General features: G+C 74.3%; 37 protein-coding genes and 1 other RNA gene. 20 read left to right on the top strand and 18 right to left on the bottom strand.

Translation table 11 applies throughout. The features are described 5' to 3' along the window. Positions 1 to 509: 509 nt before the first annotated feature. The gene (locus ACWEQL_RS19930) at positions 510 to 1181 is read right to left on the bottom strand and encodes a class I SAM-dependent methyltransferase (protein WP_452151584.1); all 672 of its coding nucleotides are present in this window, start codon (positions 1179 to 1181) and stop codon (positions 510 to 512) included. Positions 1182 to 1455: 274 nt separating this feature from the next. Here ACWEQL_RS19930 and ACWEQL_RS19925 point away from each other — a divergent pair, with 274 nt between their 5' ends. Continuing rightward, a complete protein-coding gene (locus tag ACWEQL_RS19925) occupies positions 1456 to 2598 on the top strand; it encodes a zinc-binding dehydrogenase (RefSeq protein ID WP_452151583.1) in 1143 nt (380 codons plus the stop codon). A 376-nt stretch (positions 2599 to 2974) separates the two neighbouring features. Here the strand turns inward: ACWEQL_RS19925 and ACWEQL_RS19920 are convergent, their stop codons facing one another. The 3 genes from ACWEQL_RS19920 to ACWEQL_RS19910 all read right to left on the bottom strand — a co-directional run bounded on the left by ACWEQL_RS19920 (position 2975) and on the right by ACWEQL_RS19910 (position 6895). Continuing rightward, on the bottom strand, positions 2975 to 3148 hold the full coding sequence (locus ACWEQL_RS19920; protein ID WP_452151582.1) for a hypothetical protein: 174 nt from the start codon (positions 3146 to 3148) through the stop codon (positions 2975 to 2977). A 295-nt stretch (positions 3149 to 3443) separates the two neighbouring features. After that, a complete protein-coding gene (locus ACWEQL_RS19915; protein ID WP_452151581.1) occupies positions 3444 to 5591 on the bottom strand; it encodes an alpha/beta hydrolase family protein in 2148 nt (715 codons plus the stop codon). Beyond that, positions 5588 to 6895: a protein kinase domain-containing protein gene (locus ACWEQL_RS19910; protein ID WP_452151580.1), complete on the bottom strand. Its 1308-nt coding sequence runs from the start codon at positions 6893 to 6895 to the stop codon at positions 5588 to 5590. The genes ACWEQL_RS19915 and ACWEQL_RS19910 overlap by 4 nt, the downstream gene beginning before the upstream one ends. A gap of 532 nt (positions 6896 to 7427) precedes the next feature. On the opposite strand from ACWEQL_RS19910, the gene ACWEQL_RS19905 reads away from it, so the two are divergent. From ACWEQL_RS19905 to ACWEQL_RS19895, 3 genes are read left to right on the top strand one after another with little or no spacing between them, the layout of a single operon-like run. Further along, positions 7428 to 8264 (top strand): Nif3-like dinuclear metal center hexameric protein, encoded by an 837-nt coding sequence (locus tag ACWEQL_RS19905; RefSeq protein ID WP_452151579.1) that lies wholly within the window; start codon positions 7428 to 7430, stop codon positions 8262 to 8264. Positions 8265 to 8287: 23 nt separating this feature from the next. Further along, complete coding sequence (locus tag ACWEQL_RS19900; RefSeq protein ID WP_452151578.1) at positions 8288 to 9031, top strand: zinc ribbon domain-containing protein; 744 nt, start codon at positions 8288 to 8290, stop codon at positions 9029 to 9031. 4 nt (positions 9032 to 9035) lie between these two features. Further along, a complete protein-coding gene (locus tag ACWEQL_RS19895) occupies positions 9036 to 10238 on the top strand; it encodes a bifunctional RNase H/acid phosphatase (RefSeq protein ID WP_452151577.1) in 1203 nt (400 codons plus the stop codon). Between the two features lie 153 nt (positions 10239 to 10391). On the opposite strand, the gene yaaA is transcribed toward ACWEQL_RS19895, so the two are convergent. Beyond that, on the bottom strand, positions 10392 to 11189 hold the full coding sequence (yaaA, locus tag ACWEQL_RS19890) for a peroxide stress protein YaaA (RefSeq protein WP_452151576.1): 798 nt from the start codon (positions 11187 to 11189) through the stop codon (positions 10392 to 10394). Positions 11190 to 11440: 251 nt separating this feature from the next. Next, on the bottom strand, positions 11441 to 11848 hold the full coding sequence (locus ACWEQL_RS19885) for a DUF3995 domain-containing protein (RefSeq protein WP_452151575.1): 408 nt from the start codon (positions 11846 to 11848) through the stop codon (positions 11441 to 11443). Positions 11849 to 12299: 451 nt separating this feature from the next. Here ACWEQL_RS19885 and ACWEQL_RS19880 point away from each other — a divergent pair, with 451 nt between their 5' ends. From ACWEQL_RS19880 to rnpB, 5 genes are all read left to right on the top strand, one after another. Beyond that, complete coding sequence (locus ACWEQL_RS19880) at positions 12300 to 12713, top strand: hypothetical protein (protein ID WP_452151574.1); 414 nt, start codon at positions 12300 to 12302, stop codon at positions 12711 to 12713. Continuing rightward, a complete protein-coding gene (locus tag ACWEQL_RS19875) occupies positions 12710 to 13201 on the top strand; it encodes a type II toxin-antitoxin system death-on-curing family toxin (RefSeq protein ID WP_452151573.1) in 492 nt (163 codons plus the stop codon). Before ACWEQL_RS19880 ends, ACWEQL_RS19875 begins: the two co-directional genes overlap by 4 nt. A gap of 134 nt (positions 13202 to 13335) precedes the next feature. Continuing rightward, positions 13336 to 14895, top strand: coding sequence for an RNB domain-containing ribonuclease (locus ACWEQL_RS19870; protein WP_452151572.1), 1560 nt, complete (start codon positions 13336 to 13338; stop codon positions 14893 to 14895). 57 nt (positions 14896 to 14952) lie between these two features. Further along, entirely contained in the window at positions 14953 to 16434 is a 1482-nt protein-coding gene (locus tag ACWEQL_RS19865; RefSeq protein ID WP_452151587.1) for an MFS transporter, read from the top strand. 13 nt (positions 16435 to 16447) lie between these two features. After that, positions 16448 to 16847, top strand: an RNA gene (gene rnpB / locus ACWEQL_RS19860) — RNase P RNA component class A. Between the two features lie 76 nt (positions 16848 to 16923). Here the strand turns inward: rnpB and ACWEQL_RS19855 are convergent. Then, positions 16924 to 17181 (bottom strand): Prokaryotic metallothionein, encoded by a 258-nt coding sequence (locus ACWEQL_RS19855; RefSeq protein ID WP_452151571.1) that lies wholly within the window; start codon positions 17179 to 17181, stop codon positions 16924 to 16926. Between the two features lie 164 nt (positions 17182 to 17345). After that, positions 17346 to 17741 (bottom strand): ACT domain-containing protein, encoded by a 396-nt coding sequence (locus tag ACWEQL_RS19850; protein ID WP_452151570.1) that lies wholly within the window; start codon positions 17739 to 17741, stop codon positions 17346 to 17348. A 161-nt stretch (positions 17742 to 17902) separates the two neighbouring features. Here ACWEQL_RS19850 and ACWEQL_RS19845 point away from each other — a divergent pair, with 161 nt between their 5' ends. Continuing rightward, the gene (locus ACWEQL_RS19845) at positions 17903 to 18571 is read left to right on the top strand and encodes a PadR family transcriptional regulator (RefSeq protein WP_452151586.1); all 669 of its coding nucleotides are present in this window, start codon (positions 17903 to 17905) and stop codon (positions 18569 to 18571) included. A gap of 326 nt (positions 18572 to 18897) precedes the next feature. Here the strand turns inward: ACWEQL_RS19845 and ACWEQL_RS19840 are convergent, their stop codons facing one another. Next, complete coding sequence (locus ACWEQL_RS19840; protein WP_452151569.1) at positions 18898 to 19095, bottom strand: hypothetical protein; 198 nt, start codon at positions 19093 to 19095, stop codon at positions 18898 to 18900. Between the two features lie 39 nt (positions 19096 to 19134). Continuing rightward, complete coding sequence (locus ACWEQL_RS19835) at positions 19135 to 19368, bottom strand: hypothetical protein (protein ID WP_452151568.1); 234 nt, start codon at positions 19366 to 19368, stop codon at positions 19135 to 19137. A 455-nt stretch (positions 19369 to 19823) separates the two neighbouring features. Here ACWEQL_RS19835 and ACWEQL_RS19830 point away from each other — a divergent pair, with 455 nt between their 5' ends. Beyond that, positions 19824 to 20525, top strand: a complete 702-nt coding sequence (locus tag ACWEQL_RS19830) for a bifunctional DNA primase/polymerase (RefSeq protein WP_452151567.1) — start codon at positions 19824 to 19826, stop codon at positions 20523 to 20525. A 137-nt stretch (positions 20526 to 20662) separates the two neighbouring features. Here the strand turns inward: ACWEQL_RS19830 and map are convergent, their stop codons facing one another. Beyond that, positions 20663 to 21508 (bottom strand): type I methionyl aminopeptidase, encoded by an 846-nt coding sequence (map, locus tag ACWEQL_RS19825; RefSeq protein WP_452151566.1) that lies wholly within the window; start codon positions 21506 to 21508, stop codon positions 20663 to 20665. A 187-nt stretch (positions 21509 to 21695) separates the two neighbouring features. Here map and ACWEQL_RS19820 point away from each other — a divergent pair, with 187 nt between their 5' ends. Further along, a complete protein-coding gene (locus ACWEQL_RS19820; RefSeq protein WP_452151565.1) occupies positions 21696 to 21929 on the top strand; it encodes a hypothetical protein in 234 nt (77 codons plus the stop codon). Positions 21930 to 21982: 53 nt separating this feature from the next. On the opposite strand, the gene ACWEQL_RS19815 is transcribed toward ACWEQL_RS19820, so the two are convergent. Both ACWEQL_RS19815 and ACWEQL_RS19810 read right to left on the bottom strand, forming a co-directional pair. Continuing rightward, positions 21983 to 23374 (bottom strand): MFS transporter, encoded by a 1392-nt coding sequence (locus tag ACWEQL_RS19815; RefSeq protein WP_452151564.1) that lies wholly within the window; start codon positions 23372 to 23374, stop codon positions 21983 to 21985. A gap of 125 nt (positions 23375 to 23499) precedes the next feature. Then, a complete protein-coding gene (locus ACWEQL_RS19810) occupies positions 23500 to 24153 on the bottom strand; it encodes a hypothetical protein (RefSeq protein ID WP_452151563.1) in 654 nt (217 codons plus the stop codon). Positions 24154 to 24200: 47 nt separating this feature from the next. Here ACWEQL_RS19810 and npdG point away from each other — a divergent pair, with 47 nt between their 5' ends. Further along, a complete protein-coding gene (gene npdG / locus ACWEQL_RS19805) occupies positions 24201 to 24905 on the top strand; it encodes an NADPH-dependent F420 reductase (protein ID WP_452151562.1) in 705 nt (234 codons plus the stop codon). A 121-nt stretch (positions 24906 to 25026) separates the two neighbouring features. Then, complete coding sequence (locus ACWEQL_RS19800; RefSeq protein ID WP_452151561.1) at positions 25027 to 25212, top strand: hypothetical protein; 186 nt, start codon at positions 25027 to 25029, stop codon at positions 25210 to 25212. A gap of 91 nt (positions 25213 to 25303) precedes the next feature. Here ACWEQL_RS19800 and ACWEQL_RS19795 read toward each other — a convergent pair whose 3' ends face one another. Then, a complete protein-coding gene (locus ACWEQL_RS19795; RefSeq protein ID WP_452151560.1) occupies positions 25304 to 26119 on the bottom strand; it encodes a site-2 protease family protein in 816 nt (271 codons plus the stop codon). Positions 26120 to 26283: 164 nt separating this feature from the next. On the opposite strand from ACWEQL_RS19795, the gene ACWEQL_RS19790 reads away from it, so the two are divergent. After that, positions 26284 to 29808: an AfsR/SARP family transcriptional regulator gene (locus ACWEQL_RS19790; protein WP_452151559.1), complete on the top strand. Its 3525-nt coding sequence runs from the start codon at positions 26284 to 26286 to the stop codon at positions 29806 to 29808. A gap of 154 nt (positions 29809 to 29962) precedes the next feature. Here ACWEQL_RS19790 and ACWEQL_RS19785 read toward each other — a convergent pair whose 3' ends face one another. From ACWEQL_RS19785 to panB, 3 genes are all read right to left on the bottom strand, one after another. After that, positions 29963 to 30790: an ABC transporter permease gene (locus ACWEQL_RS19785; protein WP_452151558.1), complete on the bottom strand. Its 828-nt coding sequence runs from the start codon at positions 30788 to 30790 to the stop codon at positions 29963 to 29965. Further along, a complete protein-coding gene (locus tag ACWEQL_RS19780; RefSeq protein ID WP_452151557.1) occupies positions 30787 to 31809 on the bottom strand; it encodes an ATP-binding cassette domain-containing protein in 1023 nt (340 codons plus the stop codon). The genes ACWEQL_RS19785 and ACWEQL_RS19780 overlap by 4 nt, the downstream gene beginning before the upstream one ends. Positions 31810 to 32268: 459 nt before the next feature. Further along, positions 32269 to 33138 (bottom strand): 3-methyl-2-oxobutanoate hydroxymethyltransferase, encoded by an 870-nt coding sequence (gene panB / locus ACWEQL_RS19775; RefSeq protein ID WP_452151556.1) that lies wholly within the window; start codon positions 33136 to 33138, stop codon positions 32269 to 32271. Positions 33139 to 33460: 322 nt separating this feature from the next. Here panB and ACWEQL_RS19770 point away from each other — a divergent pair, with 322 nt between their 5' ends. From ACWEQL_RS19770 to ACWEQL_RS19760, 3 genes are all read left to right on the top strand, one after another. Further along, entirely contained in the window at positions 33461 to 35050 is a 1590-nt protein-coding gene (locus ACWEQL_RS19770) for a DHA2 family efflux MFS transporter permease subunit (RefSeq protein WP_452151555.1), read from the top strand. Positions 35051 to 35345: 295 nt separating this feature from the next. After that, positions 35346 to 35993 (top strand): TetR/AcrR family transcriptional regulator, encoded by a 648-nt coding sequence (locus ACWEQL_RS19765; RefSeq protein ID WP_452151554.1) that lies wholly within the window; start codon positions 35346 to 35348, stop codon positions 35991 to 35993. Positions 35994 to 36511: 518 nt separating this feature from the next. Further along, positions 36512 to 37468, top strand: coding sequence for an endonuclease/exonuclease/phosphatase family protein (locus ACWEQL_RS19760; protein ID WP_452151585.1), 957 nt, complete (start codon positions 36512 to 36514; stop codon positions 37466 to 37468). A gap of 40 nt (positions 37469 to 37508) precedes the next feature. Here ACWEQL_RS19760 and ACWEQL_RS19755 read toward each other — a convergent pair whose 3' ends face one another. Beyond that, a complete protein-coding gene (locus ACWEQL_RS19755; RefSeq protein ID WP_452151553.1) occupies positions 37509 to 39263 on the bottom strand; it encodes an NAD+ synthase in 1755 nt (584 codons plus the stop codon). Positions 39264 to 39495: 232 nt separating this feature from the next. Between ACWEQL_RS19755 and ACWEQL_RS19750 the strand changes: the two genes are divergently transcribed. Beyond that, on the top strand, positions 39496 to 40857 hold the full coding sequence (locus tag ACWEQL_RS19750; RefSeq protein WP_452151552.1) for a glutamine synthetase family protein: 1362 nt from the start codon (positions 39496 to 39498) through the stop codon (positions 40855 to 40857). Positions 40858 to 41050: 193 nt separating this feature from the next. Beyond that, positions 41051 to 42232: a hypothetical protein gene (locus ACWEQL_RS19745; RefSeq protein WP_452151551.1), complete on the top strand. Its 1182-nt coding sequence runs from the start codon at positions 41051 to 41053 to the stop codon at positions 42230 to 42232. The last annotated feature ends 136 nt before the right edge of the window (positions 42233 to 42368 follow it).

The following is a 42368-nucleotide window of genomic DNA, read 5'->3' as shown; positions in this document are numbered from 1 at the left end:
GGGGCGGGGGGCTGCGCGGGCTGGGCCGGCCCGCCGCGTACCCAGCCGCCCGCGCCGCCGCGCGCGGTGGGGTCCCAGACCGCCGGAGCGGTGTTGTTCTGGTCGGTCATGCGCTAGCCCCCGCCGTCCTGCTCCGCCTGAGTGCCGTGTCGTCGACGCCGTGCTGAACCGGTCACCCCGGGGTGGCCGTGCCCGGCGCGGCCGCTGCCGGACGCGGCCGTACCGACGAACCGCGCGACACCGCCGCGCGGACACCGTACCGTTCGAACCCCGCCGGGTGGTCCCGGCACCCGGACAAAGCACCGGCCGGGCACGACGTTAGAGCATCGGTGATCGCCCGTGGGGCCGCTCGGCGGATCCGGTCCGGTTCGCGGGCGCGAACGGTGGACGGACCCGGTCCCGGCGGCCCCGGTCGGCGGCCAGGCGGGTCGGCCGGCGGCCCTCAGGCGGTGGCGGGCGGTGGAGGGTGATGGCCCTCGGACGGTGGAGGGCGTGGCAGGCGGCGGCCGTCAGGCGGTGGCGCGGCGCAGGATCCGCAGCGAACCGGTGACCGAGATCTCCTCGAAGCCCTCGGCCAGCGCCCGCAGGTACACCCGGTACGGCGCCTGGCCGCCGTCGGCCGGGTCGGGGAACACGTCGTGCACCACCAGCAGGCCCTCGGGTGCCAGGTGGGGCACCCAGCCCTCGTAGTCGCCGGTGGCGTGCTCGTCGGTGTGGCCGCCGTCGATGAACACCAGGCCCACCTGCCCGCCCCACACCGCGGCGATCTGCGGCGAGCGGCCGACCAGGGCGATCACGTGCTCCTCCAGTCCGGCCGCGTACAGGGTGCGGCGGAAGCGGGGGAGCGTATCCATGCGCCCGACCTCGGGGTCCACCAGGGTCGGGTCGTGGTACTCCCAGCCAGGCTGCTGCTCCTCGGAACCGCGGTGGTGGTCGACGGTCAGCGCCACCGTGCCGTGGTCCCGGGCGGCGGCGGCCAGCAGGATCGCGGAGCGGCCGCAGTAGGTGCCGATCTCCAGCAGCGGCAGGCCGGTGCGCCCGGCGGCGTCCACCGCCGCCGCGTACAGCGCCAGCCCCTCGTCCACGGGCATGAACCCGGTCGCGGCCTCGAACGCGGCCAGGACCTCGGGGGCCGGGGCCTCGGTGGCCCGGCGGGCGGGGTCTTCCAGGAGGTCGGACATGGGGGACTCCTCGTGCTCGGTGTGCCGTGCTGCTGTGCCGGGTGGCGGTGCCCTGCCGTGCCCGCCGCTCATGGGCCCGGCGCCGAAGGGGCCTGACGCCGGTGGGCCTGACGCCGGTGGGCCGGTGCTCGCCGTCGGACCTTACTCGACGGTATCCGGCCGGATGGGAGGGTGGGGCCGGGCAGGCTGGAACGTGTTCTAGTCCAGGCGCGGTCATGCCACAATCGGCCCCGGCCGACCGGCCGGACCAGCGGCGAACCCCGGGAGCACACGCATGCGCGCAGCCATCCTGCACGAGACCGGTCAGGAGACGCTCGACGTCCGCGACGACGTGACGGCGGTGGGCTTCGGCCCCGGGAAGGTCCGGGTCCGGCTGCGGGCGGCGAGCCTGTGCCACTCCGACCTGTCGGCGATGAGCGGGGTGCTGCCGCAGCCGGCGCCGTTCGTGCCCGGGCACGAGGGGGCCGGCGACGTGCTGGAGGTCGGCGAGGGCGTCCACGACGTGGCCGCCGGCGACCGGGTGGTGCTCTGCTGGATGGCACCCTGCGGCCGCTGCGCGCACTGCGAGCGCGGCCGCGGGCACCTCTGCGTCGCCAGCCTGCGCGGGCTCGGAGCCCCGAGTTTCCGCTTCGGCGAGGGCCAGGACGAGGCCCGGGGCGAGGGTGAGGGCGAGGGCGAGGAGAAGGGCGCGGCGCCGAGTGTGGGCGAGGCGTCCGGCTTCTACGGCACCGGCTCCTTCGCCGAGGAGGTGGTGGTCGACCGGGCCGCCGTGATCAAGGTGCCCGCCGACCTCCCGTACGAGCTCGCCGCCCTGATCGGCTGCGGGGTGACCACCGGCATCGGCGCGGCCGTCAACACCGCCCGGGTGGAGCCCGGCGCCTCGGTCGCGGTGCTCGGCGCCGGCGGGGTCGGCGTCGCGGCCGTCCAGGGCGCCCGGGTCTGCGGCGCGGGCCGGATCACCGTGGTCGACCCGGTCGCCTCCCGGCGTGAGCGCGCGCTGGCCTTCGGCGCCACCGAGGCCCTCGCCCCCGAGGAGCTCCGGGCCGCCGCCAAGGCGCTGCCCGGAGGCGGCTACGACTACGTCTTCGAGGCCGTCGGGCGCTCGGCCACCGTCCGGGCCGGCTACGACGCGACCCGGCGCGGCGGCGCGCTGGTCGTGGTCGGCGCCGGGGCCCAGGACGACCTCGCGCAGTTCAGCATGGGCGAGCTCTTCTTCAACGAGAAGCGGCTGCTGCCCTCCCTGTACGGCGGCGCCGACGTGCCGCGCACCATCGCGCTGGTGATCGAGCTGTGGCGGGCCGGCCGGATCGACCTCGCCGGCATGATCACGCACCGGGTCGGCCTGGACGGGGTGAACGACGCCCTCGCCCAGATGCGCGGCGGCGAGGCGCTGCGGACGGTCGTCACCCTCGGCTGAGCCCCGCCGGGCCGAGCCCGGCGGGGCTGGCGGTCCACATCCGTCTGGTGGGGGTCGGGCGGCCCGGGGACGGGTGCGGAGCTGACGGCCCTGGCGGCGGGCGAGGGGCTGGAGCTGGGCCGAGCGGCCACCGGTGAGCATTCACGCATGCATGAACGCTTGCACACACGTAACCATTCACGCAGTCGTGAACGTTCACGACCACGTTACCATTCACGATTGAGTGAACGTGGCCCGCTCCGGGTACGCGAGGGGGCCCGCCGACGGATCGGCGGGCCCCCTCGTGTGCCGTTCGGTGGATCGTCGCGCGGACGATCGCTCAGCCCTGGCCGCTCAGTTCCGGACCAGTCAGTTCCGACCGCTCGGTACCGGCCGGTCAGTTCTGGCCGGCCGCGGCGCGGTGACGGCCGTGCGGGTCGGCCTCGGGCCGGTCGTCGGCGGCGGAGGTGCCGCGGTGACGGCCGTGCGACGCGGTGTCCTCGGCCGAGGTCCTGTCGGCGTCGGTCCCGGTGGTCGCGGGTCCGGTGGTGTCGGTGAGGATGTCGGACATCAGATTCGTCTTCTCCGTGCGAGGGTGCTGGTCCTTCGGCGCCGCTGCGGGCACCGGGTGCGGGGCGGCGGGCGCTCGGTCGGACCCGGTCGGACACCTGGTCGGGCGCAGGAGCGTGCCCGGGACGCCGTGGGCGGCGCAGGGTCGGAGCGGGTGTTCGGGGCCCGTGCCCCGGCCACCATAACCGCTGTGGCGCGGGTGATCCTATCGAGATCCGGGCGCCCGCCCGGCGAACCGCGCGCAACGGGCGCGGACGCGGGAGGGCGCCCCCGTGGGAGCCCGCGGCCGTCGGCGGTCAGCCCGGCCGGCCGGTGCGCAGGAAGCCGGCGAGCAGCTCGTGGAGCACGGCCGCGCCCTCCTCGGCCAGCACCTCGTGCCCGGACCCGGCCGCCTCGACGTACCGGAAGTCGGTGCCCTCGGTGCGCCCGATCCGCAGCAACTCGTGCCGCAGCGAACGGGACTGGCCCACCGGCACCACCTCGTCCCGGTCGCCGTGGACGACCAGCAGCGGCGCGGTCAGCCGGTGTGCGAGCAGGAGCACGTCGCGCGGCCCGCGGGCGTCCTCGATCAGGTCGCCGCCGCCCAGCCGGGTGCAGAGTGCCCGCACCTGGGCCGAGGCCTCGGCCAGCAGCCGGGCGCCCGACAGGAACGGCGCGACCACCGCGCAGCGCGTCACCTGACCGGCAGGGGCGTGCGCCGCCGTCAGCAGGGCCAGGAAGGCGCCGTAACTGACGCCGAACAGCGCGGGCGGCTCCAGTCCCAGCGCGGACCGGTGGCCGGCGACGGCGTCGAGCAGGTGGAGCACGTCGTCCAGGTCGGGCCCGCCCCACGCTCCCCGGATCGCCAGCGCGTGCTCCAACCCGTAGCCGGTGGAGCCGCGTTGGTTGGGCGCGACCACCGCCAGGCCCTCCGCGGCCATCCGTTGCAGCGCCGGGTCGAACTCCAGCCGCCAGGCGTCCGCCGGACCGCCGTGCAGCGCCAGCACCAGGTGCGGGCTGCTCAGCCAGGCGTCCCCGCCGTACACCACCGCCTCCAACGGCCCTGCCGGACCGGCGAGTTCGACGCTCTGCGCGGTGTGCCAGCATCCGTTGCCGTTGCCGTTGCCGTCGGTGGGCGCGGCGCTCCCGTCCAGCCGCCAACCGGGCCGTCTCGTACGGGAGCCGGGCGCGCCGTCGGTCGCTGTACGGGAGTGGGGTGTGCCCTCGCCGGGCGGGCGCGGGGCGGCGGCGTCCCGCCACGGGTCGGACCGGCCGGGGCCGAGCGGGGCCAGTTGCAGCGGCAGCGCCACCGGCCCCGGGGAGGCGGCCGCCGGACCGTGGCCGAGCAGGGCGTCCACGTCCACGGTGGCCAGCGCGGCCGGGTGGTCGGGCGAGGAGTACGGCATCCGCAGGCCGGCCGCCGACCAGTGCCCGATCGCGCCGAGCCGTCCGGGCGGCACCAGGAGGGGATCCAGCCGCCCGGCCACGGGTTGCCACAGGGCGAGCGTGGACCCGGCCCCGTGGTCGATCTGGACGGCGATCCGGGGCGCCGCCCCCGGCCCGGCGGCCGCCCAGCCGCCCGCCGGGGTCGGCTGCATCGCGATCGGCCTCAGGAACATCCCGGCCGGCCGGAGCCCCTCCGGGAAGCGCAGCGGCTCGCCGCCGCCGAGCATGCCCCAGCCGAGCCGGTCACTGCCCGGGGCGTCGCTGCGCACCATGGCGAAGCGGGTGTCGGGGTCGAACAGCACCAGCCGGTCGTTGCTCCGCTCGCCGATCTCCAGCAGCGGGGTCACCTCACCGCTGCGCAGATCCAGCACCACCGTGCGGACGGTCCCGTCGTGCACCCGGTCCAGGGCGAGCAGGTGGCCGGTGTGGTCCAGCCAGACGCCGCCGCCGTGCAGCCCGGGGATCTCGGCGACCGTCTCGGGCTCGCGGCCGTCGGTGCGCACCAGCCGGACGGTGGTGGCCGGGCGGGCGTCGCTGGCCAGCGCGACCGCGACGGGGGCGTCGGCCGGCAGCCCGGTGCCGGTCCCGGGGGACGCTCCGGGCGGTGCGGGCAGCGGCAGCAGCCGGAGCCCGGGTGCCCGGAACGCGGCGAGCCGCCGCTCACGGACCGGGCCGGGGAGGGCGCCGGAGGCGGAGGCGGAGCCGGGGGTGGTGCCGTCCGGCCGTTCGCCGCCGCCGGGCGTCAGCAGCCGCAGTTCGTGCCGGTCGCCGTCGTGCCGGCAGACCAGTACCGAACCGTCCGGCAGCGCCACCAGCTGGGAACGCAGGCTCTCCGAACGGTCGTCGGGCAGCGGCAGCGGGGTCGGCACGGCCGGGCCGCTCGCGGGGAGGTGCCAACTCTCCGCGTACCAGCCGCCGTCGGCCGCGGAGGCGAGGCAGGCCGCGTGGCTGCCGTTCGCGGCGAAGGTGAAGCCCAGCCGGCGCAGGGCCTGGCCGGTGCTGCGGGTGGCCACGTTCATACCGTGCTCAACTCCGGTTCCGGGGGCCGGTGGTGGCCCGGTGTGCCGGGGGATCCGCCGTCGCCGGCCGGGCCGCTGCCCGCGCCGGCCTTGACCACGGCGGTTCTCGCGCCCGGCTTCGTACGGTGGCCGGCCCCGGCCGGTTCGGTGGTGAGTGCCTCCCGGACCCGGGTCAGGCTCCAGCGCCGTCGCGGCTCGTCGGCGCGCAGGCCGAGCACCGGCGGGGCCAGCCGGCGGGCGGTGGCGCCCTCCCGGGCGGCCAGGGCGAGCCAGCGGCCGAGCCGGTCGGCGACCGGGGGCGCGGCCGGCAGTTCCTCGGGGAGCAGCGGGTCGTGGCCGGTGGCGAGCAGGAAGAACAGGCCGCCGAGGGCGTAGAGGTCGGCGGCGCGCCCGGCCGCCGGTCCGGGCGCGGCCGGGACGCCGTCGGTGACCAGGGCGAGCCGGCCGGACGGGGCCTGCTCGGGGGCCCGGTAGCCGGGCGTGCCGGCCGGACCGGCGGGGCAGCCGGCCCCGGCGGCGAGCCCCAGGCCGACCAGGCACGGGCTGCCGTCGGGTCGCACCAGCACGGCGGCGGGGGAGAGACCGTACAGCGCCAGCCCCTCGGCGTGCACCCGTTCCAGCAGGTCGACGAGGGCCCGGGCGAGCGGTCCGGCCTCCGCCCAGTCGAGGCCCGGGCCGCCGCCGGTCCGCAGCCGTGCGGCGACCCAGCGGTCGAGCGGTTGTCCGGTGATTCGTTCCTGCACCAGGAAGAGCGAGTCCTCGCGTTCGACGAGGCCGACCGGGCGCGGGGCCAGGCCGAGCCCGGCCAGCCGCTCCAGCAGGGCGGCCTCGCGGCGCAGCGCCGCCCGGGCGTCGGCGCCGACCCCCTGCGCGGCGAAGGGGGCGCGGGCCTGCTTGACCACGACCTCCTCACCGGTCCGGGTGTCCCGCGCGAGGAACACCCCGCCGCCGGTGCCGTGCCGCAGCGCCGAGGTGATCGCGTACCGGCCGGCCAGCGGGTCCCCGCCGGAGCGCCTCGGCGGTGCGGCCGGCCTGGACGCGCCGGGGCGGTGGTGCGCCCGGCCGCCGGGGAGGCCGGCCGGGGCGTGGTGCGGTTCGGCGGCGGGCCGTCGCGGCCGCGTCCCGTCGTCAGGACGGACGGCGGTGGGTTCCCCGGCCGGACCGCGCCCGCCGTTCCGGGAATCGAGCGCGCGCGGTTCCTCCGGGGTGCCGCTGGACGGGAAGGCTCGGGGACCGGCCGCGGTCACCCCGGTGACCGCGGCCGGCGGTTCCCCGGCCGTACGCGGCGATGTGCCCGCCCCCATCCGCATCCCCATCCCTTCGTACGGGCCGGCGCCCGCCGGGTGTCCACTGCTCCGGCACCCGGACGCGGCCCCGGCCTGATCGGTGCCCCGGAAGTACGGGAGCGCCGCGGAGCCCCGTCGTGTGAATCCGCGTCCGGATCGATTCGCGTCCGGATCGGTTCGCGGGGTCGCGGATTCCAGGGGCGCGGATCCCCGGGGCGCGGATCCCGCGTTCCCGGCCCCTGCGCTCCCGGACCTTGCGTTCCCGGCCCCGGGCGGCCCCGGGCGGGGTGACTTCCGGGCGAGGTAACTCCCGTTCGCGGAAATGAAGTTACTTTCGAGGTCGGGGCGGCTCAACGTCCAGCGGGTCACTTCACTCGTAAGGGTGATCAGGTCGCTGTTTCGAGTGCGTACGAGCGGGTCGATATGCGGGGCGGCCACCGGTGGAGGCGGGCCGGGGCGCCGCCGAGGGCCCTCCACGGCCGGGTTGACGCGCAGATGTGCGTGAGGCCGCGGCGCCCGGAGCGCTCCTCGCGCACGGTAGTCTCGACAGGTGCCGAAACTGTCCGACGTCATCACCGCGCTCGAAGAGGTCTACCCGCCGCAGTGGGCGGAGTCCTGGGACGCCGTCGGCCTGGTCTGCGGGGACCCCGAGGCCGAGGTCCGCCGCGTGCTGTTCGCCGTCGACCCCGTACAGGCGGTGGTCGACGAGGCCGTCGAGTGGGGGGCGGACCTGGTGGTCACCCACCATCCCCTCTACCTGCGCGGCACCACCAGCGTCGCGGCGACCACCTTCAAGGGCCGGGTCGTGCACACGCTGATCCGCAACGGCGTCGCCCTGCACGTCGCGCACACCAACGCCGACCACGCCGACCCGGGCGTCTCGGACGCGCTCGCCGCGGCCGTCGGCCTGCGGGTCACCGGCCCGATCGTCCCGGACCCGACCGACCCGCTCGGCCGGCGCGGTTCCGGACGCATCGGCCTGCTGGAACCGCCGCTGCCGCTCTCCGCGTTCGCCGCCCGGGTCGCCGAGGGCCTGCCGGCCACCGCCGCCGGGGTCCGGGTCTCCGGCGACCCCGACCGCCTGATCAGCCGGGTCGCGGTCTGCGGCGGCTCCGGCGACAGCTTCCTCGCCGAGGTGCGCGCGGCCGGCGTGGACGCCTACGTGACCGCCGACCTGCGCCACCACCCGACGTCCGAGGCCGCCGAGGCGTCGCCGGTCGCGCTGGTGGACGCCGCCCACTGGGCCACCGAGTGGCCCTGGCTGACCCTGGCCGAGCGCGCCCTGCTCGCCGCCGCCGAGAAGCGCGGCTGGGGCGTCGAGACCAAGGTCTCGCACCGGGTCACCGACCCGTGGACCGCGCACGCCCCCATGTCCTTCACCGCCTGACCCGATTCACAGGAGCTCTCCGCTTGAACGCCGCGCCCGCCGACCAGATCCGCCTGCTCGACCTCCAGGCCATCGACTCGAAGCTCGACCAGCTGGCCCACCGGCGTCGCAGCCTGCCCGAGCACGCCGAGATCGACAAGGCCTCCGCCGACCACACCGCGCTGAAGGACCTCGTGGTCGCCGCCCAGGCCCAGCAGGGCGACACCGCCCGCGAGCTGACCAAGGCCGAGCAGGACGTCGAGCAGGTCCGCACCCGCTCCGCCCGCAACCAGCAGCGCCTGGACTCCGGCGCCATCACCTCCCCCAAGGACCTGGAGAACCTCCAGCACGAGATCGGCTCGCTGGCCAAGCGCCAGGGCGACCTGGAGGACGTCGTCCTGGAGGTCATGGAGCGCCTGGAGAACGCCCAGACCCGGGTCACCGAGCTGACCGCCCGCCTGGAGCACTCCACGGTCGTCCTCAAGGAGGCCGAGTCCCGCCGGGACGCCGCCTTCGCCGAGATCGACGCCGAGGCCGACAAGGTCCGCCGCGACCGCGAGACCGTCGCCGCCGTCATCCCCGCCGACCTGATGAAGCTCTACACCAAGCTGCGCGAGCAGCAGGGCGGTGTCGGCGCGGCCCGCCTCTACCAGCGCCGCTGCGAGGGCTGCCGCACCGAGTTCTCCATCACCGAGCTGAACGTCATCAAGGCCGAGCCCGCCGACAAGGTGGTCCGCTGCGAGAACTGCTCCCGGATCCTGGTGCGCACCGCCGACTCGGGCGCCTGATCCGGTGGCCGGACGCAGGTTCATCGTCGAGGCCGACGGCGGCTCCCGGGGCAACCCGGGGCCGGCCGGCTACGGCGCGGTCGTCCGCGACGGCGACACCGGGCGGATCATCGCCGAGGCCGCCGAGTTCATCGGGCACGCGACCAACAACGTGGCCGAGTACAAGGGCCTGATCGCCGGCCTCAGGGCGGCCCGGGACATCGACCCGGACGCCTCGGTCGACGTCCGGATGGACTCCAAGCTGGTCGTCGAGCAGATGTCCGGGCGCTGGAAGATCAAGCACCCGGACATGCAGCCGCTCGCCGCCGAGGCCCGCACGATCCTGCCGCGCGGCCAGGTCAAGTACACCTGGATCCCCCGGGAGAAGAACAAGGAGGCCGACCGGCTGGCCAACGAGGCGATGGACGCAGGCAAGGCCGGACGGCAGTGGGAGCCCCGGGCAGCGGCTCCCGGTGCCTCTGCCGGCGTTGCCGCAGGTGCCGGTGTCGCCGCCGGCGCGGGTGCGGCCGTGCGGGAGCCGGTCGCCGAACCGCCGCTGAAGGCCGCCGCGCCCAAGGCCGGCTGGGCCGCCGCCGCGGACCTCGGCACGCCCACCACCTTCGTCATGCTGCGCCACGGCGAGACCCACCTCACCCCGGAGAAGCGGTTCTCCGGCAGCGGCGGCAGCGATCCCGAACTCTCCGAGAAGGGCCGCTGGCAGGCCGAACGCGCCGCGGAGGCGCTGGCCGGACGCGGCAGCGTCCAGGCCGTGGTCGCCTCCCCGATGCTGCGCACCCGGCAGACCGCCGAGATCGTCGCCGCCCGGCTGGGCCTGGAGGTGCGGTACGAGGACGGGCTGCGCGAGGTGGACTTCGGCGACTGGGAGGGCCTGACCTTCGCCGAGGTGCAGCAGCGCTACCCCGACGACCTCGACGCCTGGCTCGGTTCCGCCAAGGCCAAGCCCACAGGCAGCACCGAGAGCTTCACCACCCTCACCCACCGGGCCGGCGTCGCGCGGGACAAGATCCTCGCCCGCTACCCCGGGAAGACGGTGCTGGTGGTCTCGCACGTCAGCCCGATCAAGACGCTGGTCCGCCTCGCGCTCGGCGCGCCGCCGGACTCGCTGTACCGGATGGAGCTGTCGGCCGCCTCGCTGTGCGCCGTCCAGTACTACACGGACGGCAACGCCTCGCTGCGGCTGCTCAACGACACCGGGCACCTGCGCTGACGGCGACGGACGGAGGGCCGGCCCCGGGTGGGGTCGGCCCTCCGTCCTGGTTCTCGCTCCTGGTTCTCGGCCTTGGTTCTTCGGCCCTGGTCCGCGGTCCTGATCCGTGGTTGGTGGTCCTGGTCCGTCGTTCGATGAGGAGTGCGTGCGGGCTCAGTGCACGTCGGTGACCACCACGTCCAGCTGCCACGGCTTGCGGGCGGTGCCCTCCGCGGCGACCTCCACGCGGTGGCCCAGCTCCCGCAGCGCGTCCACCAGCTCATCGGGCGTCTTCGGCTCGACGCCCGCCACCAGCAGGTCGCGCACCAGACGGCCCTTGGTGGCCTTGTTGAAGTGGCTCACCACGGTGCGCTTCAGCACCCCGTTCACCTCGCGCTCCTGCAGCACCCGTACGGTCGCCGTACGGGAGGCCACCTCGCCGGCGGGCTTCCACGCCGCCGCGTAGGCCGAACTGCGCAGGTCCAGCACCAGGCCGTCCGCCGCCTCCGGCAGTACGGCGGCCATCGTGCCGCGCCAGTGCGCGCCGAGCGCCCCCGGGCCGGGGAGCTTCACGCCCATCGAGCAGCGGTACGGCGGGATGCGGTCGCCGATCCGAACGGCGCCCCAGAGACCCGAGAACACCAGCAGCGAACGCTCGGCCCGTTCGTACGCCACCTCGTCCAGCGTCGCCAGGCCGAGGTTGTCGAAGAGCACACCCGTGTACACCTCGCCGGCCGGCAGCGCGCCCGCCGTCCGCAGACCGGCGTTGCGGGTCAGCTCGCCGCGCAGGCCGGGAGTGAGGCCGAGGACGTCGGCGGCGGTGTCGGCGTCACCGGAACAGAGCGTGACCAGGGCTTCGAGCACCTGCTCACGGGCCGGGGTCAGGCCGGGCAGGGAGAGCGCGTCCAGCTCCACCGGCACGCCGTCCCCGGACGCGGCCTTGCCCTCCGAGGGTGGCAACAGCACCAGCACAGCGGACTCCTCAACAGTTTGTGGCGAGTGACCCCGCCACCCTACGCGCTCGGCGACCACGGCCGTCGGGGGCGGCCGGGCGGTGGCTGTGCGGGGTCGCGAGCGCGGGTGCACGGGGTACGCGTGTGAGGAGCGGCGCGGGCCGGGCCCGGGCGGTGGTGAGGAGTGCGGGAGGGCGAGCGGTGAGGGGCGAGCGGTGGCGGCCGCTCACCCGGGGTGGGTCGCCCGCTACCGGTCACCCGCGCCGGCGGTCACTCGCCCGCGGCGGCGACCAGGGCCGCGCCGGCGCCGAGCGCGAGACAGAGCGGCGAGTAGTAGCGGCTGTCCATCCGCCTGAACCGGTCCGTCCGGGCGATCATGCCCCGTCCGAACAGCACCGGCCCGGCGGCGCCACGCGCCAGCAGCGCGGCCGCGGCCGCACCGGCACCCGCCGCCCGCAGCCAGGCCGGTCCGGCCGTGGGCAGCACCCCGGAACGGGCGCCCACCACATAGGCGGCCGTACTCAGTGCCCCCGCCACCGTCAGACAGGCGGCGACCGACGGCACCCCCTCGCCCCCGCCGACCACCGTGTCCGCGAAATCCTTCGGTGTCCGCAGCGGCCACGGCGTGGTCGTCCACACCGCGTGCAGAGCTCCGGTTCCCGCCAGAGCCGCTGCCACGGCCCCTCCCGTGAAGCGCACCGCACTCATCGCTTTTATCCCTTTCGCCTGAAATGGACCGACCGGTCTGCATAGTGCCGAATATGTCGACCGGTCTACATGCTTCGACACGCCGGGTGCGATCACAGCGGCGAAGAATATGCCGACCGGTCTACTTATTCTGCCGTCGAACTCGAACTCCCCCACGAATATGACGACCGGTCTACATAGCCCGACCGTCGGCCGGGCCGGGTCGCCGAACCGGACTGGCCGGTACGGCACTTCAGTCACCCTACGATCCGTCATATCAATGGCCCGGAAGCGGGGCGGGGTTACCGCGAGGCAGGGGCGAGGGGGATCGCCCGGCGGGTGCGCGGGGGAGAGGAAATCGCCTCGATCACCGAAGCGTTTCCCCACTACGGAGGCGTCGGCACGCGGGTGCCGGGAGCACCCACCGAGGAGAGGTGACGAGATGACCCTGCGACCGCTGAACCTGGTCCCCGGGGAGGGCGAGGGCGAGGGCGCCGACGGCAGGGGCACCGTCGAGGAGTCCCTGCGCGTACGGCTTCCCGCCGACCTGCCCGAGGAGACGCTGCGCGCGGTCGAGGCGGCCATGAGTACGGTGGCTCGCGCGGTGATGGCCGGTCGCGTCCAGGTGTCCGAGGCGCCGACCGGCGACAACGTCACGGTCACCTTCGAGGTCGAGCTCCACCGGCCCGAGGCCGGCGAGACCCGGGCGGCCCTGGAGGCGCTCACCCGTTTCGCCCCGCCCCGGGAGGAGGAGTCCGCGCAGCCCGCGGCAGGCCGGGCCGAGCGCCGGGCGGCCATGGTCGGACGGATCCGCGAGGCCAACGCGGAGACGCTGCGAAGGCTGGCGGACCTGTGACCGACCACCTCGCCACCGGCACCCCCGTCGATCACGCCGTCACCGATCACGCCGCCACCGGCCATCCCGAAGCCGACAACGCCGTGCTGGGCCACCCCGTGCTCGACCACCCCGCCGTCGAGTACCTCGACCCGGAGGACATCGAGTACCTCGCCGGCGGCTCCGAGAACGTCCGCGACCAGGGCGCCCTGCTCTCCGCAGTCGGGCGCCCGAAGGCCACCGTTTTCGGGCAGGACGCCTACCCGGACCTCTGGACCAAGGCGGTCGTCCTCGGCCAGAGCCTCGCCCGTAACCACCCGCTCATCGACCGGAACAAGCGCACGGCCTTCGAGTCCATGCTCCTGTTCCTCGACTACAACGGGGAGCCGTACACGGACCCCCACCCCGACGAGGCCGTCGCGTTCATGCTGCGGCTCGCCACCGGCGGCTTCGACGACGACGTCCCGCTGGCGGCCCGGGAGCTCCGCAGGATCCTCGGCCGCCCCTGACGCGGGACCCCACCCGGTACGGCACCCCACCCGGTACGGGGCGGCCGCCCCCTGCCACGGCCGTCCCGTAACACGGCCGCCCCCACCCGCCGCACCTCCGACGAGTACCGTCCCGCCCGCCCTACGCTGCGTCCATGCCCCGCCGAAAGCTGCGCGTCAAGGCCGCCGACTCCGCCCGGATCAACACCGAGCTGGCCGAGCTGCGCGCCCGCCTGGAGATCCGCACCGAGTGGCCCACCGAGGTGCTCGCCGAGGCGGAGGAGGCGGTCCGCTCGCCCCGCCTGCCGGAGTACGACGCGACCGGGCTGCCCCTGTTCACCGTCGACCCGCCCGGTTCGCGTGACCTGGACCAGGCGATGCACCTGACCCACCGGCGCGGCGGCGGGTACCGGGTGCACTACGCCATCGCCGACGTGGCCGCCTTCGTCCGCCCCGGCGGGGCGATCGACGCCGAGGCCGGACGGCGCGTGCAGACCCTCTACTTCCCCGACCGCCGCGTCCCGCTGCACCCGGCCCGGATCTCCGAGGACGCGGCGAGCCTGCTCCCCGGCGAGACCCGGCCCGCCCTGCTCTGGCAGCTCGACCTGGACGCCGACGGTGCCGTCGTCCTCGCCGACGTCCGGCGTGCGCTGGTCCGGTCGCGGCGCCGGCTCGACCACGCCGCCGTCCAGCGGGCCGTCGACAACGGTGGCGCCGACGAACAGTCCGCGCTGCTCGCCACCATCGGCCGGCTGCGCGAGGAGCGGGAACGGGAGCGCGGCGGGATCAGCCTGTCCGTCCCCGAGCAGGAGATCGAGGAGACCGCCCACGGCTACACGCTCGTCTACCGCGCGGCCCTCCCGGCCGACGGCTGGAACGCGCAGATCTCCCTGCTCACCGGCATGGCCGCCGCCGACCTGATGCTGGACGCCGGCATCGGCCTGCTGCGCACCCTGCCCGCCGCCCCCGCCGGCGCGTACGAGCGGCTGCGCCGTGTCGCGCACGCGCTCGACATCGCCTGGCCGGACGGCCTCCCGTACCCGGACCTGGTCCGCTCCCTCGACCCGGACGTCCCGCTGCACGCCGCGTTCCTCAACGAGTGCACCGGGCTGCTGCGCGGCGCCGGCTACCGGGCCTTCGACGAGACCCAGGGCCTGCCGGTCCCCACCGACCCCGGGCACGCGGCGCTCGCCACGCCGTACGCGCACTGCACCGCCCCGCTGCGCCGTCTGGGTGACCGCTACGCGCAGGAGATCTGCGCGGCCGTCGCCGCCGGGGAGGAGGTCCCGGAGTGGACCCGGACGGCGCTGCCGGACGTACCGGGGCTGATGGCGGGCGGCGACCGCCGGGCGGCGGAGGTGGAACGGGCCTGCGTCGACCTGGTGGAGGCGGAGCTGCTGCACGGCCGGGAGGGCGAGGAGTTCACGGCGGTGGTCGTCGACGTGGACGGGAAGCGGCCCTCCTCGGGCACCGTTCAGCTGCGCCGGCCGGCCGTCCGGGCCCGCTGCGACGTCCCGGGCGGCGGTGACGGCACCGGTGCGGGCGCGGGTACGGACGGCAGCGCGGGCAGCAGTACGGCGGACGGTGCGGCGGGCGGCCCCGACGGCACCGGAAGCGAGGGGATCCGCCCGCATCTGCCCCTGGGCGAGCGGATCCGCGTTCGGCTGACCGTGGCGGATCCCGCCACCCGTACGGTCCGGTTCGCCCCGCTCTGATCGGCCTCCCGGTGGGAGGATCGATCTGTGCCCGACCCATACGCCACCGCCACCCCGATGCCCGCCCGCCCCGCGGACCCCGGCCGGGGCCGCCGGCTGCTGGTGCTCGCGATCTGCTGCCTGAGCCTGTTCATCGTCGGCCTGGACAACACCGTCGTGAACATCGCGCTCCCGGCGATCCAGAAGGATCTCGACGCCCCCGCCTCCGGTCTCCAGTGGATCATCGACGCCTACACCCTGGTGCTCGCCTCGCTGCTGATGCTGTTCGGCTCGGTGGCCGACCGCTTCGGGCGCAAGCGGGTGTTCCAGACCGGGCTGCTGCTGTTCGTGCTCGGTTCGCTGCTGTGCAGCCTGGCGCCGAGCCTGGAATGGCTGGTGGCGTTCCGGGCGCTCCAGGCGGTGGGCGGTTCGATGCTCAACCCGGTGGCGATGTCGATCATCACCAACACCTTCACCGAACCGCGCGAACGGGCCCGGGCCATCGGCATCTGGGGCGGCGTGGTCGGGATCTCGATGGCGCTCGGCCCGCTGGTCGGCGGCTTCCTGGTGAACGGTGCCGGATGGCCGGCGATCTTCCTGATCAACGTCCCGGTCGGGCTGCTCGCCTGCCTGCTGACCGCCCGCTACGTGCCCGAGTCGCGCGCCCCGCGGCCCCGCCGGTTGGACCCGGTCGGCCAGCTGCTGATGATGGTCCTGCTCGGCTGCGGCACCGCCGCCATCATCGAGGGCCCCGAGCACGGCTGGACCTCCCCGCTGATCCTCGGCCTCGCCCTGGCCGCGCTGCTCGCGCTGGCGGTCTTCCCGGCCTGGGAGCGCCGGGTGGACGAACCGCTGGTCGACCCGCGCTTCTTCCGCAGCGTGCCGTTCACCGGCGCCACCGTCACCGCGGTCTGCGCGTTCGCGGCGCTCGGCGGCTTCCTGTTCATCAACACCCTCTACCTCCAGGACGTCCGCCACTACGACCCGGTCGAGGCGGGCCTGTGGACGCTGCCGATGGCCGTGATGATGCTGGTCTGCGCGCCGCTGTCCGGCCGGATCGTCGGCGGCCGGGGCCCGCGCATCCCGCTGGTGGCGGCCGGTCTCGGGATCGGCGCGAGCGGTCTGCTGCTCACCCGGCTCGAGGCGGACTCCCCGGCCGTCCTGCTGCTGGTCGCGTACGCGCTGTTCGGGTTCGGCTTCGGCATGGTGAACGCGCCGATCACCAACTCCGCCGTCTCCGGCATGCCGCGCGCCCAGGCCGGCGTCGCGGCGGCGGTCGCCTCGACCAGCCGCCAGGTCGGGCAGTCGCTGGGCGTCGCGGTGATCGGCACCGTGGTCACCGCGGCGGTGGTCGGCCCGATGGTGACCGGGTTCGCCACCGCCAGCCACGCCGGCTGGTGGATCGTCACCGGGCTGGGCGGCGCGATCCTCGCCCTCGGCCTGTTCACCACCACCGACCGGGCGGCCCGCAGCGCCGCCCGGGTCGCCGCCCTCTTCGGCTCCGACCCGCCCCCGCCCAGGGCCGGGGTACGGGAGGCCCCGCCCGAACGGCTACCATGACCAGTACGGCGGACGAGCCGGCCGGGCGGTCGCGACGGGTCCTCAGGGACCCGCCGAGGAACGTCCGGGCTCCACAGAGCAGGGTGGTGGGTAACGCCCACCCGGGGTGACCCGCGGGACAGTGCCACAGAAAACAGACCGCCCACCGCTTCGGCGGTGGGTAAGGGTGAAACGGTGGTGTAAGAGACCACCAGCGGCCGAGGTGACTCGGTCGGCTCGGTAAACCCCACTCGGAGCAAGGTCAAGATCGGTGCCTCCGGGCGCCGTGCGCGGGTGTTCGAGGGCTGCTCGCCCGAGCTCGCGGGTAGACCGCACGAGGCTGTCGGCAACGGCAGCCCTAGATGGATGGCCGCCTCCCCGGGCCGCGCGAGCAACCCGGGAGACAGAACCCGGCGTACAGGCCGCCTCGTCCGCCGCCGCACGTGAACCACGGGCGGCCCCACCGTTCAGCACGGTGGGGCCGCCCGTCGGCGTTCCGGGGGCGCGGGGTCAGGACGGGTGGGCGCCGACCGCGTCGCGGATCTGCTCGCCGAGCCCGCCGTTGACGCGGGCGCAGTTGGCGCAGCAGAAGAACCGTCCGGACACCTCGACGCCGTGGCCGACGATGCGCACCTGGCAGTGCTCGCAGCGCGGGGCGAGCTTCTCCATCGCGCACTCGAAGCTGTCGAAGGTGTAGGTGTCGCCGGTGATCGTCTTGATCTCGAAGCTCAGCCAGTAGTCGTTCCTGCAGACGTCGCAGACTGCCATGGGTCCGTCTCCCTTCCGTGGGGCCGACCGACCGGGCGGGCGCTCGGCCACTTCCAGTCTCGGAGCAGCCCCGGGGGCGGGCCACTCGGCGCTGGGCCGTCCGGGAACGCCGGGCTGCCGGGGCGGTCCCGGGTACGGGGGAAGGGGGGTCCGGGGCCGGGCCGTCACGAGCGTGCGGCGAGGTCCTCCAGGGCCCGTACCGCTGCCTCGGCGTCGTCGGCGGCGACGAACAGGTGGTCGTGGTGGAACCCGGCCACCACGTTGCAGCTGATGCCGTCCTCGGCGAGCCGGGTGGCCACGGCGGCGGTCAGGCCGACGGCCTCCAGGGCCGAGTGGATCCGCAGGGTGATCCAGGCCGCCACGTAGTCGTAGCGCAGGCCGAGCGCGTCGGCCTCCTCCTGGCTCACCACCACCGTCACCCCCTCGGCCTCGGCGACGGTGACCACCGGGCGCATGCCGGCGGGCACCTTCGCGGGCAGCGTGCAGTAGACGTACCGCCCCGGGTTGAGCATCGGGCGCATCCCGCGCAGCAGCGTCGCTAGGTCTCGTTCACCGGCCATGCCCGCCACCGTAACGGCTGGGTCGCCGGGGACCGCCACGATCCGCGACCGTGTCGGAATCCGTTGACGAGCGACAGTCACCGATATATCGTCGAGTTATCGAGACAGTGACGTGAAGTGCTGTCGAGGAGTCTTCGGACGAAGGAAGGACGGTGAGCGCGATGCGCTCGGAGGACAAGGGAAGGCGCCGCCGGGAGCGGCGGCGCGGCGAGTGGGGGCCGCACTTCGGGGAGATCCCCGGTGAGGGCTTCGAGGGACGCGGCGCGTTCGGGCCGTTCGGGCCGCCGTTCGGCGGTGGCGGACCGGGCCGGCCGCCGGGCGGGCCCTTCGGTCACGGCTTCGGCGGGTACGGCGGGCGCGGGCACGGCCCGCGCGGCCGGCGTGGCGGCCGGGCCCGGCGCGGCGACGTGCGGGCCTCGCTGCTGGCGCTGCTCAGGGAGCGGCCGATGCACGGCTACGAGATGATCGCCGAGATCGGTGAGCGGACGGGCGGGGCCTGGCGGCCGAGCCCGGGCTCCATCTACCCGACCCTCCAGCTGCTGGAGGAGGAGGGTCTGATCACCGCCCAGGAGGTGGCCGGCAAGCGCCTGGTCTCGCTCACCGAGGCGGGACGGGCCGAGGCCGAGGCCGGGCCGGACGAGCCGTGGGCCGAGGCGGGGCGCGAGGTCGACTGGGAGGCGATCCAGGAGGTCGGCCAGGCGCTCGGCGCGGTGGACCAGGCGATCCGGCAGGTGATGGCCACCGGTACGGAGTCGCAGCGGGCCAAGGGCCTGGCGGTGCTCAACGAGGCCCGCAAGAAGCTGTACCTCATCCTCGCCGAGGATGACTGACCGGGCGGGGGGATGCCCGGATGGGCGGTGCTGCTGCTGCGCGTGAGCGTCAACGGGGGCGTGAACGGTTCCGCGGGCGTGAACGGCGACATTCACGGAAGCGTGAATGATGGCGATGATGTGAATGCCGGCGAGCGTGCGAGCGCTCACGAGTGCGTGAACGTTTCCGATGACGTGAGTGTCAGCGACCTCGTGAACAATGCTGCAGACGTGAATGTCGGCGTGACCGTGAACGTTGCCGCAGGCGTGAACGACGCCGCAACCGTCAACGTTGGTGGCACCGTACACGTCTGCGATCCCGTGAACACCGCCCCCGCCCCGAAGGCTCAGAGGCGGATGGCGAACAGTCCCGCGCAGAGGACCAGCAGCACCGTCCAGCCGAGCCAGAGCCAGCCGTTCGGGCCGAGTGTCGCGCTGTAGAGGCTGATGAGCACCAGCAGTCCGCCGGTGACGTAGGCCACCTGCCGGTTGTGGTGGGCCACGGCCTCGGACTTCGACAGGTGGTGCCGCCTGGTTCTGGCCATGGCCGTCCTCCCGAGGGGAGCGGCCGTCCGCCCCGTCGCCTACCGCGCGGAGGCTCGGGCGGTGGCCGCCTCGTCGTACTCGTAGCGCCAGAACCAGCGGTAACCCCGCTGCTGCTTGGCACGGACGTACACCAGTGTGCGCGCGGGAACGTCATCGTGCGCGGGGACGGGCACCTTGTACGTCTTCGGCACGCCGTACATGGGGCCCAGCGGGATGGGGAGGATCCGCCCGTCCAGGGGGCCTCCGACGAATTCGGTCTCCGCACTCTTCACCCCACCAGGGTCTCACCCTCGAACGGGTTCCCAGGTCGCCCCCGGGTGCGGGCCCGTTCCGACGTCCGCCGGGGCCCGGCCCGGGCGGGTGATGTGACGGCAGAGTGCCGGGAGTGTGACCGGAGAGGCACTGCCCCCGGTCATCCGGAGGGCCCGCGCACCCTTATCCTTCCTGTACGCCCTCGGGGTTCACCCGGGTCAGCGGGCCCCGTACGGGCCGGGCGAGGCGCACGTCGGTGTGCCCGTCGGGCCGCCGAGCCGCAGCCTCCGTGCTGCCGTGACTCCGTACCGTGACCCGGGCGTCGGCCGTCCGGTGACCCCGGCTCCGGCCGGCAGGGCGCAGACGGCAGGGCCGGGCCCCACCCGGGGAAGCTGCGGGGGGCGCCGCGCGTTGCGTCGAGTGTTACGTCGAACGCTGTGTCACACCAGGCACGGCAGCGCACGGAAGGGGCCCGATGGAAGCCAGCAGCAGGTGGACGACCTGGTGGCAGAGGCGTGATCGTCAGCGGGCCCGCCCGGGGGGAGCGGACAGCCCGGCCGCCAGGCTGGATCAGCTGCTCGGCGCGGTGCGCGCCGGCTTCCCCCTCGCGCCCGCCGCCCACCCGGCGGGGTACCGGTGCTCCTGTGACCGGGTCGGTTGTCCGGCGCCCGCGCAGCACCCCGTCTCCTTCGCCTGGCAGTCCCAGGCGACGACCGATCCGGAACAGCTGGCCCGCTGGCTCTCCCGCGACCCGCAGGCGAACTTCATCACCGCCACCGGCCGCGCCCACGACGTGCTGGACGTGCCCGCCGAGGCCGGCCGGCTCGCGCTGGAGCGGTTGACGGCGGCCGGCATCGAGGGCCCGGTGGCCGCGGTCGGCGAGGACCGCTACCTGTTCTTCACCGCCACCCGGGGCACCCCGGTGGACGAGGACGAGTGGTGGCCGAGCGCGCTGGACTCCACCCCGGACACCATGTCCGAGCACCCGGGCCTGCGTTGGCACTGCCGAGGCTCGTACACCCTGCTGCCGCCGGCCGCGCTGCCGGACGGTTCCGAGGTGCGCTGGCTGCGCGGGCCCGAGCAGCCCCTGCCGGACCCGCTGCGCGTGCTGGACGTGCTCACCGACGCCTGCACGGAGGTCGGCGCGGTGGCCGAGGAGCAGTGGCTGATCGGCTGAGGCCCCGGCACATCGCGTAGCGCCCGCACACGGCACAGCGCAGGAACACGACGGACCGCCCCCGGCACGATCGACGTGCCGGGGGCGGTCCGTGTCAGTCTCCCTGCCCGGGGTCAGGTCCGGCCCCGGTCCCAACCTCACGGGAGGGTGAGGATCTCCGCCCCGTCGGCGGTGACCACCAGGGTGTGCTCGAACTGGGCCGTGCGCTTGCGGTCCTTGGTCACCACGGTCCAGCCGTCCGGCCAGATCTCGTAGTCGTACGTGCCCAGGGTCAGCATCGGCTCGATGGTGAAGGTCATCCCCGGCTTCATCACCTCGGTGGCCCGCTCGCTGTCGTAGTGCGGCACGATCAGGCCGGAGTGGAACGACGTGTTGATGCCGTGGCCGGTGAAGTCCCGTACCACGCCGTAGTCGAAGCGCTTGGCGTAGGACTCGATGACCCGGCCGATCACATTGATCTGGCGGCCGGGCTTGACCGCCTTGATGGCCCGGTTCAGCGCCTCGCGGGTGCGCTCGACGAGCAGCTTCGACTCCTCGTCCACGTCGCCGCACAGGTAGGTGGCGTTGAGGTCGCCGTGCACGCCGTGGATGTAGGCGGTGGCGTCGATGTTGACGATGTCGCCGTCCTGCAGCACGGTCGAGTCCGGGATGCCGTGGCAGATCACCTCGTTGATCGAGGTGCAGACGGACTTGGGGAAGCCGCGGTAGCCGAGGTCGGACGGGTACGCGCCGTGGTCGCACATGTACTCGTGCGCGACGACGTCCAGGGCGTCGGTGGTGACGCCGGGCGCGATCAGCTTGGCGGCCTCCTCCATCGCCCGCGCGGCGATCCCGCCCGCGATCCGCATCTTCTCGATCGTCTCGGCGCTCTGCACCTCGGGGCCGGTGTACGGCGCCGGCGCGGGCCGTCCGACGTACTCGGGGCGCGCGATGTGCGCCGGGACCTTGCGGGTGGGGGACTGGGTGCCGGGTACGAGTGCCATGGCCGCGAGTCTAGCCCTCACGCCCGGGCCGCCCGGTGGTGTGCGGACGGGCCCGGCTGGGGAATGATCAGTACGGGAATGATCAGTACGACCGGAACGACAGAGCGACAGCAACGACTGAACGAGCCGCAACGACCGAACGAGCCGCAACGACCGAACGACGTAGTGAAGGACGGGAGCGACCACCATGCCCCTGGGAATCCACCGCAAGCCGACCGGCAAGCCGGGCGAGTGGTTCTACTGCATCAAGCACGCCAAGGTCGAGGAAGGCCCGGAGTGCCCCGCCAAGGACCGCCTCGGCCCGTACGCGAGCCGCGAGGAGGCCGCCCAGGCACTGGCCATCGCCGACGAGCGCAACCGCGAGTGGAAGAACGACCCCCGGTGGAACGACGGCCAGGAGGGCTCGGACCCGGCCCGGTGACCGCCTGGCCGAGAGCCCGGCGATAGTCGAGGGGCCGTCAGGACCCCTCGGCCTCAGGCCACTCCGGCTTCCGCAACCGGCCCTGCGGCCGACCCCGCAGCCGGCTCCGCGCCGGCCTGCCCGTCCGCCTCCCGCTCGGCGGCCCGCCGCTCGTGCTCGGCCCGGACGGCGGCCGCGTGCGGGTCGGTGCGGTCGTCGTAGGCCAGCAGGCTGGGCAGGGCGGCGGCCAGCGCCAGGACGCCGACCACGCAGGCGAGGCCGCCCGCCCAGACCGAGGCCCGTACGCCGACCACGCCGGCCATGGTGCCGGCCCGGACCTGGCCCAACTGGGGGCCGACCGAGTAGCTCAGCAGTTCCACGCCGGCCATCCGGCCGCGCACCTCGTCGGGGATGGACTGGTTCCACATGGTGGAGCGGGCGATGCCGCTGATCTGGTCGGCGGCGCCGGCGAGGGCCAGGCAGGCGAGCACCGGCCAGACGTTCCCGGCGAGGCCGGCCAGCGCCATCGCGCCGCCCCAGCCGAGGGCGGCGAGCACCAACATCCGGCCCTGACGGTGGATCCGGGAGGTCCAGCCGCTGGTCGCCGAAACGGCCAGCGCGCCGACGGCCGAGGCGCCGTACATCAGGCCGAGCGCCCAGTCGGCGTCCAACTCCGAGGCGAGGAACGGGAAGACCGCCACCGGGAAGGCGAACAGCATCGCGCAGGTGTCGATCGCGTACGTGCCCAGCAGGTCCTTGCGGCTCCAGGCGTAGCGGACCCCGGTGGCGATCGCCCGCAGCGAGGGCTTCTCGGCGCCGGTGGGCGGCGGCACGGCCCGCATCCGGACGAGCAGCAGCAGTGAGGCGCCGAAGGTCAGCACGTCCAGCGCGTACGCGGTCTCCACGCCGGCGAACGCCACGATGGCCCCGGCCAGGGCCGGGCCGGCCACCGAACCGACGTTGCGGTAGAGCGAGTTGAGCGCGAAGGCGGCGGCCAGCTGGTCGTGCGGGACGATCCGCGGGGTGAGCGAGTCCAGGGCCGGGCGCTGGAGGCCGTCGGCGGCCGCGACCAGCGCGGCGACCAGGTAGACCGGCCAGAGCACCGGGTGTGGCAGCAGCGCGTTGAGCAGCAGCAGACCGGAGAGCAGGCCGAGGCCGGCCTCCGAGAACAGCACCAGCTTGCGGCGGTCCAGCGCGTCCGCGAGGGCGCCGCCCCAGAGGCCGAAGACGATCAGCGGCACCAGTTCGAAGGCGCCGACCAGGCCGACCGCGAACGAGGAACCGGTCAGCTCCTTGATCTGCATCGGCACGGCCACGTAGGTGAGGAAGCTGCCGAAGCTGGTGACGCAGCCGGAGGTCCACAGCAGGCGGAAGTCACGGGAGGAGCGCCAGGGGGTCAGGTCGGGGCTGACCGAGCGCAGCAGGGTGCGCAGGCGTCCGCTCGGCGGATTGTCGGCGTCGTTCACGAACGACCATCCTGAGCGGGGTGCCGCGGGCGGGGCAACGGGTTTTCCGGTACGCCCGGCCGACGCCCACGCTCAGGTTTTCGGCCGAGGCCCCGTTCGGCACCTGCCCCGCGCCGGCCCGCCGGTCACCAGCGGCTGACCTCCGGGGCGGCCGCCAGCCGGCCGGCGAGCTCGGCCAGCCGGGTGAACCCCGAGCGGCGGGCCGGGGCCTGCCCGGCGGCGGCGCTGACCAGGTGCTGCGCCAGGTCGAACGGCTCGGGCTCGGCCGTCCCGACCGCCAGCCGCTCGTGCGCCAGCCCGGCGAGGTCCGCGAGCCCGCCCCGCCCCGCCGGAGCCACCCGCCCCGCCCCCGCCTCCCCGTCCGTCCCCGCGCCCCCGCCGTCCAGGGCCAGCACCGTGGCGCCGTGCCGCCGGGCGTCGTGCACCCGCTCCAGCAGCGCCTGCCCGGCGTCCTCCGGCGCCACCACCAGGACGGTCGCGCCCCGCCCGGCCCCGGTGAGCCGGGCCAGGCCGTGCGCCAGGTGGGCCGGGGCCCGCGCCGGCACCCGGTGGCGCAGCAGGGTGGGGGCCAGCCGGGGTACGTCCGACCAGAGCGCCTCGTCCTCCAGGTGGGCGGCCAGGTGCCAGGGCTCGTACGCCTCGGTGCCGACCAGCAGCAGCGCGCCCGCGCCGCGCCGGGTGACCGAGTGGTGCAGGGCGCCGGCGAAGGAGCCGGCCGCCTCGATCCAGCCGGTGCCGGCCAGCCGCCGAACCAGTGCGGAAACTCTCACCGCGTCCATGCGGCACAGGATGTCGCGCCAGGGCGGGCGTTTGGCAGGATCGGCCCATGACTTCCCTCGATTCAGTGACAAACCCGGCCGCCGGTGCGGCCCGCGAGCTGCCGGACGTCTCCGGGCTCGTGGTCGGCGTCCTCGGCGGCACCGGCGACCAGGGCCGGGGTCTGGCCCTGCGGCTGGCCAGGGCCGGGCAGCAGGTGATCATCGGTTCGCGTGACGCGGCGCGGGCCGAGGCCTCGGCGGCCGAGCTGGGCCCGGGCGTGCGCGGGGCGGACAACGCGACCACCGCCCGGGAGAGCGACATCGTGATCGTCGCGGTGCCGTGGGAGGGCCACGCGGCCACCCTCTCGGCGCTGCGCGCGGAGCTGGCCGGCAAGATCGTGGTGGACTGCGTCAACCCGCTGGGCTTCGACAAGCAGGGCGCCTACGCGCTGAAGCCCGAGGAGGGCAGCGCCGCCCAGCAGGCCGCCGCCCTGCTGCCGGACTCCCGGGTCACCGCGGCCTTCCACCACTTGTCGGCGGTACTGCTGCAGGACGAGTCGATCGAGCGGATCGACACCGACGTGATGGTCCTCGGCGAGGACCGCGAGGCCACCGACCTGGTGCAGGCACTGGCCGGCCGGATCCCCGGGATGCGCGGCATCTTCGCAGGCCGGCTGCGCAACGCCCACCAGGTGGAGTCGCTGGTGGCCAACCTGATCTCGGTCAACCGCCGCTACAAGGCGCACGCGGGCCTGCGGATCACCGACGTCTGACGGACGGCCCGCCCCAGGCCGCCGGACGGCCGACGCGCGTGCCCCTCACCCCTGGGCGTCCCCCGGGGGTGAGGTCGGCGACAATGGGGCGGAACGCACCCGGCCCGAGGAGCCCCCTGCCATGCCCCGCACGTCGCTGTACGCCTCGATCGTCGTCATTCTCGCGGTGGCCGCCGCGGTGGTCTCCTTCACGCAGGGCAACTGGTGGGGCGTGGTCTGGATCCCGATGGCGGGCGTGGCCAGCAACATCGCCTGGCTGAACATCCGCCGCGCGAAGCTGGCCCGGGCCGCCGCCGAAGAGGGCTGAGCGGCCCGGGAACGCCGAGCGGCCCGGGAACACCCCGGGGGCCCGGGAGGCCGAGCGGCCCTGAGGACCGAGCGGCCCGGGAGAGCCCGGGTCAGTCGGTCCAGAACGTGAACAGCTCGTGGCCCGCGGCCCCGTACCAGGGGCTCACGCCCAGCAGCTCCATGACGTCGTAGATCACCTCGAAGAAGAAGTGGTTCACCTCGGGCTGCCAGAGCAGCGCGAAGACCGCGAGCAGCCCGTACGGGGCGAAGGGCTCGACCGCCCGGCGGGTCTTGTACGACAGCCAGGGCTCGATGATGCCGTAGCCGTCCAGGCCCGGCACCGGGAGCAGGTTCAGCAGGGCGGCGCTCAGCTGGAGCATGCCGAGGAAGCCCAGCGCGAGGGCCAGCGGCGAGGCGACCAGTACCTGGCCGGAGATCTCGGCGTGGATCTCGGGGTCGTCCAGGAACCCCATGCCGATCGGGGCGAGCAGCAGCACCGCGCAGACGACGTTCACCAGCGGGCCGGCCGCCGAGATCAGGCTGTGCTTGAGCCGGCCCTGGATGCGGTGGCGCTCGATCCAGACCGCGCCGCCGGGCAGGCCGATGCCGCCGAGGATGACGAAGATCACCGGCAGCACGAAGCTGAGCAGCAGGTTGGCGTACTTCATCGGGTTGAGGGTCAGGTAGCCCTTGGCCCCGATGGTCAGGTCACCGCCGTGCAGGGCGGTGCGGGCGTGCGCGTACTCGTGCAGGCAGAGCGAGACCACCCAGCCGGCGACCACGAACAGGAAGACGCCGAACCCGGCGTTGCCGTAGCCGGCGCCGACGGCCCATCCGGACGTGGCGAGTATCGCGAGCAGCGCCCAGAACACCGGACTGATCCGGCGGTCCTCGCTGCGCGAGCGCTGCGTTGCTGCGAAGGTCATGGCGTCGGTGCTCCGGGGGTGTGGGAGGGGACAACTGTCCGATCATGCCGGGCCGCCCGGTGGCCGGACAAGCCGTCCCGGGTGAACGATCGGGCCCGTGGTCCGGGTTCCGGACCGGGGACAAATGTACGTGCGCACACTCCGGCATCGACCAGAATGGGCGGGTGCACTACGGCATCCTCGGCACCACCACGGCTCACCACGACGACGGCACACCGATCCCGCTGGGGGGTGCCCGGCTGCGCGCGCTGCTCGCGGCGCTGGCCCTGCGGCAGGGCCGTCCGGTGCCGGCCGACCTGCTGGTGGACGAGGTCTGGGACGCCGAGCCGCCGCAGGACGCCTCCGCCGCGCTGCAGACCCTGGTCGGTCGGCTGCGCCGCACCATCGGCCGCGAGCAGATCGGTTCCGGCCCGGCCGGGTACTGGCTGACCGGGCAGACCACCGACCTCGGCGAGTTCCAGCGGCTGAGCGACGAGGGCCGGCGCGCCCTGGAGCGGGCCGACCACGCGCTGGCCGCCGAGCGGCTGCGGTCCGCCCTCGCCCTGTGGCGCGGACCCGCGCTGGCCGACCTGCCCGACCGCACCGGCCCGGCCACCCGGCTGGAGGCCCAGCGGGACGAGGCCCGCCGGCACCGCATCACCGCCGACCTCGGCCTCGGCCGGGCCGCCGAGCTCACCGCCGAACTCGCCGAACTCTGCGCCGCCCACCCGCTCGACGAGCCGCTGCAGGGGCTGCTGATCCGGGCCCTGCACGAGAGCGGCCGCACCGCCGAGGGGCTGCGGCACTACGAGCGCACCCGGCGGGCGCTGGTGGACGAGCTGGGCGTCGACCCGGGGCGTCGACTCCAGGAGCTGTACGCCGAGTTGCTCAGCCCGGTGGCCGCGTCACCCGCCGTACCCGCCGCACCCGGGCCGGCCACCCCGCCCGTACCGCGGACATCGCCCGTACCGCGGACGCCGGCCATACCGGGGACGCCACTCGCCCCGCCTCCCGCGACCACGACCACCAGTGCGACCACGACCACCAGTGCAAGCGCGACCACGACCGCGCCGCCCGCCCGCGGCGCCGGGAACCTGCGCGGCCGGCTCACCAGCTTCGTCGGCCGCGAGGCCGAACTCGCCGACCTGCGCGCCATCCTGGCCGCCAGCCGGCTGGTCACCCTGACCGGCCCCGGCGGTTCCGGCAAGACCCGGCTCTCCGTGGAGGCCGGCCGGACCGAACAGGCCGCGGGCCGCTGGCCGGACGGCGTCTGGCTGGCCGAACTGGCCCCCCTGGACAACCCGGACGCGGTCCCCGGCGCGGTGGTCTCCGCGCTCGGCCTGCGCGAGACCGTGCTGCACACCGGCGGCATGGTCGCGGAGGTGATCGAGAACCGCAGCGAGGACCCGCTGCGCCGCCTGGTCGAGCACTGCGGCCGCCGCCGGATGCTGCTCGTCCTGGACAACTGCGAGCACCTCGTGCAGGCCGCCGCCGACCTCGCCGACCGCCTGCTCGCCGAGTGTCCCGGCCTGACGGTGCTCGCCACCAGTCGCGAACCGCTGGGCGTCCCCGGGGAGACGGTCGTGCCGGTCGAGCCGCTGCCCGATCCGGTGGCGCTGCGTCTGCTCGCCGAGCGCGCCGCCGCCGCCCGCCCCGGCTTCGACCCGGGGCAGGAACCGGAGGCCTGCGCCGAGATCTGCCGCCGCCTGGACGGCCTGCCGCTGGCCATCGAACTGGCCGCCGCCCGGCTGCGGGTGATGACCGCCCGCCAGATCGCCGACCGGCTGGACGGCCGCTTCGCACTGCTCACCGCCGGCAGCCGCACCCTGCTGCCGCGCCAGCAGACCCTGCGCGCGGTGGTCGACTGGAGCTGGGACCTGCTCGGCGGGCGCGAACGGGCCGTGCTGCGCCGGCTCTCGGTGTTCGCCGGCGGCTGGACCCTGGAGGACGCCGAGGCGGTCTGCTCGGACGACCCGGACGACACCGCTGGGCCGAGCCCCGACGGCGCCGCCCCGGACGGGACCCGGGTGCCCCGCGAGGAGGTCGCCGACCTGCTGCTCTCGCTGGCCGACAAGTCCCTGGTGGTCGCCGACCTCGGCACGGACGGCCCGCCCCGCTACCGGATGCTGGAGACCATCCACGAGTACGCCGCCGAACGCCTCGCCGAGGCCGGCGAGACCGGCGTCCGGATGCGCCACGTCCGGCACTTCCGCGAGCTGGTGCGCACCGCCGACCTGCACGTGCACGGCCGCGAACAGCTGTACTGGCTCACGGTGCTGGAGCGCGAGCAGGACAACATCCGTACCGCGCTGCGCCGTTCGATCGAGCGCGGTGACGAGGACGAGGCGCTGTCCCTGGCGCTCGGCACCAGCTGGTTCTGGACCCTGCGCGCCTACAGCAGCGAGGCGCGCGCCTGGTACGAGGCGGTGGCCGAGCTGGGCCCCGACCCCTTCGCCCCGGGCCGGCCGCCCGCCGAGCCGCTGGAGCGGGACGTGCTGGAGTACCGGCCGCCGTTCCCGCCGGGCGTGCTGATGGAGGCCCGCCGGCAGGTGCGGGTGTACCGGCTGATGTCCATGTTCGAGGGGAACATGGAGATGCTGGAGGACGGCCAGGCCGTCGCGCTGGCCAAGCGGATCCTGGACGTCTACGTCCCCGGCCTGCCGCAGTCGTACCGCTTCCCCGGGGTCATGCGGGTGTTCGCGGCTTTCCTGGCCGGGCGGCTGGACGAGATCGGCACGATGCTGGACGAGGCCGTGGCGGGCTGCCGGGTGCACGGGCGGGCGCACGACCTCGCGTTCATCCTGCAGATCCGCGCCAAGATGATGAACGACCAGCCGGGTGGCCTGGAGCTGGGGGACCGCGACAGCGAGGAGTCGCTGGAGCTGTTCACCCGGGCCGGGGACCTCTGGGGGATCTCCCAGGCGCTGGCCGCGCGCGGCGAGGCGCTGGCCGGCCAGGGGCGCACCGAGGAGGCGGTGGCCGCCTACCGCCGGGCGATCGAGCTCACCACGGAGCTCGGCGCGCCGCAGGAGGTGCCGATGCTCAAGGTGCAGCTCGGCAGCGCGCTGCTCTCCAACGACCTGGACCAGGGCGAGCGACTGATCCGCGACGCCCTGGAGGAGATCCGCTCGGGCGGGCAGGAGGCCAACGGGGCCCGGCTGTACGGGTACCTGATCCTCGCCCTGCTGCACCTGCAGCGCGGGGAGTTCCCGGAGTCGTTCGGGGCGCTCGACGAACTGGAGCGGTACCAGGGCACGTTCGGCCCGCTGGTGCCGGGCGTGGTGTCGTCGATCCTGCTGTGCAGCCGGGCCCTGGTGACCGCGCGGGCCGGCGACCCGCAGCGGGCGGCGCGCCTGCTCCGGGAGGGCTGGACGACGTTGCGGAGGGTCAAGGGCGAGGCCGGCATCTTCGCCGAGCAGATGACCGTCCTGCTGGTGCCGGCCATGGTCGGGGTGCTGTGGTCCCTGGCCGAGTACGAGGGCGACCTCGCGCTGGCCCGGCGGGCCGCGGTGCTCCACGGCGCCCACGAGGTGATGTCCGGTCCGAAGGGCGGCCAGCTGGAGGCCGTCGAGCGTGAGCACACCGAGCGGGCGCTGAGGAGGATGCTCGGCGAGGAGGGGTACCGGACCGCGCGGGACGAGGGCCACGGCCTCTCGCTGGGAGACGCCGTGGCCCTGCTCGACCTGATCGTGGGCCTGCCGGCCGGCTGAACCGGCCCGTCCCCGGTCCGGTCCGTCCCCGGCCCGTCCCCGGGGCCGGCCGGCCGTACCCGCGGTCAGGTCCGTCTGTGGGTGGTGCCGCGCGGGAACCCTCCGACGGATCCCGCACCGGGCCCGCGCGCGAACTTCGCGACGTGGCCCGCGCTCAGGTCCGCTTGCGGAACCGGGCCACCGCGAGCGGCGCGAAGATCGCGGTGATGGCGACCGACCAGACCACCACGATGAGCGTCGGGTGGGCGATCGCGCCCTGGCCGTTGATCAGGGCGCGGCAGGAGTCGGCGAGCGCCGAGAGCGGGTTGTAGCGGGTGAAGGCCTGCAGCCAGCCCGGCATGGTGTCGACCGGCGCGAAGATCGAGCTGCCGAACTGCATCGGCATCAGGACCAGCATCGACACGCCCTGGACGGCCTGGGCGCTGCGCAGCGCCATGCCCAGCAGCATCGAGATCCAGATGATCGACATGCCGAACAGCAGCGAGAGTCCGATCGCGGCGAGCAGGTTCAGCACGCCGCCCTTCAGCTCCAGGCCGATGCAGAGCGAGAACACGATCATGATGGCGAAGGAGAGCAGCGCCCGGCAGGTCTCCGCGCCGATCTTGGAGAGCAGGACGGAGGCCCGTCCGATCGGCAGGGTGCGGAAGCGGTCCATCACCCCGGTCTGGAAGTCGCTGTTGAGGCCGGTGCCGACGGCCATGGCCAGGGTGAGGCCGGTCTGCCCGAGCAGGCCCGGGATCATGTACTGCTTGTAGGCGTCCTGGTCGCCGGAGACCGCCCCGCCGAAGACGTAGACGAAGAGCACGGTGAAGATGATCGGCATCAGCACCGCGTCGAACATCGACTCCGGGTCGGCCTTGATCCGCAGCAGGTTGCGGCGGGTCAGGGCGCCGATGTGACGGAGGTTCCCGGCCAGGCCGATCCGGGCGTCCTCGGCCCGGACGCGGTCGTCCCGGGCGGGGGCGAGCGTGGCGGTGGTCATGCGACGGGCTCCTTGGCGAGGCTGGCGGTGGCGTCCGCGGTGGTCGAGGGCTTGCCGGTGATGGCGAGGAAGACCTCGTCCAGGCTGGGCACCTTGGTGTCGATGCCGGCGATCGCGAAGCCGCGGGAGCCGAGCACGCCGATCACGGCGGTCAGCTGCTCCTCGCCGGTGATCGGTACGGACAGCAGCCCGGTGTCGGCGGAGAGGGTGGCGGCCGCGATGCCGGTGTCGTGCAGGCAGCGGGCCATCTCCGGGAGTTCGGCCGGGTGGGCCGGGCGGACCTGGAGGGTCTGGCCGCCGACCTGGGCCTTGAGCTCGGCCACCCGTCCGGCGGCGATCACCCGGCCCCGGTCGATCACGGTCAGCTCGTCCGCGAGCTGCTCGGCCTCCTCCATGTACTGGGTGGTGAGCAGCACGGTGGAGCCCTCGGCGACCATCCGCTGCACCTCGTCCCAGACCTCGTTGCGGGTGCGCGGGTCGAGGCCGGTGGTGGGCTCGTCCAGGTAGAGGACCCGCGGCCGGCCGATCATGCTGGCGGCCAGGTCGAGGCGGCGGCGCATGCCGCCGGAGTAGGTCTTGGCGATGCGCCGGGAGGCGTCGGTGAGCGAGAAGCGCTCCAGCAGCTCGGTGGCGCGGGCCTTGGCGTCCCGGCGGGAGAGGTCGAGCAGCCGGCCGATCAGGTAGAGGTTCTCGTAGCCGGAGAGCATCTCGTCGACGGAGGCGTACTGGCCGGTGAGGCCGATGGTGCGGCGCAGCTGCCGCGGCTGGCGCAGGACGTCGTAGCCGCCGACGTACGCGGTGCCGGCGTCGGGCTTGATCAGCGTGGACAGCACGCGGACCAGGGTCGTCTTGCCGGCGCCGTTGGGGCCGAGCACGCCGAGCACGGTGCCCTGGCGGACGGTGAGGTCGACGCCGTCGAGGGCCTTGGTGGTGCCGAAGTGCTTGACGATGCCGCGGACCTCCACGGCGTTCCCCGCTGCGGATCCCCGGTCGTTCGGGGCGGTGGCGATTCGTGTCATGCCCCCAGGCTGTCCGTCCCCGCTGTCAGCACCCTGTCGGCCCGCGGTCGCCGTACGGACGGCCCCGGCGGGCCGCTGTCGCCGCGCTGTCATCCCGCTGCCGCGCGACCGTCACCGCGCCGACCCCGCCCGGGCGGGGCGGCCACCGCCCCGGACGCGACGGCCCCGCCCCGAGCCGAAGGGCCCGCCGGTGCCGGAAGGGAGGCGCGAGGGAGCGACGAAGGAGTGAGGGAGGAACGACTGTCGGCATCGGGTCAGGAGGGCCCGGAGGCGAGCGGGCGAGTAACGGTCCCGCCCCGAGCCGAAGGGCCCGCCGGTGCCGGAAGGGAGGCGCGGGGGAGCGACGAAGGAGTGAGGGAGGAACGACTGTCGGCATCGGGTCAGGAGGGCCCGGAGGCGAGCGGGCGAGTAACGGCCCCGCCCCCCCCGGCGGGGGAGCGGGGCCGTGGTGTCACCGGGTCAGTGGAAGGTGTGCTCCGGCGCGGGGAAGGTGCCCGCGCTGACGTCGGCGGCGAACTCGCGGGCGGCCTCGCCGAGGACGGCCCGCAGGTCGGCGTACTGCTTGACGAACTTGGGTACCCGTCCGGCGGTCATGCCGGCCATGTCGGTCCACACCAGCACCTGGGCGTCGGTGTCCACGCCCGCGCCGATGCCGACGGTCGGGACGGCCAGCTGCTCGGTGACCTGGGCGGCCAGCTCGGCCGGTACGGCCTCCAGCACGACGGAGAAGGCGCCCGCCTGCTGCACCGCCTTGGCGTCGCGCAGCAGCTGGTGGGCCGCCTCGTCGCCGCGCCCCTGGACGGGGTAGCCGCCGAAGGCGTGCACGGACTGCGGGGTGAGGCCGATGTGCGCCATCACCGGGATGCCGGCCTCGACCAGCAGCTCGATGGAGCGGGCGCTGCGCTCGCCGCCCTCCAGCTTGACCGCGCCGACCCCCGCCTCCTTCATCAGCCGGGCCGCGTTGTGCATGGCCTGCGCGGGCGACTCCTGGTACGAGCCGAACGGCATGTCGCCGACGACCATCGCGCGCTTGGTGCCTCGGACGACGGCGGCGGAGAGCATCACCATCTGATCCATGGTCACCGGCACGGTCGTCTCGTACCCGAGGTGGCAGTTGCCGGCCGAGTCGCCGACGAGCAGCACCGGGATGCCGGCCTCGTCGAAGACCCCGGCGGTCAGCGCGTCGTACGCGGTCAGCATGGACCACTTCTCGCCGCGCTGCTTGGCGGCGGCGAGGTCGCGGACGGTGACGCGGCGGTTGGTGATGCCACCGTAGAGGGTGGCGGTCGACGCCTGGTTCTGGGCAGGCGAAGGCGAAGAAGCGTTCATCGAACAGGCTCCTGAAGGGTTGTCGTCTCGTGGCGCCGTGCGGCGTCCCCGGATCCCCTCCATGCTTGCACGCCGTGGCGCGGGCGCAAAGAGGCGTACGTCCCGGCGGGTGCGATCCACGCCACACCGGCCCCTCCCGGCTTTTTGCCGAGGCTTTACGATACGGGCTCGTCTCGTATCGAAAAGAGCGCTAGCCTGGCTCCGGGGGTTACGAGACGCGAGCGGATCGTAAATTCCCGCCAGATCCACGCGGCGCACGGGGCCATCCGCACCGGCCGCGCCGTCGGAGCCATCTGTACGGACGGGAAGACCGGGGACTGCCATGACCACCGCCGCCGCACCACCGCGCGTGCCCGAAGCCATCCACCGCCGCCGCTGGGCGATCCTGGGCACCCTGGTGCTCGCCCTGCTGGTGGTGGTGCTCGACAACTCGATCCTCAACGTCGCCATGAAGACCATCGCGACGCCCGCGCCCACCGGCCTCGGCGCCACCCAGAGCGACCTGGAATGGGCGATCAACTCCTACACCCTGGTCTTCGCGGGGCTGCTGTTCACCGCGGGCCTGCTCGGCGACCGCTTCGGCCGCAAGCGCGCCCTGGTGCTGGGCATGGTGGTCTTCGGGATCGCCTCGCTGCTGTCCGCGCTCGCGTCCTCGCCCGGTGAGCTGATCGGCTACCGCGCGCTGATGGGCGTCGGCGGCGCCTTCGCGATGCCCGCCACGCTCGCCATCATCATGAACGTCTTCGAGCGCTCCGAGCAGCCCAAGGCGATCGGCATCTGGGCCGGCGCGGTCGGCCTCGCCATCGCGATCGGCCCGATCACCGGCGGTCTGCTGATCGAGCACTTCTGGTGGGGCTCGGTCTTCCTGGTCAACGTGCCGATCGTGATCGCGGCCGTGATCGCGATGATCGTGCTGGTGCCCGAGTCCAAGGACCCGAACCCCGGCCGGCTGGACCCGGTCGGCGTGCTGCTCTCCATCGTCGGCCTGGTCGCCCTCATCTACGGCATCATCAAGGGCGGCGAGCTGGCCGACTTCACCGCCCCGGGGGCCTGGGCGCCGATGCTGGTGGGCCTGCTGGCGCTGGCCGCCTTCGTGGTCTTCGAGCGCAGGACCGCGCACCCCGCGCTGGACGTCACCTGGTTCCGCGACCGGGTGTTCAGCGCCTCCGTCGTGGTCGTCGGCCTGGTCTTCTTCGCGCTGATGGGCGTCTCCTTCTTCGGCGTCTTCTACACCCAGAGCGTGCGCGGCTACAGCGCCCTGGAGGCCGGGATGCTGATGCTGCCGCTGGCCGGGGCCCAGCTGGTGTTCGCGCCCCGGGCCCGGCTGGTGGTCGACCGCTTCGGCATCCGCGCCACCTGCGCCGGCGGCATGGCGCTGATCGCCGTCGGCTTCCTCGGCTACCTGCTGCTGGACACCGACACTCCGATCTGGGTGCTGGTCGCCCTCGGCGCGCTGATGGGCGCCGGCATGGCGCACGTGATGCCACCGGTCACCGTGGCCATCATGGGCGCGCTGCCGCGCGAGAAGGCCGGCGCCGGTTCGGCGGTCAACAACACCTTCCGCCAGGTCGGCGGCTCGCTCGGGGTCGCCGTCCTCGGCGCGGTGCTCTCCACCGTCTACCGCGACGGCATCTCCGACCGGCTCGACCACCTGCCGAACGGCCTGGGGGAGAAGGCCGGCGAGTCGCTGGAGGCCACCCTGGCCGTCGCCGGGCGGCTCGGCGAGCAGGGCAAGGCGCTGATCGACCCCGCCAACGCGGCGTTCATCGACGCGATGCACGTGGTGGCGCTGCTGTCCGCCGGGGTCACCTTCGTCGGCGCGCTGCTGGCCTGGTTCCTGCTGCCCGGCAAGGTCCCCGCGGCCCCGGGCGCCCCGGTGCCCGCCCAGAAGCGCGAGCCCGTGGACGCCTGAGCCACGGCCGCGCCCGGCCGGGCCGCGGAACCGCCGGGCGGCCGCTGACCTGCGGCGGCCGTACGGCGCGCGGTCCGGCCGGCGCGCGGATGGTCGTGCCCGGGCGGACCGGGCTGCGTCACAATGGGGGCCCTGCCGTACCGGAGCACCGGCGCGGCGGGGCCCCGCCCGTCGGGCCGCCGGTCACCGGCCGGCCGCCCGGGAGGCGGTGGGCGGGACCGGCGGGACGACATCGGAACGACGGCGCCGGGCGCGGGCACCCCGGCGCCGGTGACCTGGGGAGAGGAGAGCGGGGATGAACACCGAGGCCACGGCCGAGGCGTGCGACACCGCGTGCGACGCGACCCCGCGCCGCGGACGCCCGCGCAGCGAGGCCGCCGAGCAGGCGATCTTCGCCGCGGTCGAGCGGCTGATGGAGGACGGCGCCGGCCTCGCCGAGCTGACCATCGAGGGCATCGCCACCGCCGCCGGCGTCGGCAAGGCGACCATCTACCGCCGCTGGCCCAACAAGGAGGCCCTGCTGGTCGACGTGGTCTCCCGGCTGGAGGCCCCGGAGCCGCAGCTCACCGGCGGGAGCGTCCGCGACGACCTCATCGCCATGATCGAGTACATGCGCCAGCGCGGCCTCGCCAAGCGCTCCCGCTGGGTGCTCAAGGTCGCCCTCGGCCAGATGCACCAGTGGCCCGAGCTGCACGCCGCCTACAAGGAGCGCGCCATCAGGCCCCGCCGCCGGCTGCTGCAGGGCGTCGTCGAGCGCGGCATCGCCACCGGCGAGCTCCGCGGCGACCTGGACGCGGAGCTGCTCGGCGACCTGCTGCTCGGCCCGATCCTCACCCGCAGCGTGCTCTGGGACGAGTCCGACCTGGACGACCCCGAGCTGCCCGCCACCATGGTCGACGCCCTGCTGACCGGACTGGCCGCCCCGCCGCACGGGACGTCCTGAGCCTCCTCCGGGCCGCCGCCGTGCCACAACCGTGTGCCCAAGGTCACGGAACGGTGCCACGCCGGAACCCGTCCGGCCGGCTCCGCGTCCCTCCCGGCATAGGCTGGGTGGACGCCCGGACACGGGCGACCGCGCGGGCCGTTCGTACCGGCATCGGCACGGCACGGAGCACCGACACGGGGAGCGGCATGGCGCAGGCGGACAGGGCGGACCACGCGACGGCACCGACCGGAGCGGGCGCCGACCCGGAGCCGGCCGGGCCGGCCGAACCCGCCGGTTCGGCCGTTGCCGGTGCCCCCGCGGCCGGCGCGCCCGGGCCGTTCGGCGACCCGCCCCCGTCCGGTCCGTCCGGCTCCTTCGGCGAACCGTACGAGCCGCACACGCCGTACGAGCCGCACACACCGGGTGTCGCGCACCGGCCGGACGTCGCGCCCGCGCCGGACGAGCCTTCCGAGGTGCCCGGCGCCGGCCCCGAGCGCCCCGGCCCGGGGCGTCCCGCCGGCCCCGGCCTCCTCGGACTGCGGCACTGGGGCCGTGACGCGCGCGGCGCCACCACCTGGCGCCGCGGCCTGGCCGTCGCCGTCCTCGCCCTGCTGACCGCCGCCCTGCTGGTCTTCCACGCCGACGTCCCCAACGACGTCGGCAACCTGGGCAGCCTGCTGGAGACCTTCCTGCCCTGGCTGGGCCTGGCCGTCCCGGTGCTGCTGGTGCCGGCCCTGCTGCGCCGCTCGGCCACCGCGCTGATCGCCCTGCTGCTGCCGACCGTGCTCTGGTTCAACCTGTTCGGCGGGCTGCTGAGCGACAAGAGCGGCGGCACCGCCGACTGGCGCGTGGTCAGCCACAACGTGGCCGCCGGCAACACCGACCCGCAGGGCACCGTCAAGCTGCTCAAGGCGTCCGGCGCGCAGATCGTCGCCCTCCAGGAGCTGGCCGGCAAGGACCTGCGCGCGTACGAGAAGGGGCTGGCCGACACGTACCCGTACCACGCGGTGGAGGGCACGGTCGGGCTCTGGTCCAGCTACCCGATCGGCGGGGTGAAGGTGGTGGACATCAAGATGGGCTGGACCCGGGCCTTCCGCGCCCAGGTGACCACCCCGCAGGGCCCGCTCGCGGTGTACGTGGCGCACCTGCCCTCCGTGCGGCTGAAGGCGGAGAGCGGGTTCACCGCCGACCAGCGGGACGCCTCGGCGCAGGCGCTGGGCGACGCGATCGAGGCGGAGCCGCTGAAGAAGGTGCTGCTGATGGGCGACCTCAACGGCACCATGAACGACCGCAGCCTGGCGCCGATCACCTCCCAGATGCGATCGGCCCAGGGCGCGGCCGGCGACGGCTTCGGCTTCAGCTGGCCGGCGGAGTTCCCGATGGCCCGGATCGACCAGATCATGAGCAAGGGCGGGCTGAGGCCCACCGACTCCAAGGTCCTCGACCGGGACGGCAGCGACCACCTCGCGGTCGCCGCCGACTACCGGTACTGAGCCCGGCCCCCTCCTGCCTGCCGGAGGGGGCCCGCAGGGGTCAGCCCCGGCGCCACCGGTTGGTGATCGGGAGCCGGCGGTCCCGGCCGAAGCCCTTGACCGAGATCTTCGGGCCCGGCGGGTACTGCCGGCGCTTGTACTCGGCGGTGTCGACCAGGCGCACCACGCGGTCCACCACCTCGGGGGCGAAGCCGGCCGCCACGATCGCGTCCCGGCCCTGGTCGCCCTCGACGTACAGGTCGAGGACGGTGTCCAGCAGGTCGTAGTCGGGCAGCGAGTCGGTGTCCTTCTGGTCCGGTCGCAGCTCGGCGGACGGCGGCTTGCTGATGGTGTTCTCCGGGATCGGCGCCACCTCGCCGCGCCGCTCGGCCTCCTCGTTGCGCCAGCGGGCCAGCCGGAAGATCAGCGACTTGTAGACGTCCTTGATCGGCCCGTACGCGCCCACCGAGTCGCCGTACAGCGTGGAGTAGCCGACCGCGAGCTCGCTCTTGTTGCCGGGCGCGAGCACGATGTGCCCCTCCTGGTTGGAGATCGCCATCAGCAGGGTGCCGCGCAGCCGGGACTGCAGGTTCTCCTCGGCCAGCCCGGTCAGCTCGGTGGCGGCCAGGTAGGCGTCGAACATCGGGGCGATCGGCACGGTGCGGAAGTTCAGCCCGGTGCGGCGGGCCAGTTCGGCCGCGTCGTCCCGGGAGTGCTGCGAGGAGTAGCGGCTCGGCATCGAGACGCAGTACACGTTCCCGGCCCCGATCGCGTCCACCGCGATGGCCGCCACCAGCGCCGAGTCGATGCCGCCGGACAGGCCGATCAGCACCGAGCGGAAGCCGTTCTTGCGCACGTACGCCCGGGTGCCGGCGACCAGCGCCTCCCAGATCTCGGCCTCGTCGCTCAGCCGCGGCGCGACCTCGGCCCGCACCGCGTCCCCGGGCGCGTCCTGCGGCTCGCCGCCCAGCTCGGCCCGGACCAGGTGCATCCCGTCGCTGAGCAGCAGCCCGTCGGTGTGGTTGGCGCTCGCGGCCGGCAGGTCCAGGTCGAGCACCAGCAGGTGCTCCTCGAACTGCGGCGAGCGGCCCAGCACCTCGCCGTCCGCGCCGACCACGATCGAGTCGCCGTCGAAGACCAGCTCGTCCTGGGCGCCGACCATGTTGACGTACGCCAGCGGGCAGCCCGCCTCGGCGGCGCGGCGGCGCACCAGCTCCAGGCGGACGTCGTCCTTGTTGCGCTCGTACGGCGAGCCGTTGATCACCAGCAGCAGGCCGGCCTCGGCCTCGCGGGCGGCGGTGACCCGGCCGCCGTCCTGCCAGATGTCCTCGCAGATCGCCAGCGCGACGTCCACCCCGTGCACCCGCAGCACCGGCAGCTGGTCGCCCGGCACGAAGTAGCGGTACTCGTCGAACACCCCGTAGTTGGGCAGGTGGTGCTTGGCGAACCGGGTGACCACCTCGCCGCGGTGCAGCACCGCGGCGCAGTTCTGCGGGGAGCCGGCCGGACGGCCGAAGCGGGGCGAGGCGTGCTCGGAGCGGCCCAGGTACCCGACCACCACCGGCAGCTCGCCCAGTCCCTCGTCGGCCAGCCGCGCGGCCAGTTCGACCACGGCGGCCCGGGAGGCCTCGACGAAGGAACTGCGCAGCGCGAGGTCCTCGACCGGGTACCCGGTCAGGACCATCTCGGGGAACGCGACCAGCTGGGCGCCGGCCGCGGCGGCCTGCTTGGTCCAGCGCACCACCTCATCGCTGTTGCGGGCGATGTCACCGACCCAGGGGTCGATCTGGCTCAGGGCGAGACGGAGATTGGGCATGCCACGAGTGTAATCGTCGATCTGACGCAATGTCTCGGCCGGGGGGTGGGGTGAGGCGTCGGACGAGGCCGCGGGCGGGGTGCCGGGCGGTCCTCCGGGTACGTCCCGGACGGCGGCCGTGGTGGGGTCGCCGGTGCCGTCGGGGGTCTTGATCCGCCATGATGGGGTCAGTCGTCTCCGGGCGGTTTCCGGGCGTAACACGAACGTAAAGAGCAGAGGTGAGACTGTCCCCATGGGCAAGCAGCAGGAGTTCGTGCTTCGTACGCTTGAAGAGCGTGACATCCGGTTCGTCCGGCTGTGGTTCACCGATGTGCTCGGGTTCCTGAAGTCGGTCGCGGTGGCGCCGGCGGAGCTGGAGCAGGCGTTCGAGGAGGGCATCGGCTTCGACGGCTCGGCGATCGAGGGCTTCGCCCGGGTCTACGAGTCGGACATGATCGCCAAGCCCGACCCGACCACCTTCCAGATCCTGCCGTGGCGCTCCGAGACGCCCGGCACGGCCCGGATGTTCTGCGACATCCTGATGCCGGACGGCTCCCCCTCCTTCGCCGACCCGCGCTTCGTGCTCAAGCGCACCCTGGAGAAGGCCTCCGACCTCGGCTTCACCTTCTACACCCACCCCGAGATCGAGTTCTTCCTGCTGAAGAACCTGCCCGGCGACGGCACCCCGCCGATCCCCGCCGACCAGTCCGGCTACTTCGACCACACCCCGCGCGGGGTGGGCCACGACTTCCGCCGCCAGGCGATCACCATGCTGGAGTCGATGGGCATCTCGGTGGAGTTCTCCCACCACGAGGGCGCCCCGGGCCAGCAGGAGATCGACCTGCGCTACGCCGACGCGCTCTCCACGGCCGACAACATCATGACCTTCCGCCTGGTCATGAAGGAGGTCGCGCTGGAGCAGGGCGTGCACGCCAGCTTCATGCCGAAGCCGTTCTCCGACCACCCCGGCTCCGGCATGCACACCCACCTCTCGCTCTTCGAGGGCGACCGCAACGCCTTCCACGAGTCCGGCGCCGAGTACCAGCTCTCCAAGGTCGGCCGCTCCTTCATCGCCGGCCTGCTGCGCCACGCCGCCGAGACGGCCGCGGTCACCAACCAGTGGGTCAACTCGTACAAGCGCATCTGGGGCGGCTCGCAGCGCACCGCGGGCGCCGGCGGCGAGGCCCCCTCGTACATCTGCTGGGGCCACAACAACCGCTCCGCGCTGATCCGCGTCCCGATGTACAAGCCGGGCAAGCAGGGCTCCACCCGGGTCGAGGTCCGCTCCCTCGACACCGGCTGCAACCCCTACCTCGCCTACGCCGTCACCCTCGCCGCCGGCCTCAAGGGCATCGAGGAGGGCTACGAACTCCCGCCGGGCGCCGACGACGACGTCTGGGCGCTCAGCGACGCCGAGCGCCGCGCCCTCGGCATCCAGCCGATGCCGCAGAACCTCGGCGAGGCCATCGACCTGATGCAGCGCAGCGAACTGGTCGCCGAGACCCTCGGCGAGCACGTGTTCGACTTCTTCCTGCGCAACAAGCGCCAGGAGTGGGAGGAGTACCGCTCCGAGGTGACGCCGTTCGAGCTGCGGAAGAACCTCCAGGTGCTCTGACGGTACGTCAACTGCCAAGCGGGCCCGCTCCGGTCGGAGCGGGCCCGCGGTGTTGCCGGGGTCGCCCGGACGGCGTCCTCCGTGCACGCTAATTCGTTAGGCCGATGCGGTTACTCCGCAGCGGTGCGCGCCGTGACCGGGTGACACGGGAGCGTATTCAGAAGATCCGTTTTGCGGATCATCCTGGAGTGTCATGCGTACTCGAATCACCACCCTGGTCGTGTCCGGACTGGCCTCGGCCGCCCTCGTCTGCGGCGCCGACGGCACCGCCTACGCCTCGCCCCTCGTCGACCGTGGCGCGGCCTCCGAATCGGCGCAGGCCCAGGGCGAATGGGTCGACAGCCTGCTGCGCTCGGCCGAGGCGAACACCGGCTCCGCCGCCGGCACCTGGACCTTCAACGGCCGGAGCACCTTCCACACCGCGCCCGTGCTCCGGCCGGCCCACCGGGCGGACGCCGATGACGCCGAGGCCGAGGAGGAGTGGGCCGACGGCCCGGCGTCGGAGGGCGACGAGGCGGTCGAGGACGACGCCGTCGAGGAGGACGAGCCCTCGCTGGCGGGCGAGGACCGCGTGGAGCGCAGCCGTCCGATGGCCCCGGCACCGGCGGGTCAGCAGGGCCCCGCGGGTCAGTCGGCCCCCGCGGGCCAGCCGGCCGCAGCGGGTCAGCAGGCCCCCGGCGGTCAGCAGGCTCCCGCCGGTCAGCCGGCCGCAGCGGGCCAGCAGGCTCCCTCGGGCCAGTCGACCGCAGCGGCCCAGCAGGCTCCCGCGGCCCAGCAGGCCGCCGGCGACGACTGCGACGACGAGGGTCAGGGCAGCCACGAGGGCGAGGGCGGCCACGAGGGCCACGGAAGCCAGGGTCAGGGGCAGAGCAACCAGCAGCACCAGGGCCAGGGCCAGGAGCAGGCCCAGGGCCAGAGCCAGAGCGGCAAGCAGGGCCAGTCCCAGGGGCAGGACCAGCACGTCCACGTGACCGTCGTCGTGAAGAACAGCCTCGACAACTCCGCGCACCAGTCGGCCGCGCAGTACAACAAGCAGTCCAACGAGCAGAGCCAGAAGAACGTCCAGGCCTCGAAGAACGTGAACAAGGCGAACTCCGCCGCGCAGGGGAAGCCGGGCAAGCCGGTCCACCACGGCGGCCAGGAGCACGGGGGCAAGCCCGGGCACCAGTCCGGCCACCAGGGCGGGGGCCAGGGCCACCAGGGCCACGGCCAGCAGGGCGGGCAGCACGGCCAGGACCAGGACCACGGCAAGCCCGGTCACCACGGTGAGCTGGCCGAGACCGGGTCCGAGGGGATGCCGATCCTGCTCGGCCTCTCGGCCACGCTGATCGCGGCGGGTGCGGCGGTGATGCGGCTCGGCCGGCGGCGTGCCTGACCGTACCCGCCCCCCGGCGTGCCGGGTAGCGGTGGACGGGCCGCGCCGCGCGGCCGTCAGACGGGGCAGCCGCCCCCGCCCGGGCACGGGCGGGGGGGCGGGGGGGGGGGGTCGGGGGCCCCCCAGCGGCACCTTA

The organism is Kitasatospora sp. NPDC004240, from assembly GCF_053603215.1.
This window is presented reverse-complemented; position numbering and strand designations above follow the sequence as displayed.

Bases quoted from the DNA above. Each gene is read 5' to 3' on its own strand.
- ACWEQL_RS19930 (WP_452151584.1), bottom strand. From the start codon at position 1,181: ATGTCCGACCTCCTGGAAGACCCCGCCCGCCGGGCCACCGAGGCCCCG.
- ACWEQL_RS19925 (WP_452151583.1), top strand. From the start codon at position 1,456: ATGCGCGCAGCCATCCTGCACGAGACCGGTCAGGAGACGCTCGACGTC.
- ACWEQL_RS19920 (WP_452151582.1), bottom strand. From the start codon at position 3,148: ATGTCCGACATCCTCACCGACACCACCGGACCCGCGACCACCGGGACC.
- ACWEQL_RS19915 (WP_452151581.1), bottom strand. From the start codon at position 5,591: ATGAACGTGGCCACCCGCAGCACCGGCCAGGCCCTGCGCCGGCTGGGC.
- ACWEQL_RS19910 (WP_452151580.1), bottom strand. From the start codon at position 6,895: ATGGGGGCGGGCACATCGCCGCGTACGGCCGGGGAACCGCCGGCCGCG.
- ACWEQL_RS19880 (WP_452151574.1), top strand. From the start codon at position 12,300: ATGACCCTGCGACCGCTGAACCTGGTCCCCGGGGAGGGCGAGGGCGAG.
- ACWEQL_RS19870 (WP_452151572.1), top strand. From the start codon at position 13,336: ATGCCCCGCCGAAAGCTGCGCGTCAAGGCCGCCGACTCCGCCCGGATC.
- ACWEQL_RS19865 (WP_452151587.1), top strand. From the start codon at position 14,953: ATGCCCGCCCGCCCCGCGGACCCCGGCCGGGGCCGCCGGCTGCTGGTG.
- ACWEQL_RS19855 (WP_452151571.1), bottom strand. From the start codon at position 17,181: ATGGCAGTCTGCGACGTCTGCAGGAACGACTACTGGCTGAGCTTCGAG.
- ACWEQL_RS19850 (WP_452151570.1), bottom strand. From the start codon at position 17,741: ATGGCCGGTGAACGAGACCTAGCGACGCTGCTGCGCGGGATGCGCCCG.
- ACWEQL_RS19845 (WP_452151586.1), top strand. From the start codon at position 17,903: ATGCGCTCGGAGGACAAGGGAAGGCGCCGCCGGGAGCGGCGGCGCGGC.
- ACWEQL_RS19840 (WP_452151569.1), bottom strand. From the start codon at position 19,095: ATGGCCAGAACCAGGCGGCACCACCTGTCGAAGTCCGAGGCCGTGGCC.
- ACWEQL_RS19830 (WP_452151567.1), top strand. From the start codon at position 19,824: ATGGAAGCCAGCAGCAGGTGGACGACCTGGTGGCAGAGGCGTGATCGT.
- map (WP_452151566.1), bottom strand. From the start codon at position 21,508: ATGGCACTCGTACCCGGCACCCAGTCCCCCACCCGCAAGGTCCCGGCG.
- ACWEQL_RS19820 (WP_452151565.1), top strand. From the start codon at position 21,696: ATGCCCCTGGGAATCCACCGCAAGCCGACCGGCAAGCCGGGCGAGTGG.
- ACWEQL_RS19810 (WP_452151563.1), bottom strand. From the start codon at position 24,153: ATGGACGCGGTGAGAGTTTCCGCACTGGTTCGGCGGCTGGCCGGCACC.
- npdG (WP_452151562.1), top strand. From the start codon at position 24,201: ATGACTTCCCTCGATTCAGTGACAAACCCGGCCGCCGGTGCGGCCCGC.
- ACWEQL_RS19800 (WP_452151561.1), top strand. From the start codon at position 25,027: ATGCCCCGCACGTCGCTGTACGCCTCGATCGTCGTCATTCTCGCGGTG.
- ACWEQL_RS19795 (WP_452151560.1), bottom strand. From the start codon at position 26,119: ATGACCTTCGCAGCAACGCAGCGCTCGCGCAGCGAGGACCGCCGGATC.
- ACWEQL_RS19785 (WP_452151558.1), bottom strand. From the start codon at position 30,790: ATGACCACCGCCACGCTCGCCCCCGCCCGGGACGACCGCGTCCGGGCC.
- ACWEQL_RS19780 (WP_452151557.1), bottom strand. From the start codon at position 31,809: ATGACACGAATCGCCACCGCCCCGAACGACCGGGGATCCGCAGCGGGG.
- panB (WP_452151556.1), bottom strand. From the start codon at position 33,138: ATGAACGCTTCTTCGCCTTCGCCTGCCCAGAACCAGGCGTCGACCGCC.
- ACWEQL_RS19770 (WP_452151555.1), top strand. From the start codon at position 33,461: ATGACCACCGCCGCCGCACCACCGCGCGTGCCCGAAGCCATCCACCGC.
- ACWEQL_RS19765 (WP_452151554.1), top strand. From the start codon at position 35,346: ATGAACACCGAGGCCACGGCCGAGGCGTGCGACACCGCGTGCGACGCG.
- ACWEQL_RS19755 (WP_452151553.1), bottom strand. From the start codon at position 39,263: ATGCCCAATCTCCGTCTCGCCCTGAGCCAGATCGACCCCTGGGTCGGT.
- ACWEQL_RS19750 (WP_452151552.1), top strand. From the start codon at position 39,496: ATGGGCAAGCAGCAGGAGTTCGTGCTTCGTACGCTTGAAGAGCGTGAC.
- ACWEQL_RS19745 (WP_452151551.1), top strand. From the start codon at position 41,051: ATGCGTACTCGAATCACCACCCTGGTCGTGTCCGGACTGGCCTCGGCC.